Source organism: Stenotrophomonas sp. GW821-FHT01H02A (assembly GCF_059422145.1).
In genome coordinates this window covers 282360-340030 of record NZ_JBWKWI010000003.1, presented here as the reverse complement: position 1 = coordinate 340030, position 57671 = coordinate 282360, and the positions used below count along the sequence as shown (strand labels likewise).

The following is a 57671-nucleotide window of genomic DNA, read 5'->3' as shown; positions in this document are numbered from 1 at the left end:
TGCCGACGGTGTCGGGCAGCAGCATGCGGTTGAGCCAGCTGTGGATCACGCCATCGCCCGGACGCAGCGAGATGCCGCCACGGGTGGAGATGAACTCCGGCAGGGTGTGGTGGGTCTTGACGTCCACCGGCTTCGGGTAGGCCGCGGTGTGGCAGAACGACTGCATCACCAGGTCCGCCGAGAAGCCCAGGCAGGCCAGGTCCTTCAGCTCGTCACGGGTCATCGGGCCGGTAGTGTCCTGCGAGCCGACCGAGGTCATCTTCGGTTCGCAGTAGGTGCCCGGGCGCATGCCCTTGCCTTCCGGCAGGCCACAGGCGCGGCCGACCATCTTCTGCGCCAGCGAGAAGCCCTTGCCGGTATCCGGCGGGTCCATCGGCAGGCGGAACAGATCGGTCGGGGCCAGGCCCAGCGCCTCACGCGCCTTGGCGGTCAGGCCACGGCCGATGATCAGCGGAATGCGGCCACCGGCGCGCACTTCGTCGAACAGCACGTCGGACTTGACCTTGAATTCGGCGATGACCGCACCGTCCTTGAGGGCCTTGCCATCGTACGGACGCAGCTCGATCACATCGCCCATGTTCATCTGCGACACGTCGAGTTCGATCGGCAGTGCGCCGGCGTCTTCCATGGTGTTGTAGAAGATCGGCGCGATCTTCGAACCCAGGCACACGCCGCCGAAGCGCTTGTTCGGAATGAACGGAATATCTTCGCCGGTGAACCACAGCACCGAGTTGGTGGCCGACTTGCGGCTGGAACCGGTACCGACCACGTCGCCCACGTAGGCCACCAGGTGACCCTTGTCCTTCAGCGATTCGATGAACTTGACCGGGCCGCGCTTGCCGTCTTCTTCCGGCTCGATGCCATCACGCTTGTTCTTCAGCATCGCCAGGGCGTGCAGCGGAATGTCCGGGCGGGTGGTGGCGTCCGGGGCCGGCGAGAGGTCGTCGGTGTTGGTTTCGCCGGTCACCTTGAGCACGGTGATGGTCAGGCTTTCCGGCACCTGCGGACGGCTGGTGAACCATTCCGCATCGGCCCAGCTCTGCAGCACGCCCTGGGCGTTGGCGTTGCCGGCCTTGGCCTTTTCCTGCACATCGTGGAAGGCATCGAACACCAGCAAGGTGTTCTTCAGCGCATCGGCGGCGATCGCGCCGACGGTGGCGTCGTCCAGCAGCTGCACCAGCGGGGCGACGTTGTAACCGCCGAGCATGGTGCCCAGCAGTTCGGTGGCGCGCTCGCGCGTGATCAGCGGATCGACTTCGCTGCCCAGTGCGATCGCGGCCAGGTACGAAGCCTTGACCTTGGCAGCGTCATCGACGCCGGCCGGCACGCGGTGGGTCAGCAGTTCCAGCAGGAACTCGGCTTCGCCGGCGGGCGGGTTCTTCAGCAGCTCGATGACGTCGGCCGTCTGCTGGGCGCTCAGCGGCAGCGGCGGGATGCCAAGCGCGGCGCGCTCGGCTACGTGGTGGCGGTAGGCTTCCAACATGACAACTCCCGGGTGATTCTTTGAAAGAATGCGGTTTAAAAGTATGGGCTCAGGCGTGCGGCACGATCAGCTTCAGGCCCTTGAAGTAGTCGCGGTAAAACGTGTCGTTCCAGGTGATCAGGCCATCGCACTGCAGCAGTGCATGGGCCCCCACCATGAAGTCGTCCAGGCTGCGTCGGCCTTGCCCACGCTGTCGGTGGCGACGCTGCATCTCGCCGGCGCGCAGGGCCGATTTGGCCTCCAGCGCGTTGAAATGGACCCCCATTTCCTCCAGTGCTTCGAGCACTTCGGCACCGCCGCGCAGCGAGGCGCACAGCTCGGCCAGGGTCGCGCCGCAGACCACCACGCGCCCGCCGACCAGGCTCTGGCGCAGGCAGGCCTCCACGGCATCGGCCTGCGGGCCGTTGCTGAGCAGTTCGATCAGCACCGGCGAATCGACGGCGATCATGGCAGGCTCACTCTTCGTCACGGACAGCCTTCACGGCGGCCTCGGACGACTCGAAGCCGTCCAGTGCGAATTTGCCGCGGGCGCGCGAGATCGCATCATCCACGCTCTTGCGCAGGATGATCCGGCCGCCTTCCAGCTCCACGGTCAGCTGGGTGCCCTTGGTCAGCCCCAGGGCGTCGCGCACGGCCTTGGGCAGCGTGATCTGTCCGCGTTCAGCAACAGTGGCTTCCATGGGTAGGCCCTCTTCGGTATGTACGAATTATACATACCTGCGAGGGCATACCGCCAGCATCCCGGGTGCCCCGGGTCAAGCCCGCCGTGGCCGGTGTTCAGAACACCAGCTGCAGCCGCGTGTTGAAGGTCGTGCCCTGGTCAGGGCCGATGTAAGCGCCACTGCGGTTGTCGGTCCGCCAACGGACCACGTCCAGCATGACCCGGCTGTAGTCGTTCAGGTACCAGTTGCCGCCGACCGTCCAGGCCCGGCCGGTGCCGCCGGTGGGCAGGTCCGCGTAATCGACATCCTCGTAGCGCGCCTTCAGTTCGAAGGCGCCATGCCCGCCGGCGGTGACCGGCTCGGCGACCTTGACCTTGCCCCAGGTGCCGGCCTTGGCCGAGTACGACGGCCGCGCGCCGGACACAAACCACCCTGCCCCGACCGCCCACGCCGCATGGTCGAGATCGTAGCGGCCCTGCGCGTCCACCCCCCGCAGCTTCCGCGTGCCCCATTCGCCGCTGGTCCAGAACGGCCCGAAGAAGCCCGCGGCTTCCAGCCCCCATGCATTGCTGCGCTCGGCCCCGGGCAGCGTGCCCGGCGCGATCTTGATCTCATCATTGAAATGGCCGCTGATGGCGGACGAACGCAGCACGCCGGATGCGCCGGCGGATATCTCCTCATGGAACGCCCAGCCAGCCAGATGCACGGTGGCGTTCCTGCCCAGCAGCGGGTTCCAGTGCACGCGCGTGGCCCAGGTCAGGCTGTCGTTGTCGCTGCCGCTGTTGTTGAGATCGTTGCCGGCCACGGAAACGCTGGCGTGCCAGCGCTTGCCGTACACCCGCTCGGTCAGGCCGACCCCGAACAGCCCGCGCTGCGGCAGCATCAGCGTGCCAACCACGTTGCGGTCCTGGAACGGCGTATTGGAGGTGCTGCTGGAACCGTCCAGGCCGCGATCATTGAGGCGGTTGCCGATGGTCAGGTCGGCGGCCTGGCCGAACAGCGTGTGATCCACGCTGGCATACACCGATTTCCATGCCACCGCGTTGTCGGCGAAATCACCTTCGACCACGTAGCCCAGCACGCCATGACGCCCCTCGGCGCCCAGGCGCACCGAGCGGATCTCGGTACCGGACAGATTGCGCGAACCATGGTTCGAACCGGAGGTACTGGACTGGTCCACGAACAGACGGCCACGCGGGCGGAAGGTCGTCTCGCCATCGGCGCTGCTGAACTCCGGTGCCCCCTTGGACCAGGACACCCTGGGGGACGTGGACTGCGCCGTTTCCACCGCGGCGACGCGCTGCTCCAGTGCAGGCGTCGCGGCTGGTGCAGGACTGTCTTCGAGGGCGTGCAACCGCGCCTCGAGCTGCTGGATCTGCAGCGCCTGCTGCTGCACCAGTCGGCTGAGTTCGGCCTGGCTCAGCGGCGCAGGGGCGGTGGTCGACTGGGCGCCGGCATGGCCGCTGGCCAACAGCAGGCCAAGCGCCACCGGCAGCGCTGCGCGGGGCAGCACATGGGACGTATGCATGAGGTCTCTCCGGCCAACCGGCGCTGGCCGGTGCTGGCCCGTTTGCAGTGGTACGGAAAAAGGGGGAGGTCGCAGCCGCGGCGCCGGCCAGGATGGCGGCGCCGCGGGGCGATCGGTCAGCTGGTGGCCGACTGCTGGGCGTTCGGGCGCCAGGTGATGAGGCGGTTCTCGACCACGTCGAGCAGCGCATCGATGACCAGCACGAAGGCGGCCAGGATGATGATGCCGGCGAACACGCCGACTGCGTTGAAGTTGCCCTCGGCCTGCGCGATCAGATAGCCCAGCCCTGCCGAAGCGCCCAGATACTCACCGATGATGGCGCCCACCACGGCAAACCCGACCGAGGTACGCAGCGAGGACAGGATCCAGCTCGCGGCCGCCGGGAAGTACACGTGGCGCAGCAGATCACTGCGGCCGGCGCCGAGGATCCGGGCGTTGGCCAGCACCACCGGGTTCACTTCGCGTACGCCCTGCATCGCGTTGAAGAAGGTAGTGAAGAACACCAGCGTGACCGCCAGCGCCACCTTCGACCACAGCCCCAGGCCCAGCCACAGCACGAAGATCGGGGCCAGCACCACGCGCGGAATCGCGTTGAAGCCCTTGATGAAGGGATCCAGGATGCGCGCCGAACGCCGGCTCAGGCCAAGCCACACGCCGCCGGCCACGCCCAGCGCGGTGCCGATCAGATAGCCCAGCGCGGTTTCGGTCAAGGTGATGTAGACATGCTGATAGAACGAGGTATCCGCCAGCCAGGTGTACATCTGCCGGCAGATGTCCAGCGGGGCCGGGAAGAAGAACGGGTCGATGATGCCCAGCGTGGTGCCGGCCTGCCAGCCACCGAAGACGGTGACGACCAGCGCGATCTGGATGAAACGGTCAGTCCTGGCGTGCATAGCTCTTCTCCACTTCGCCGCGCAGGCAGGCCCAGATATCGCGGTACAGGTCGGTGAAACGTTGGTCCAGCTTGATTTCGGCAACGTTGCGCGGCCGCTCAAGATCGACGTCGAAACTGCGCACGACCCGTGCGGCCGGGCCGGAGGACAGCACCACCACGCGGTCGCCGAGCGCGATGGCCTCTTCCAGGTCGTGGGTGATCAGGATCACCGAGCGGCGATCCTCCTGCCACAGGCGCAGCAGTTCGTTCTGCATCAGGTGGCGGGTATGGATGTCCAGCGCCGAGAACGGCTCGTCCATCAGGATCACCTTGGGCTCCACGATCAGCGCCTGGGCCATCTGCACGCGCTTGCGCTGGCCGCCGGAGAGCTGGTGCGGATAGCGGTGCTCGAACCCGGTCAGGCCCACTTTCGCCAGCCAGGCGGTGACCTTCTGCTTGCGTTCGGCGTCGGCAACGCCGCGGAAGCGCAGGCCGAGCTCGACGTTCTGGTACGCCGTCTTCCACGGCAGCAGCGCGTCCTGCTGGAACAGGTAGCCGACCGACTCCTGCACGCCGACGACCGGCCTGCCATCGATGGCGATCTCGCCGGCCGAGGGCTTGAGCAGGCCCGCCACGGAATTGAGGATGGTGCTCTTGCCGCAGCCGGTGGGCCCGACGATGGCGAGGAACTCGCCGTCGCCGACCTGGATCTCGACATCGCGGACGGCGGTGAAGTCGCCGAAGGACATGGTCATGCGGTTGATGCTGACCATGGTCTGCGCAGGCTCCAGCTGCGGCGCGCCATTGAACTGACGCACGGTGGCATTGAGTGCCATGGGGAGTCTCCCTTGTGGGTTACGGTTGGGCCGCCGGGGTCGCCGCACTGGCGCGCTCGACGAAGGCGTTGGTATAGGTCCTGGACAGATCGATCTCGGTCCCGGCAACGTCCTTGTTGAACTCGCGCAGCACCGCCAGCGGCGTTTCCAGATCGGCGGGAACGAAGCGGCCGTCGGTGGTGAAGATGGCGCGCGCGTTCTCCACCGCACGCGCGTAGGTCTTGCGGTCACCGGAGATGTAAGCATCCGGCAGCGCGGCGACGATGTCTTCGGCGGTGTTGTCGGCGATGAAGCGCAGCGCCATCTGCTGGGCCTGGGCGATCTTGGTTGCAGCTTCCGGACGCTTGTCCAGGAAGCTCTGGTTGGCATACATCACCGACGTCGGGTACAGGCCGCCGTAGACCTGGCGTGCGCCCTCATCGCTGCGGGCGTCGAGGATGATGCGCCCGACCTTGCGCTCGGTGATCAGGGTCGCCGCCGGATCGTAGTTGACCAGCAGATCGATCTTGCCCTGCTCCAGCGCGGCTACCGCGGCCGCACCCGAACCCACCCCGATCAGCGCGATGCTGTCCACCGGGATGTCGTGCTGGGCGAGGAAATGGCGTACGAAGAAGTCCGATGAGGAGCCCGGTGCGGTGATGCCGACCTTCTGGCCCTTGATCGTCTCCGGCCGTGCCGGATCGAAGCTGCCCTGCTCGCGCCCGGCCATCACCAGCCCGGAGTTGCGCGACAGCAGCACGAAACCGACCACCTCCTTGTGCTTGGCCTGCATCTGGATGGTGTGGTCGTAGAAGCCCACCGCCACATCGGTGGAATTGGCCACCAGTGCCTGCAGGACCTTCGAGCCACCCTGGGCGAAGTTCTCGGTCTGCACCTTCAACCCGACCTGGTCGAAGTAGCCGTTCGCATCGGCGATGAAGAACGGCAGGTTGTTGAGGTTGTAGGAGCCGACGCTGATGCGGACCGGTGCGTTGTCCGCGCCGGCACCGCCTTCGGCATCACCTTTGCCGCACGCGACGAGCGCCAGCGTTGCCGCGACCAGCGCGGCCTTGAACATCTGCTTGTACATCATCCCTCCCAGGATTGTGGTGCGTTGTTGCTTTCAGGGGTCCGGAGGGCACACCAGCACGGCGCACCCTCCCGACGAGTCAGGTCATGCCGCGGACGTCCATCGGGTTGCGTCGGTGGCCAGGGGCGAGGTCGCGAACACGCGGCCCTCGAACAGACGGCGGGCGGTACGGACCACGCTGGCCACCACCGGCGCGTTCTCCGAGCTGCGGCTCAAGCCCACATCCAGGGCACCGCTCGGATGTTCGAGGGTAATCCCCACCGGCAGGTCCACACACCCGACGAAAGTGTTGGCCAGGGTGCCTTGCGTCGCGGCCGCGGTCGCGATGCCGACACCGCCGGTGATCGCCAGGGCCGTATGGCAGTGGTGGGGCATGAAGTAGCGGACCTGCAGATCGCCGCCGTGTTCCGGCGCGGACAGCAGCACGGGTTTGGGAATCACCTTGTCGCCGGCATCGGCGATGCCCATGCGTGCGCCGGCCTCGATGCGGATCGCTTCGATCCGTGCCAGCAGCGCGCCGTTCGTATTCAGTTCGGACGGACTCTCGTTGCCGCGCAGGCCCAGGTCACCTGCCCGCATCAGCACCATCGGCATCGCGCAGTCGATCAGGCTCACCGCGATGCCCTGGATCTCATCCTGTGCATTGCCGGTGGGCAGCAGTCGACCGGTGCGCGCACCCGCCGCATCCAGGAACGACAGTCGCACGGGCGCGGCACTGCCCGGTGCGCCGGCGATGCGCGTCTCCCCCCGGTACACCACCTGCCCGCCCGGCGTTTCCACCGTGGCCAGGATGATCTTGCCGGTGTTGACGTTGTGGATGCGCACCTCGGTGCGCGGGTGGCGCGCCGCCACCAGACCCTTTTCGATCGCGTACGGGCCCACGGCCGCCAGCATGTTGCCGCAGTTGGGCGAGGTGTCCACCACGCGCTGTTCGACCTTGACCTGGGCGAACAGATAGTCGACATCCGCGTCCGGCCGGCTGGCACGATCGATGATGGCCACCTTGCTGGTCAGTGCGTTGCCACCGCCGATGCCATCGATCTGCAGCGGATGCCCGGAGCCCATGACCTCCAGCAGCAGGCGGTCACGCCGGGCCGTATCGGCAGGCAGGTCCGAGGCGAGGAAGAACGGCCCTTTGGAGGTGCCGCCGCGCATCAGGACGCAGGGAATGCTGGTGAGATCGTTGGTCATACGTGTGCTAGATTGATGCGCCCGTCAGATCAATGAACTTCTGTGATCCGATACTGGCATGAGCACAATTAATCTGTGAATTGCTCTTTTTTGGATGATTGATACCCCATGAGCATCAATTGCGAAATTCTTGATCTGCGCGCGTTCCTCCTGATCGCCGAGACACGCAGTTTCCATCGGGCGGCCGAAGCGCTGCACGTGTCCCAGCCGGCGCTCAGCCGTCGGATCCAGAAGCTCGAGCAGGCGGTCGGGGCGCCGCTGCTGGAGCGCACGACGCGCAGTGTGTCCACCACCGCGGTCGGCGAAAACCTGCTGCCCCTGGTGCGGCGCATGCTGGAAGAGTTCGACGGTTCGCTGTTCTCGGTGCGGGGCCAGGACGACACCCGGGGTGCCCAGGTCACCATCGCCTGCCTGCCCACCGCCGCGTTCTACTTCCTGCCCAGTGTCATGGCCCGCTTCCACGAGGCGTTCCCGAACGTGCGCTTCCGCATCCTGGACATCCCGGCCACGGAAGGCCTGCAGGCGGTCGAACGTGGCGAAGTCGAGTTCGGGATCAACTTCATGGGTGCCAACGATCCCAATCTGGATTTCGATGTCCTGGCCGAAGACCCGTTCGTGCTCGCCTGCCGCCGCGACCATCCGCTGGCGAAGAAGAAGAAGGTCGAATGGGCCGACCTCGCCCGGCATCAGCTGATCACCGTGCACCGCACCAGCGGCAACCGCACCCTGCTCGATGGTGCCTTGGCGCGCGAGAACCTCAAGCTGAGCTGGCACTACGAAGTGACCCACCTGTCCACCTCGCTGGGCATGGTGGAGGCCGGCATCGGCGTGTCGGTGTTGCCGAAGATGGCCACGCCCGACGGCGAGCACCCGACCCTGGTGACCCGCCCGATCGGCAACCCGGTGGTCTCGCGCACCATTGGCATCGTGCGACGCCGCGGCGCCCTGCTCTCGCCCAGCGCCGAACGCTTCCTGCAGATGCTGATGAGCCAGTGGCGCGCCCAGCCGTGACATCGGCACTACACATGCCCGTGTAACCTTGCGTCCTGAGCCCAAGGGCTGGCACGCCTCCGCCGCTGTCGCATACTGCGAGGGATCGGCGGGCGCAGCGAGCCCGACGGCAGCCGCAGCAGGCGCGTTCCGGCGCAGCCGTTGCAAGCCATCAGCAAAGGAGTCATCTGCAATGAGCGATTCGTTCTCCACCCGCAGCCAGCTGGACGTCGGCGGCACCACCTACGACTACTTCAGCCTGCCCAAGCTCGGACAGACGTTCGACATTTCCCACCTGCCGTACTCGATGAAGATCCTGCTGGAGAACCTGCTCCGGCACGAGGATGGCGGGGTCACCGTCGGCAAGGACCACATCCAGGCGGTCGCCCAATGGGACCCCAAGGCCGAGCCGGACATCGAGATCGCCTTCATGCCGGCGCGCGTGGTCCTGCAGGATTTCACCGGCGTACCCTGCGTGGTCGATCTGGCCGCGATGCGCGATGCGGTGGTCAAGCTCGGCGGTCGCCCGGAGCAGATCAACCCGCAGATCCCCTCCGAGCTGGTGATCGATCACTCGGTGCAGGTCGATGTGTTCGGTACGCCCGATGCACTGGACCTCAACGGCAAGATCGAATTCCAGCGTAATCAGGAACGCTATGGCTTCCTGCGCTGGGGCCAGAAGGCCTTCGACAACTTCAAGGTGGTGCCGCCCAACACCGGCATCGTCCACCAGGTGAACCTGGAGAACCTGGCCCGCGTCGTCATGACCGCGGACAAGGACGGCACGGCCGTCGCGTATCCGGACACCGTGTTCGGCACCGACAGCCACACCACCATGATCAACGGCATCGGCGTGCTGGGCTGGGGCGTGGGCGGCATCGAAGCGGAGGCGGCCATGCTCGGCCAGCCGTCCTCGATGCTGATCCCACAGGTGGTCGGCTTGAAGCTGACCGGCCGCATGCCCGAAGGTGCCACCGCCACCGACCTGGTGCTGACCGTCACCCAGATGCTGCGCAAGCACGGCGTGGTCGGCAAGTTCGTGGAGTTCTTCGGCGAGGGCCTGCAGCACCTGCCGCTGGCCGACCGTGCGACGATCGGCAACATGGCGCCCGAGTACGGCGCTACCTGCGGCATCTTCCCGATCGACGAGGAATCACTGACCTACCTGCGCCTGTCCGGCCGCAGCGAGGAGCAGATCGCGCTGGTGGAGGCGTATGCCAAGGCCCAGGGCCTGTGGCACGACGCCAACACCGCGCATGCCAGCTACAGCGCCACGCTGGAACTGGACATGGGCGAGGTCAAGCCGTCGCTGGCCGGCCCGAAGCGCCCGCAGGACCGCGTGCTGCTGGAAGACGTCAAGCAGAACTACCGCGACAACCTGGTCGGCCTGACCACCAACCGCGACAAGCGCAACGATGACGTCGCCAAGTTCGTCAACGAGGGCGGCGGCGCGGCGGTCGGCAACGAACAGCTGGCCAAGGGCTACAGCGACGTCGAACTGGATGGCCAGAAGGTCCGACTGAAGGATGGCGCCGTGGTCATCGCCGCGATCACGTCGTGCACCAACACCTCCAATCCGGCGGTGATGATCGGTGCCGGCCTGCTCGCCCGCAACGCAGCGGCCAAGGGCCTGGACCGCAAGCCGTGGGTCAAGACCTCGCTCGGCCCGGGCTCGCGCGTGGTCACCGATTACCTGGAGAAGGCCGGCGTCCTGACCGAGCTGGAGAAGATCGGCTTCTACGTGGTCGGCTACGGCTGCACCACCTGCATCGGCAACTCCGGCCCGCTGCCGACCGAAGTGAGCGCCGGCATCGCCGCCGGTGACCTGGTGGTGGCCTCGGTGCTGTCGGGCAACCGCAACTTCGAAGGCCGCGTACACCCGGAAGTCAAGATGAACTACCTGGCCAGCCCGCCGCTGGTCGTCGCCTATGCCATCGCCGGCACCACCGACATCGACCTGACCACCGAGCCGCTGGGCATGGGCAGTGATGGCCAGCCGGTGTACCTGCGCGATATCTGGCCGAGCAACAAGGAAATCGGCGACGTGATCGCCGCGACCATCGGGCCGGAGATGTTCAAGCAGAACTACGCCGACGTGTTCAAGGGCGATACCCGCTGGAACACCATCAAGTCGCCCGACGGCGACCGCTACGAATGGGACGGCAGCTCGACCTACATCAAGAACCCGCCCTACTTCGAGGGCATGACGATGGACGTCGGCCACATCGCGGACGTGCACGGCGCGCGCGTGATGGGCCTGTTCGGCGATTCGATCACCACCGACCACATCTCCCCGGCCGGCAACATCAAGAAGGACTCCCCGGCAGGCCGGTTCCTGCAGGAGCGTGGCGTGCAGCCGGCCGACTTCAACAGCTACGGCAGCCGCCGCGGCAACGATGACGTCATGGTCCGCGGCACCTTCGCCAACATCCGGATCAAGAACCTGATGTTCGGCGGCGAGGAAGGCGGCAACACCCTGTACTTCCCGCACGACGGTGGCGAGCCGCAGAAGCTGGCGATCTACGACGCGGCCATGAAGTACAAGGCCGAAGGCGTCCCGCTGGTGGTGTTCGCCGGCAAGGAATACGGCACCGGTTCCTCCCGCGACTGGGCGGCCAAGGGCACCAACCTGCTGGGCGTCAAGGCAGTCATCGCCGAGAGCTTCGAGCGCATCCACCGCTCCAACCTGGTGGGCATGGGCGTGCTGCCGCTGCAGTTCAAGAACGGCGACAACGCGCAGAGCCTGGGCCTGGACGGGTCGGAAGTAATCGACGTCACCGGGCTGGAGGATGGCGCCAGCAAGTCGGCCACCCTGACCGCGACCAAGGCCGATGGCACGAAGAAGACCTTCGAGGCCCACGTCATGCTGCTGACCCCGAAGGAAGTGGAGTACTTCAAGCACGGCGGCCTGCTGCAGTACGTGCTGCGCCAGCTCGCGGGCAAGAAGTAAGCCGACCGCCGCGTTTCCGGCGGCGGCCGCCCGTCCCTGCGGTCGCGACCCACCGCAATGCCCACGACCGCTGGTCGTGGGCATCGACCGCGCATGTCGCAGACAACCCGTCCTGGCGCCCCTCCGCCGCCTTTCTTCACCGGCCCTTCGCGTTTTCCATTCGGGACGGTATGCTGCCGGGGCATGAAACGACGGATACTCTCCGTCATCGCTTTACATCATCCACGTTTCCTGGAGGGGGAATATGAGTCTGGAACGACCCTGGCTGCAGAGCTATCCCAAAGGCGTACCCGCCGAGATCGACGTCAACGAGTTCCATTCGGTCTCCGCCGTGTTCGATACCTCGGTGGCGAAGTTCCGCGACCGCCCCGCCTACTCCAGCTTCGGCAAGGTCCTCACCTACGGTGAAACGGACGCCCTGGTCGAGCAGTTCGCGGCCTACCTGCTCGGTGAGCTGCAGCTCAAGAAGGGCGACCGCGTCGCCCTGATGATGCCCAACTGCCTGCAGTACCCCGTCGCGACCTTCGGCGTGCTGCGTGCCGGCCTGACCGTGGTCAACGTCAACCCGCTGTACACCGCCCGTGAGCTCAAGCACCAGCTGGTGGACTCCGGCGCCGCCGTGCTGGTGGTGGTCGACAACTTCTGCGACACCGTGCAGCAGGTCATTGCCGACACCCCGATCAAGCAGGTGGTGACCACCGGCCTGGGCGACATGCTCGGCGCCAAGGGCATCGTGGTGAACTTCGTGCTGAAGTACATCAAGAAGATGGTGCCCAACTACAGCCTGCGCGGCGCGATCCGCTTCAACCAGGCGCTGAAGCTGGGCAGCCGCCACACCCTGCCCAAGGTCGAGATCGACCACGATGATGTCGCCTTCCTGCAGTACACCGGCGGCACCACCGGCGTGGCCAAGGGCGCGATGCTGACCAACCGCAACCTGGTCGCCAACATGCAGCAGGCCTCGGCCTGGATCTCCGCCTCGGGGATCGAGATGGGCAAGGAGGTGATCATCACCGCCCTGCCGCTTTACCACATCTTCGCGTTGACGGCGAACGGCCTGGTCTTCATGAAGTTCGGTGGCTGCAACTACCTGATCACCAACCCGCGCGACATGAAGGGCTTCGTCAAGGAGCTCAAGGCGACCCGATTCACCGCGATCACCGGCGTCAACACGCTGTTCAATGGCCTGCTCAACACCCCCGGCTTCGACGAGGTCGATTTCTCCTCGCTGAAGGTCACCCTCGGTGGCGGCATGGCGGTGCAGCGCGCTGTTGCCGAACGCTGGAAGAAGGTCACCGGCGTGACCCTGGTCGAGGCCTATGGCCTGACCGAGACCTCGCCGGCCGCCTGCATCAATCCGCTGGACCTGGCCGAGTACAACGGCGCGATCGGCCTGCCGATCCCGTCCACCGATGCCTGCGTGAAGGATGATGCCGGCAAGACGCTGGCCGCTGGCGAAGTGGGCGAGCTGTGCATCAAGGGCCCGCAGGTGATGAAGGGCTACTGGCAGCGTCCCGAAGACACCGCCCAGGCCGTCGATGCCGACGGCTGGCTGCATACCGGCGACATGGCGCGGATGGATGAGCAGGGTTTCTTCTACATCGTGGACCGCAAGAAGGACATGATCCTGGTGTCCGGCTTCAACGTGTACCCGAACGAGGTCGAGGATGTCATCGCGATGATGCCCGGCGTGCTCGAAGTCGCGGCGGTCGGCGTGCCTGACGAGAAGTCCGGTGAAGTGGTCAAGGTGGTCATCGTCAAGAAGGACCCCAACCTCACCGCCGAGATGGTCAAGGAGCACGCCCGTGCCAACCTGACCGGCTACAAGCACCCGCGGATCGTGGAGTTCCGCAAGGAACTGCCGAAGACCAACGTCGGCAAGATCCTGCGCCGCGAACTGCGTGACGCCCCGGCGCCGTAACGGTTCCCCAACGGCTGCATCCTCACAGGGCCCCTGCCGGCAACGGCAGGGGCCTTTTGCATTGCGTGGGATGCCGGGGGTGTAGGATCGCGGCGAGTGGACCCGTCAGGCCCGCCGCCCACCGTCCTCCCAGCGGGCCAGCCTCCGAGGAAATCGCCATGAGCACCATTGAAAAGCTGCCCGTCAACCACCGCTACGCCACCATCCGCACCGAGACCACGGGCAACGACGATGCCCATTGGCTGTTCATGCATGCCGACGCCGCCAGCGGCATCCGCCCGTGCTGCCGCAAGGACATGCTCGATGAAATGTGGAACTTCATGAGCGCCATCACCCGCAGCCCGGCCGAACGCAACAGCGGCAAGCTGCGCCATTTCGTGCTCGCCTCCGATGCGAATGCGTACAACCTGGGCGGCGATCTGGACCTGTTCACCCGCCTGATCCGCGAGGGCAACCGCGACCGCCTGCTGACCTATGCACAGCGGTGCGTGGAAGGCGTGCACCACCTGCATACCGGGTTCGGCGGCGACGTCCGCTCGATCGCGCTGATCCAGGGCGATGCGCTGGGCGGCGGCCTGGAGATGGCGCTGGCCTGCCACACCATCGTGGCCGAAGAAGGCTGTGGCATGGGCCTGCCGGAAGTGCTGTTCGGCCTGTTCCCGGGCATGGGCGCCTATTCGTTCCTGTGCAAGCGCGTGGCCCCGCAGCTGGCCGAGAAGATCATCCTCGACGGCCGCGTGTACACCGCTGAAGAAATGCATGCCATGGGCGTGGTCGACGTGCTCGTGCCCAAGGGCCAGGGCGTCAAGGCCGTGGAAGACCTGATCCGCCAGCACCAGCGCATTCCGCATTCGTACCTGGCGATGAACGCCGCGCGCAACCTGGCCCAGGCCGTGCGCTATGACGAACTGCTGGAAATCACCAAGGTCTGGGTGGACTCCGCGCTTGCGCTGGGCGACAAGTCGCTGCGCACCATGGATCGCCTGATCAAGGCCCAGACCCGCCGCGCCACCCTCGACGTCGCCTGAGTCACGCCCTCCCCTGTGTTGTTCAAGCCCGGCTGCCGCCGGGCTTTTTTATCGCCGTCGCGCTCAGCGCATGTCGCCGCCGTCGTCCGCGTGACCGTGCGTCCTGCGCTGTGCACGCGCATCCAGCGCCTGTCGGCCTTCCTTGATGCCGGCCTGCAGCAGGGTCACGCGCTGGCGCCATTCGCTCTTGAGCTGCCAGTCGGCCATCCGCATCAGATCCCCCGCCCGGTTGGCGACGCGGACCAGGCCGAGATTGCTGGCCACGCCCTTGATCGCGTGGGCCTGCTCACGAAAATGCACCCAGTCGTTGCGCTCGCCATCGGCCAGCGCCACGCCGATGCACTGCTCGGCGTCGGTCAGGCACTGGCGGATGAACTCGCGCTCGAAGCCGTCGCCCATGCCGAGCGAAGCCAGCTCATCGAGCACGCCCGGATCCAGCACGCCATCCAGCACGGTGGCCGTGCGCACGATCGGCGCGCTGGCCTTGAGCTGGCCGTTGGAGGCGATGTCGGCCAGCACGTCCAGCAGCCGCACGGCAACCACCGGCTTGGCCAGGAACGTGTGTGCACCGGCCTGGGTGCAGCGCTGGATCGCCTCGGGGGTGACATCGGCACTGAGCACCAGCACCGGGGTGCGCGGACCGCCACCGGCCTGCATCACGCGCAGCTCCTTGAGCATGTCCAGGCCGCTCATGCCGGGCATGTGCAGATCGACGATGGCGGCATCGAAATCGCTCTCGGCCATGGCGTCCAGCACGGCTTCGCCGCCATTGACGCACAGCACCTTGTGGCCGGCCTTCTGCAGCAGCCGCTGCACCACCATCCGGTTGGCCTCGTGATCGTCGGCGACCAGGATGTGCATGCTGCGCACGCGCGCACGGTGGCGCAGGAACGGATCGGCGAAGGCGATGACATTGCCGTTGCGGTCCGGCAGGCCGTCGCCGACCAGGGCCGGGGTCATCGTGCCCAGCGGCACGCGCGGCGGCGCGAACGGCAGTACGAACCAGAAATGGCTGCCCTGCGGCGGGTTTTCTTCGTAGCCGATGTCGCCCCCCATCGCCTCGACCAGGCCCTTGGCGATGGTCGTGCCCAGGCCGGTGCCTTCATGGCGGCGCGCCATGCTCACGTCGGCCTGTTCAAACGCCTCGAACAGGCGCGGGCGCATTTCCGGGGCCACGCCGATGCCGGTATCGAGCACATCGAAACGCAGGCGCACCCCGCCGTTGGATTCGGCATTGAGCACCGCGACGCGGATCTCGACCCGGCCGCGGTCGGTGAACTTGACCGCGTTGCCGGCGATGTTGAGCAGGATCTGGCGCAGGTGGCCCAGGTCGCCGCGCAGCAACGGCGGCACGCTGTCGGCGACCTTGACCCGGTAGTCCAGCCGCTTGGCCTTGGCCTGTGGCAGCAGGATCAGCCCGATCGCCTGGATCACATCGGACAGCGCGAAGTCCTCGGCGGTCACGCGCAGCTTGCCGGCCTCGATCGCGGAGATGTCCAGCACCTCTTCGACCAGCGCCAGCAGGCTGCGCGAGGACGCCTGGATGGTGTTGACGCACTCGCGCTGCTCTTCATCGAGCCGGGTCGTGGCCAACAGCTCGGTCATGCCCGACAGCCCGTTGAGCGGCGTGCGGAACTCATGGCTCATGTTGGCCAGGAAGCGGCTCTTGGCCTCGCTCGCGCGGCGTGCTTCGGCCATGGCGCGGGTCAACTGGCGCAGCAACGTGGAGAAATACAGCGGCACGGCGGCCAGGCCCAGCCACAGCCCGAACGCCAAGCGGGCGTTCTGATGCCAGTACGGTGTCAGCAGCGCGGTACTGCCGAAGCTGACCATCGCCATCGCCACGGCCACGTACAGATAATTGTTGCCGTACCGCATACCGTTGCCGACCGTGACCCACATCACCACGATGTAGACCCAAGCCAATGGTTCGCCCATCTGCACCATGCCGGCGGCGATCAGCCCGTAGTCGGCCAGCATGCCGGCCACGCGGCGCGGGTCCGAGCGCCCCGGCCGCCACAGCAACCAGCCGAACAGGCCCAGCGACAAGGCCAGGCCGGTCAGCACGATCGCCAGCACTCCGTGGTACTGCGCCGGCGGCAGGTCGTGCCTGGGCCCCGGCATCAGCACGTAACTCAGGATCAGGGTGATCAGCACGATGCGCACGATCGCCTGGCCGTGCTCGGTATCCGGGCGCTGCGCCAGACGTTGCTTCAGGCGCGGGTACAGACGACGCATATCACATCCCCGGGCGGGATGACGCGGTGGAGTGCTGTGCGCAGATCTCGTCAAGCTGGAGGCGGCCGCGCAGCAGGGCATCAACGCAGCGCGGATCGAACAAGCGACCACGCTGGGCGTACAGATAAGCCAGCGTGGCTTCCATGGTCCATGCTTCCTTGTACGGACGGGGTGAGATCAGGGCATCGAACACGTCGGCCACCGCCACGATCCGTGCTTCCAGCGGAATGGCGTCGCCAACCAGGCCATCCGGGTAGCCGCTGCCGTCATAGCGCTCGTGGTGGCGCAGCGCAATCAAGGCACCGACCTGGATGAAACGGTTCTGGCTGCCGCTCAGCAGTTCATAGCCGATCCGTGGGTGCCGGCGCATGATCGCCTGCTCCTCATCGCTCAACTTGCCCTGCTTGAGCAGCACCGCATCGGGGATGGCGATCTTGCCCATGTCATGCAGGGGCGCGGCCGCCTCGATCAGCTTGACCTCTTCCTCCGGCAGCCCGAGCTGCTCGGCGATCAGGCCAGCGACATGCGCCATGCGTTCCAGATACGCACTGGTACCGGCATCACGGAACTCGATCGCCCGCGCCAGCCGCGACAGCGTCTCGCGTTCGCGCTCTTCGACCTCGTGCATGCTGGCCAGCAGCCGCTGCTCCAGCGACAGCGCGCGCTGCTTGACGTTCTCCGACTGCTGGCGCAACTGCAACAGGTTGTAGCAGCGCGCGCGCAGTTCGCGCGGGCGGATCGGCTTGACCAGGAAATCGATCACCCCGGCTTCCAGCGCGGCCTGGCGGATCGGCTCGTCGCCGACCACGGTGATCAGGATCACGGGGATATCGCGATGCTTGGGCAGGCGACGGAAGCGGCGGGCGAACTCCAGCCCGTCCATCTCCGGCATGCGGTAGTCCAGCAACAGCAGATCGACGGCCTGTGACTCGCACCATGCCAGTGCCGTCAGCGGATCGCCGAAATCGTGCACGGACAGCTCCGGCGCGATGTCCTCGATGACATGGCGCAGCATGGTACGCGCGGACGTCTGATCGTCAACGATGACAATATTCAAGGCTGCTTCCGCCTTTTTCCTCGACCACACTGGAGCATGCTGCGGAGAGGATACTCCGCCGCTCTGCACACTGGCACCTTGCATCGGTCCGCCTCCCGTCATGAACGCCCCAGTTCATGATCGTCGTCACAGTGTGATGCCGGTGTCGGCACCCCGCCCTGACCCGTCATGGTCTGTGGCCATCACGCCATAGCGTCTGTTAAGGCCACGCAGAAACCATACTCGCGCGGCCACGGCAGCGGAACCCCCGCGCCGGACGTGCCCCAAGCACGCCCGAACCCAGGTCTCAGTTTTCCGGACGCATATACGGGAACAGCAGCACGTCACGGATCGAGCTGCTGCCGGTCAGCAGCATCACCAGACGGTCGATGCCGATGCCCAGGCCGCCGGTCGGGGCCATGCCGTACTCCAGCGCGCGGATGTAATCGGCGTCGTAGTGCATGGCTTCGTCGTCGCCGCCCTCCTTCGCCGTGACCTGGGCCTGGAACCGGGCCGCCTGGTCTTCCGGATCGTTCAACTCGGAGAAGCCGTTGGCCAGCTCCTTGCCGTTGATGAACAGTTCGAAGCGGTCGGTGTAGCCCGGCTGGTCATCGTTGGCACGGGCCAGCGGCGAGACCTCGACCGGATGGTCGGTGATGAAGGTCGGCTGGACCAAGGTGTGCTCGACGGTGGCTTCGAAGATCTCCAGCAGCAGCTTGCCCCAGCCGTAGGAGGGCTTGATGCGGATCTTCAGGCGCTGGCAATGGGCAGCCAGCGCGTCGCGGTCGGTGCAGTCGGCGGCGCTGATCTCCGGATTGTGGTGGCGCACGGCCTCGTCCATGCGCCAGCGGCGGAACGCCGGGGCAAGGTCGATCGTGGCGCCGTCCCACTCCACGGTGGTGGTGCCCAGCACCTTGCTGGCCACGTCACGGATCACGCCCTCGGTCAGGTCCATCACTTCGGTGTACGTGGCATAGGCCTCGTACAGCTCCATCATGGTGAATTCCGGATTGTGGCGGGTGCTGACGCCTTCATTGCGGAAGTTGCGGTTGATTTCGTACACCCGCTCCAGGCCGCCCACGACCAGGCGCTTGAGGTACAGCTCCGGGGCCACGCGCAGGTACAGGTCCAGATCCAGCGCGTTGTGGTGGGTGGTGAACGGCTTGGCCGTGGCGCCGCCGGGGATGTAATGCATCATCGGCGTTTCGACTTCCAGGAAGTCGCGGTTGTCCAGCCACGCGCGCATGGCGCGGATGATCCGCGAGCGCTTGATGAACACCTCGCGCGACTCCGGGGTCACGATCAGGTCGACGTAGCGCTGGCGGTAGCGCTGCTCCACGTCGGCCAGGCCGTGCCACTTGTCCGGCAATGGGCGCAGCGACTTGGTCAGCAGGCGGATGCTGGTGGCCTTGACCGACAGCTCACCGGTCTTGGTCCGGGTCAGCCCGCCCTCCACGGCGATGATGTCGCCCACGTCCCAGCCCTTGAAGGCGGTGTAGGCATCGCCCAGGGTGCTGCCCTGCAGGAACAGCTGGATGCGGCCGGACTCGTCCTGGATCTGGGCGAAGCTGGCCTTGCCCATCACGCGCTTGGCCATCAGGCGGCCGGCCATCTTGACCTGGCGGTCACTGGCCTCCAGCGCTTCGGCGGTCCACTGCTCTGCATCGGCGAACTCGGCCTGCAGGGTGCCGGCGAACTGCTCGCGGCGGAAATCGTTCGGGTAGGCGATGCCCTGCCCGCGCAGGGCGGTCAGTTTCGCGCGGCGCTCGGCGATGAGGCTGTTCTCGTCGACGGGGGGCTGCGGCGCGGCGGTCTGATCGTTCATGGCGTGGGTCTATGTATGTCGGGGGGGAGGTACGGTCCTCGCCATCATGCCGATGGTCGGGGCGGATTGCGAAACCGGGCGCGGCCCGGGCACAACGGATCGGGGCCGCGCGTGGCGGCCCCGACGGTCAGGCGTCGGTGCGTTTGGCACCCACGGCCAGGCCGGACTTCAGGCTGGCTTCGACGAATTCGTCGAGGTCGCCGTCCAGCACCTTCTGCGTGTCGGAGCGTTCGATGCCGGTGCGCAGGTCCTTGATACGGCTCTGGTCGAGCACGTAGTTGCGGATCTGGCTGCCCCAGCCGATGTCGGACTTGGTGGCTTCCACCGCGTCCCGCTCGGCGTTGCGCTTCTGGATCTCCAGCTCGTACAGCTTGGCGGCCAGCATCTTCATCGCGTTGTCGCGGTTCTGGTGCTGGCTGCGGCCGGTCTGGCAGGCCACGACCGTGTTGGTCGGGATATGCGTGATACGCACCGCCGACTCGGTCTTGTTGACGTGCTGGCCACCGGCGCCCGAGGAGCGGTACACATCGGTACGCAGGTCGGCCGGGTTGATGTCGATCTCGATGTTGTCATCGACTTCCGGCGACACGAACACCGAGGTGAAACTGGTGTGGCGGCGGTTGTCCGAATCGAACGGCGATTTGCGCACCAGGCGGTGCACGCCGGTCTCGGTCTTCAGCCAGCCGTAGGCGTAATCGCCTTCCACGCGCAGCGTAGCCGACTTGATGCCCGCGACGTCGCCGCCGGAGACTTCCATCAGCTCGGTCTTCCAGCCGCGCGATTCGCACCAGCGCAGGTACATGCGCAGCAGGATCTCGGCCCAGTCCTGGGCCTCGGTACCGCCGGCGCCGGCCTGGATGTCGACGAAGGCCGCCGCGGTATCCATCTGCCCGGAGAACATGCGCTGGAACTCCAGCTGTTCAACGTGCTTCTGGTACTTGTCCAGATCGCTGACCACGGCCAGGGCGGTTTCTTCGTCCTGTTCGCTTTCGGCCAGTTCCAGCAGTTCGCCCGACTCGGTCAGGCCGTCGAGGATCGTGGCGATGCCGCCCACGGTCTTGTCCAGGTTGGCGCGTTCGCGGCCAAGGTTCTGGGCGTACTCGGCGTTGTTCCAGATGTCAGGGTTTTCCAGTTCCCGGGTTACTTCTTCCAGACGCTCTTTCTTGGCGTCGTAGTCAAAGATACCCCCTGAGCGAGAGCACGCGATCGGTGAGATCGGTGATGCGCTGGCGGACAGGATTGAGCTCGATCATGTCGGCGATTAATGCGTGCGAAAAGACTGTCCATCATAGCCTATCCGGGGCTTTCCGGCGGGGCCCGGGGTGCCGGGGGCCCGCTCGCGGCAGCGAAACGACATCGCTGAACACGGGCACGTGGCCAGACGGTAGACTTCCTCCCCGCGCGGCCCCCTGCCCTGCGGCGTCCCCCAACGCACTACATGGAGCACCACCCCGATGAGGACGTCATCCTCCGCCCTGCTGCTGGCACTCGCCTGCCTGACCGCCTCCACCACCGCTTCGGCCCTGGACCTCAAGCAGCTGACCAGCACCGGCCTGAAGGCAGGCCAGGCACTCACCCTGTCCGACCAGGACGTCGCCAAGGCCGCCGACGAAGCCTGTGTCTACATGGACCAGCAGAACAAGGTCGCCGCGGCCAATACTCCCTACGCCCAGCGCCTGGCCAGGATTACCCAGGGCCTGGCCAACGAAGACGGCATGAACCTGAACTTCAAGGTCTACCTGACCGAAGACGTCAATGCCTGGGCGATGGCCAACGGTTGCGTGCGGGTGTATTCCGGCCTGATGGACATGGCCTCGGACGATGAAGTGCGCGGCGTGATCGGCCACGAGATCGGCCACGTCAAACTTGGCCACTCCAAGACCAAGATGCGCACCGCGCTGCTGGCCTCGGCAGGTCGCGACACACTGGCCGCCTCGGGCAATGCCAATATCGCCAGCCTCACCCAGGGCCAGCTCGGCGAACTGGCCGAAGGCTTCGTCAATGCGCAGTTCTCGCAGAAGGAAGAGAGCGCTGCCGACGAGTACGGCTACCGTTTCATGAAGCGCCACCAGTACGACCCGGCCGCCCTGGCCAGCATGTTCCGCAAGCTGGCCAGCGATGGCGGCCTGATGTCCTCGCACCCGGGCTCGGAAGCGCGCGCCGCGCGCATCGACGCGATGATCAAGAAAGACAGCAAGCGCTGAGTACCACGCCGGCATCCTGGTCTGCCAGGGTGCCGGTCAACCCGGCAGAGTCAGACCGGTGCCTGCACCGCCAGGGCCTGCCGGAACGACGGAAGCTGCCGGCGACTGCACGGCACCCGGCCCCCATCGTCCATGTGCAGCAGGGCCTCGCCCCCGTCCAGCGGCTCGATCGAGACCAGGTGACGCACGTTCACCAGCCAGCTGCGGTGGGCCCGCACGAATACCCCCGGATCCAGTCGCTCTTCCAACGCCGCCATGGTGCTGCGCAGCGGGTAATCGTGGCCACGCACCCGCAGATTGACGTAGTTGCCGGCCGCCTGGGCGTATTCGATGTCACCGGTCGCCACCAGGAAGTCGCGCCCCAGCTTGCGCACCAGGAACCTTTCCGGGCGCTCCACCGCCTCCACCGGAGGCGCATCGTCCGGCGCCGCCAGCAGATGGGCTTCGCCCTGCCGACGCCGACCGAACCAGCTGAAGAAGTGCTCGATCGCCACGAACGTGAAGAATGCGCGGACATCCTTGAGGTACTCGTACATCAGGCGTACCGGCCAGCTGGCGTCATCCTGATAGTGATAGCCCAGCGCGGCGTAGGCCAGATGGCGCAGCGCCATCATCCCCACCACGTGCACCAGCGACCACGCCACGCTGGCCAGCAGATACAGCGGCAGCCGCCGCTTCCACGTATCGGCATGCAGGGGCCAACGCTGGCAGCCCCACCACAGGACCGGCAGCGTCAGCAGAATCATCGCGACGCTGCTCAGCTCCCAGATCATCGGCTGCCACAGGTCCAGGTCCTCACCACGGCGAGCCGCATCCATCACTTCGACCAGTGCATTGGCCACCGCCGTGGTCAACAGGATCACCGACCACACCAGCATCCGCGCACCCGGGCGCCACCGCGCGGCACGTCCGTTCGCCATTGAATCATCCATCCGCAAAGGGTGCTCAGCCTGTCTCATCGCCCCATGGTAGTGCGGCCCGCCCGTCCCTTGGCGACCGCCATTGGTCACTTGGCGCCGACGTCAGACCCCTTTGGCATGGCGGAGCCCGCTACCGGTGCGCACCGTGGATGCTCCTTTGCTCCCTGTCCCGACCATGCCACGCCGCCACGACCTCGACGCCCTGCGCGTGTTCGCCTTTGCCCTGCTCATCCTGTATCACACCGCCATGGCCTACGTGGACGGCTGGGGGTTCCATCTCAAGAGCAACTACACCGCCGAGTGGCTGCAGTGGCCGATGCTGCTGGTCAACCGCTGGCGGATGCAGTTGCTGTTCCTGCTCTCCGGTATCGCCATCGCCCTGATGCGGCCGGAGACGCGCATCGCGCGCTTTGCCGTGCTGCGCACGTGGCGGTTGCTGCTGCCGCTGTTGTTCGGGATGTGGGTGGTGGTGCCGATCCAGCCGTACTGCGAGGCAGTGACCAACGGGCATATCGAGCCCGGCTTCGGCGCCTTCCTGCTGCGCTACTGGCAGATGCCGGCCTGGCCACAGGACAGCTTCGCCGGGTGGCAGCTGCGCATCACCTGGAACCACCTGTGGTACCTGGCCTACCTGTGGGTCTACACGCTGGTGCTGGCCTTGCTGATGCCGGTGCTGGATACCGCTGCCGTGCATCGCGCCGTGGAGCGCTTCACCCGTGCGCCGGCGCCGCTGCTGATCGGGCTGCCCAGCCTGCTGTCCTTCGGCTGGGTGGCCTGGCTCGATCCCCGCTTCCCGTCCACCAACCTGCTGTCCGGCGATTGGTACCAGCACGCCAAGTACGGCACCGTGTTCCTGGCCGGCTACCTGCTTGCCCGCGCCACCCCGTTCTGGGCCCGCGTGGTCGAACTGCGCCGGACCACCCTCTGGGTAGCAGTCATCGCGGCGAGCTGGTACTTCGGCATCCGCCTCCTGGGGCGGGTGCTGCCGGCCGATTCGGCGCTGCGGCAGTGGCCGGACAGCGTGTGGACGCTGCAGGTGATGGCCAGCCAGTCGCAGTACCTGTGGGCCGTACTGTTGACCCTGCTCGGCTGGGCCAAGGTGTATCTGGATCGTCCGTTCCGCTGGCTGGCGTACTGCACCGAGGCGGTGTATCCCTGGTACATCCTGCACCAGAGCCTGATCATCGCGCTGCTGTTCTGGCTCAAACCGCTGCACCTGGGGCCGTGGCGGGAGCCGCTGCTGGTCCTGGCCGGAACCGTGGCGGGTTGCCTGCTGCTGCACGAAGGGCTGATCCGGCGCACCGCCTGGCTGCGCCCTCTTTTCGGACTGCGCCGGCAGCCGCTGTCGTTGCCACCCACGCCGGCGACTTATTGATCCAACCCCGCCATCAGGGTGTACTTGATGCTGACGTACTCCTGGATACCGTGGGAGCCACCTTCGCGGCCGTAGCCGGATTGCTTGACGCCGCCAAAGGGCACCGACTCGGCCCCCACCGAACCACTGTTGAGGATGACCATGCCGGCGGAGATGTCGCGCGACAGGCGGAAGGCGCGCGCAAGATCACGGGTGAAGGCGTACGCCACCAGACCGTACTCGGTGTCGTTGGCACGCTGGACGACCTCCGCTTCGGTGGAGAAGCGGTAGAGCGGGAACACCGGCCCGAAGATCTCCGTGGTGCGTACCTGCGCGGTGTCCGGCACCTCGGTCAGCAGCGTCGGGCGATAGAACAGGGAATTGGGCCTGGCCAGCCTACCGCCCGTGACAAGGACGGCACCCTGCGCGACTGCGTCAGCCACCAGTGCTTCCACCTTGTTGATGGCGGACTGGTTGATCAGCGGCCCGACCACGAACCCATCCTGCAGGCCCTGGTCCACCCGGATCGCCTCCACTGCCGTCTTCAAGCGCGCGGCGAAGGTGTCATGGATGCCGTCCTGCACATAGATCCGATTGGGGGAAATGCAGACCTGGCCGGAATTGCGCAGCTTGGCCGATACCAATGCGGCCACGGCTGCATCGATGTCGGTGTCGTCGAAGACGACGAAAGGCGCATTGCCGCCCAGCTTCATGGTCATCTTCTTCAGCGTGTCCGCACTGTTGCGGGCGAGCAGACGGCCGACATGGGTCGAACCGGTGAAGGAGATCTTCTGGATGCGCGGGTCACTGGTGAATGCCTCGCCGATCTGCTTCGGGTCGCCTGTCACCATCTCCAGCACCCCTTCCGGAATCCCCGCGCGACGGGCGTACTCCAACAGTTTGTAGGCGCTGAGCGGTGTCTCTTCGGAGGGCTTGATGATCATGGTGCAGCCTGCCGCCAGCGCGGTGGCGACCTTGCGCGCAATCATCATGAAGGGGAAGTTCCACGGGGTGATCGCAGCGGTCGGGCCCACCGGCTCACGCGTCACGATCACCGCGGCGTTGTCCACGTGCGCCGGAATGGTCTCGCCATAGACGCGCTTGGCCTCCTCGGCGTACCACTCGATGAAGCCCAGCCCATAGCTGATTTCCCCGAGGGCTTCGCTCCGGCACTTGCCGTTTTCCTTCACCAGCAACTCGGCAAAGGCCTCCTTGTCCGCGCTGACCAGTTCGAACCAGCGGCGGAGCACGGCGCCACGCTGCTTCGCCAAGGTCCGTGACCACGCCGGGAATGCGTTGCAGGTCCGGTCGATGGCAGCCTGAACCTGGGCGGCGCTCATCTCAGGCGCGACGCCGACGACCGAGCCATCGGCGGGATTGATTACGTTCATGCGGTATCTCCAGAGGGGGACGGCGCGCCAGGTGGCGGCGCGGAGCCAGTCTCGGCACTGGACGGACCGGGAACAATCGACTAATTTTCCTGAATCATTGAGTTTATGGAAACTCTCATGGCACGCCTGCCCCCGCTCAATGCGCTGGTCGCCTTCGAGGCGGTCGCACGGACCGGCTCAGTGCGCGCCGCCTCCGAGGCGCTTTTTGTCACGCCCGGCGCGGTCAGCCGGCAGTTGAAGGTGCTGGACGACTTCCTGGACATGCGCCTGCTGGAGCGCAGCGGTCGCGGCCTGGCGCTCTCTACGGCGGGGGCGACCTACTACCAGCAGATCAGCGCCCATCTGGACGGCATCCGCAAAGCGACCGAGGCGCTGCAGGGCCTGGACCACCGCGCGGTCGTGCGGCTGCACTCGCACACCACCTTCGCCACGCGTTGGCTCATCCCCCGCCTCAGCCACTTCCAGGTGCTGCATCCGGAGGTGGACATCCGCTTGACCACCTCCTCGGACTGGACCCCCGGCGCCGACTGCGATGCGTCGGTCCGGCTGGGACATGGGCACTGGCCGGACAACGACGCCACGCCGCTGGTCCGCAATGTGCTGGTCGCGGTGTGTGCTCCGTCGCTGATCCGACCGAGCAAACCACTGGATGCGGTCTGGCTCGCCGAGCAGACCCTGTTGCGGGTCAGTGCGCGACCGGATGACTGGGAACACTGGTGCGTGGCGGCGGGTGTCGATCCGGCCTGCATGGCACGGCAGCGGGTGTTCGAGAGCTCGGCTGTGGCCTACGAGGCTGCGCAGGATGGTCTGGGCATCATCGTGGCGCAGGAGGTCCTGGTGGAGGCCGAGCTCCAGCGTGGGAGCCTGGTCGCGCCCTTCGATGTGCGCGTGGATCGCGGGGAAGAAACCTACTACCTCGTCATTCCATCCGCCAGGCAACACCGGAAGGGCCTGGCCGCGCTGCGCGAGGCGCTGATCCGCAGCGCATGAGCGGGACAGGGCGCTGTCGCAGGCGTCACTCCACTGTGGGGCACCGCGCCTGCCGTGGATCGCGCCACGACTGCTCGGCCACCGCTCGGGCCACCCGCCATGCACGGTCGCGGACCACACCGATCTCCTTCACCGATGGCGGTACTTCGCACTGCGCCGGCACGCCTCGCCCGTGCGGCAGGCCTGGCCAGTTGAAGGTGAATTTCAACAGCGGCACCTTCAGGCGCACGCCACTGTTGGGCAGCTCCACGCGCCAGTTGTAGCCGCTGGTGTTGCCCTCATGGGCGCCGCCGACTTCCTCCCCGACGAACACCCCGCGCCGCACGTGGTGCAGCATCGAGGCCAGTTCCGCACCGCCGGAGAACGTGGCCCCGCCCGCGAGCACCACCAGCCGCCCGCGATAGACCGGTGCGGAAGGCGCCCAATGGCTCATCAGCCCTTCGGGCGGCACGTTCAGTCGGGACAGGCGCCCGTCCGGCAGCACCTTCTGGAAGTGGATTTCATCCTCATCGAACACGTCCTGCTCGAACACCCGGTCCGAGCGGCTGGTCACCCTCAGGTGCTGCCCCCGGGTCTGCACGGAGGCGTACTTGTGCAATGGCCGCGCGACCAGGAAGGAAAACAGGATGCTCTCATTGGGCTCGCTCCCGCCACCGTTGCGGCGTAGATCCAGGATCAACCGCGTCGCGCGGCCACGCTCGATCTCTTCGAACAGCCGGCGGATATGACTGCGGAAATCCGTGTGCGCCTCGCGGTAAACGCGGTTGCTGAAGGTGGACACGTCCAGATAGGCAACGCCAGGTGCCAGCCATTCCAGACTGGCAACGGCCTTCTCGGCGACCGGTTCCCTGGGGCGATCGGCCAGCGGTGTGGCCGTCACGGTACGCGCGACCGTGTCCCCCTGCGGTGTCGTGTAGCGCAACGCGAAACTGGCCTCGTCTCCATGCAGGCGGTGGCGATAGATGGCGTAGCGCGCGCCGATGTCGCGCATCGGCAGCGTGGTGATCTGCCCATCGTGCGAGGACAGGCGCATGAGCTCAGCAAGCATCGTGTCACCGCCGTCGCCATTGATGGAGAGCACGCGGCTTCCGACCGGTATATCCGCGGCCCCGCCATAGCCGGCACGCACGAAGACCCCGTCGGTGTTCCAGTGCAGGTCCAGCGGCAGCACCGAAGCGGTCTGCCGCTCCCATGCCACCGACGCCTGGCTGGGCAACACGTCGAAGTGGCCCTCGCCAATCGGGCCCATCAGCGTGGCCACCTCGGTATAGAGCTGCATCGGGTCGGTGATCTGGCTCGCCCGGGCCATTGCCTTCGCCCGGGCAGCGGCCCACGTCTCAGGCGACTGATGCCAGTACAAGTCCGGCAACGCGGCTTCGACGATGTCGATGCTGAGCTGGATGTCCTCCAGCGCCTGCCCGGGCGTCAGCGCTGGCGGCGCCGTCGCAGTCGGTTCGGCCGCGCTTACCGGTGCGGTCATGACCATCAGAGCAAAGGCGAAACGGCGCAAGGAACTTGGCGACATGGACAGGATCTGCTACAAGCAAAATATTGCATACATCATAGGAGGCAATATTTTGCCTAGTCAAGTCACCCCCGCCTTCATGACCCACGTCGCCGACAACGTGCGCCAGCGGCGTACGGCTGCCGGCTGGAGCCAGAAGGAGCTGGCCACGCGCTCGGGCGTCAGCCTGCGCATGATCGGCGCGATCGAAGCCGGTGGCAGCAGCGCCAGTACCGCGACACTGGACCGGATCGGGCTGGCACTGAACGCCACACTGGCCGAACTGGTGGTGGATCCGAACGCGCCACGCAGCCGCGTGGTGGACCGCGTCGGCTGGGCGGGGCCGGCCGGCGGCGATGGCACGCTGCGCTGGAGCCTGGATGTGCATCGCGAGGTGGAAGCCTGGGAATGGCGCCTGCAGCCCGGCGAGCGCTACGCGGCCGCCGCCGACCCGGCCGGCTGGTGCGTGATGTTGTTCGTGCTGGAGGGACGACTGACCCTGGAGCTGGGCACCGACGTGATCGAGATCGAACAGAATGCCCACCTGCTCGACAGCACGCAGGCACACGCCTTCGCCAACCGCAGCGACCGCGAGGTGCGTTTCTTCCGCTGCACGGCCTGGTAGGAACGCACCCGTCACCTCACCTCGAACTCCCCGACCAGCACCGTCTCCGCAGGGTCCTTCAACCGCAGCGTGACCTGCTGGTCGCGCTGGTCGCGGCTGCCCCACTTGGTGCTCAGGCGCAGCATCAAGGTGGTGGCGCCGGTGACGAGTTGCTCACGGCTGCCGAAGTAGTTCGCTTCGATCCTGTAGATGCCCGGCTTGGCATCGCGCAACGAGAACTGCTCCGGACCGTAGCCGCCGGTGAAGTCCTGCGACATCTGTCCGCCCTGGTAGGTCAGCCGGTTGCCGTAGTAGGCGCGCTCGCCGTTGGGATCGGTGACCCACAGGTCCATGTCGCTGTTGTCGCTGTCCCAGCTCAGCACGACGCGCAGGTCCAACGGCATCGCACGGCGCAGGCGCGGGTCGACCGCGGAAGCATCCACGCGCTCGCGCGCGATCAGCCGGGTCAGTTCGTCCAGCGCGATCAGCGAGATACCGTCGAACCGGCCATCCCACGGGCGCACCACGACTTCGTAGAGTGCATCCACCGCAGCCTGGTACTGCCCGGCCGCTTCCAGCGCCAGGCCCAGATCACGGAAACTCTGCGGCTCTTCCTCGCCCATCGCCAGCACCTGGCGGAACACCGGCACGGCCAGCGTCGGCGCCTTGGCCTGCATCAGGCGATAGCCGAGCACGCGCAGCACGTGGCGATTCTCAAGCTGCATCTCGGCCAGGTTGGAGAGCACGCGCAGCGCGAGATCACGCTGTCCGCTGGCCAGCAGCAGATCGGCCACGTCCAGATAGAACGCACTGCTGCCGGCGTGCTGTTGGCGCTCCTGCAGGTACAGCGGATACAGCTGCGCCGGCGTGGCAGCGCGCAGGCGGCGTGCGTAGGCCGAATCCGGTGCCCACGGTGCCAGCGTCAATGTGATCTGGCCACTGTTGGCCCTGGGTGCCGACTTGGCGCGACGCTCGGTGGCGGCGGCGTCTGCCTCATCGGCAGCCGCCGAAGCGGTCAGCTCGACTCGGTCCAGTGCCATCGGCGCTGCCGGCGACGGTGGCGGCGCGGCCATCGCCATGGCAACCGGCGCGGCGACGGCGTGCGTGTCCGGCTTGGGCCGCGGCGGCGTATCTTTCGGCCAGCGGGTATTCCACCACTGCTCGCGCTCGGTGAACTGGCGGGCGATGCCATCCAGGCGGCGCTTCCGCTCGGTGGCGACGTCGGCCACCGTCAACGCATGGCGCTGGTCGTAGGCCGCTCGCAGCGGAGCCGGCGGCCGGATGCCGTAGCGCAGATAGTCCTCCAGCGTCTCCAACACGATCAGCGAGGTATCGGCCGTCACGATCCCGAACTGCTGGGCCAGCGCCTTGGCGGCCTGCGCCGCGGCGGGGTCCGCCGCCAGCGCCGCCAACCGGGCATCTGCCCAGGCGTGCGCGACCAGGCCTCCATCGACCGCACGTGCGGTCGCGACGCTGAGCGTGATCGGCTGCGGATCGCTGCCGCCACCGCGCAGGGACAGCCGCACTGCCGCGTCGGGACGCAGCACGCGCCCGGTGACGCGGATCCATCCCTGGGCGGCCCGTGAGGCATCGACGCTCACGTCCTCCACGCCATGGGTGACGACATCGGCCACCTCGGCGGGCTGCTGCAGCAGCAGCGGGAGCACGCTTTCCACCTCCGCTTCGCTGCTCAACTGCAACAGCTGACCGTGATGCGCGCTGGTCCACGCCCGCAGGCGAGGCACGTCGGTCTTCGCACCGGCGCTGCTGAGCGCGTACAGATGCTGGTCCCGTGACAGCGTGGGCAACGTCCGGCTGCCGTAATTCGCCAGGCCGTCGCTGACCAGCAGGTACTCGCCGATGTCCGGGTCCGGTATCCAGTCGCCCAGCGCACTGGCGCCATCGTCGGGCAGCGCCATCAGGTACGCGCGCAGCGCGCTCCAGTCTCCCTGGTCGACCTGGAACGCGCGCGGCGCTTCGCTGCGGTCACGCAACACCGTCAGCTGGACCTGACCGGTGCCGAAAGCCTGGAAGTAGCGGTCCAGCACGGCCAGTTCGGCCACGCGGTTGCGTCCCCCGGCCGAGCCTGATGCATCCCAGAGCAGACCGATTCGCCCCGGCAGCACACGCGGCGCATTGGAGGTACGCACGGGCACGCTGGCGAGCAGATAGCGCTGGCCATCCTGCAGGCCCGTCACTACGTCGGTGCTGCGGGCCAGTGGCAGGTTCCATTGCAGCTGTGCCGGCAACGTCGCGCCGCGCCCCTCCCAGTACACGGAATAGGCGCCCGCCTTCAGGGTGAAATCGAACGGATTGACGCTCACGGCCACCGGCTTGCCGGTGCCGCTGGCCTCCAATCGCACCGTCACCTGCTCGGCCTGGCGCGCGAAGGCTATCGGCAGGAACCAGTGCAACCCCTGCGGTAGCGCGTGCAGGCTGTCACGCAGCACCAGACGGACGCGGCGCTCGCCGCCCGCCGGGATGGGATAGAGCCGCAGGCGGAACTGATGGCCGGCGGTCTGTTCCAGCAAGCCCGGATCGACCTGGCGACGCTCGATCGCCTCGAAGACCTGGCGACCCTGCGTCTTTGGCACCGGCACCGCGTCACGCAGTTCGCCGCCGACATCCAGCGCGAAACCGGCGATCTGCACTCCGTCGGCCAGCGGGAATTCCAGCTGGCCCTCCAGCACGCGTGCATTGGGGTTGTGGAAGGTCAATTCGATCGTGGTTTCACCGAGCCCGGCCACCACACGACTGTCGATGTGGGCCTCGGTCAGCCGCACCGGCAGTTCGGCACCGGCGACCTGCAGGATCGGTGGCTGCCTTGACGGAAACCGCTTCTCCTGGGCGTGGCCGCTGGGCAGCTGCCAGCACAGCAGCGCGAGCAGACCGATACTGCGCAGTGCGAGTCCCATGTGACGCTCCTGATCCGATGACACGCCATTGAACGCCCGGCGGACCGCAACGGGGTTGAACAGCAGGAACCGCCCGTTCCGGTCATGGACGCCTGCACCGCGTTGCGCCAAGATCGCCCTCCACGGATTGATGTACCAAGGACGCCGCATGCGCTTGATGTTGACTGCCCCGCTGTTGATGGGGCTCGCCCTGCCCGGTTACGCCGCCGCCCCCATCGAGGGCGTGACGTTCACCCACCACGACTGGACACTGGCCTGCGATAACACCCGCACCTGCCGCGCCGCCGGCTACCAGGCCGACCAGAACGGCGGCGACCCGGTCTCGATCCTGCTCACCCGCGCGGGCGGGCCGGATCAACCGGTGCGCGCCGAACTGATGCTCGGCCAGTACGACGACATCACCGCCACCAAGCGGCTCAACCTGCAGATCAACGGCACCGCACTGGGCCCGATGCAGTTCGATGCCGCCGAGGGCACCGCCACCTTTTCCGCCAAGCAGCTCGCCGCCCTGCTGGCTTCGCTGGCACGCGACAGCCGTATCGAGCTGACCGGCGACGACGGCGCGCACTGGACGGTGTCCGATCGCGGGGCCTCGGCCGTGCTGTTGAAGATGGATGCCTTCCAGGGGCGCTTGGGCACGCCGGGCGCACTGATGCGCAAGGGCACCCTCGCCGAAGCGTCGGTGCCACCTGCACTGCCGGTGCCGGTCGTGCAACTGGGCAAGCCGGTGCCCACCCGCCCGGCCGACACGGCGCTGGCGGCATCGCCGGCGCTGCGTGCGGCGCTGGCGGCCGTGACCCCGGTCGATGACTGCGAATCGCTCGGTCCCGGCGGCCGCCTGTCACCCGAAGGCGAGCCGGAAGCCCTGACCGTGCAGCGGCTCAGCGCCGACAAGCTGCTGGTGTCCTTGAGTTGCTGGCGCGCGGCCTACAACACCGGCGACGGCTACTGGGTGATCAACGACCGCGCGCCCTACCAGCCCAAGCTCGTCACCACCGCAGCGGTCGACGATGAGGTACGCACCATCGAGGCAGGCCACAAGGGCCGCGGCCTGGGCGACTGCTGGCACAACACCTCGTGGGGCTGGACCGGCACGCAGTTCGTGAAGACCGCCGAGTCCAGCACCGGGCTGTGCCGTCTGGTCATTCCCGGCGGTGCCTGGGAAATGCCGACGCTGGTCACGAAGGTACGCGGGTAAGCGCCCGCGCCGGCGTCACGCGTCACGCGTCGGCGCAGTGCTCCACGATGAGCTGGATCGCGCCGCCGCCCCGGTAATCATCGCTGACCAGACGGTACGCGATATGGACGTGGTTGGCCGGCGCATTGCCGGTCCAGCCGCTGAAGTGGATGGCACTGACCGGCTCGGCACGACCCGGTACACGCAGGCTCAGCTTGAGATGTTTTTCTTTGAGCACCTGCCAGCGTGCCACCTGGAAGTGGCCATCGAACAGTGGCTCCGGGAAGCCCTGCCCCCATGGCCCGGCCAGGCGCAGCGCTTCGGCATGCGCGAAATCCAGTTCCTGCGGCAGCAGCTCGCCATCGGTCAGCAGCAGCTGTTGCAGCGACAGCGGATCCAGCGTGCGCTCCACCACCTCGACGAACGCCTGCTCGAACGCAGCCAGCTGCGCATGCGGCAGGCTCAATCCGGCGGCCATCGCGTGCCCGCCGAACTTGTCGATCAGGCCCGGGTGCGCTGCATTGACCAGCGCCAGCGCGTCACGGATATGGAACCCGGGAATCGAGCGCGCCGAGCCGCGCAGCGAGTCGCCGCCCGGCTCGGAGGGCGCAAACGCGATCACCGGCCGGTGCAGGCGGTCCTTCATCTTCGAGGCGACCAGGCCGACCACGCCCGGATGCCACTCGGCATCGAACAGGCAGGCAGCGACCGGGCGCACACCCTCGGCGCTCAACACCGCGCGCGACACCGCGAGCTCGGCGTCATCGGTCATCAACTGCTGGACCGCGCGCCGCTCGGCGTTGATCGATTCCAGCATGGTGGCGATCTCGCGCGCCTGGGCGCGATCTTCGGTGAGCAGCAGTTCGATCCCCAGCGCCATGTCTTCCAGCCGGCCGGCCGCGTTCAACCGCGGCCCCAGCGCAAAGCCGATGTCACTGCCGGTCAGCCGCGACGCATCGCGACCGCTGGCCTCGATCAAGGCCTGCAGGCCGACGCAGCCCTTGCCGCTGCGCAGCCGACGCAGGCCGGCCGAGACCAGGGCACGGTTGTTGTCGTCCAGCGCGACCAGATCGGCCACGGTGCCGACCGCGACCAGATCGAGCAGGGTCAGCAGATCCGGCTCCGATGCCGTGGCATACGCGCCCTGCTCGCGCAGGTGACGGCGCAGCGCCATCAATACATAGAAGATCACCCCGACTCCGGCCAGCGCCTTGCTCGGGAACGCATCGCCGCTGATGTTCGGGTCCACGATCGCATCGGCCGGGGGCAGCTGCTCGCCGGGCAGATGGTGATCGGTGACCAGTACCTTCCAGCCCAGTGCCTTGGCCGCGTTGACGCCGGCATGGCAGGCGATCCCGTGGTCGACCGTGACCAGCAGACCGGGATTGAGCGGCGCCAGTTCGGCCACCAGCGAGGGCGACAGCCCATAGCCGTGCAGCATGCGGTTGGGCACGGCGTGCACCACATCGCGCGCGCCCAGCATGCGCAGGCCGCGCACGCCGACCGCACAGGCAGTGGCGCCATCGCAGTCGAAATCGCCGACGATCAGGATGCGTTCGTTATTGGCGATCGCATCGGCGAGCAGCGTTACCGCGGCCTGCATGCTGCCCAGCAGATCCGGCGCATGCAACTGGGCCAGCTTCGGCTGGGCCTGTGCGGCATCGGTGACCCCGCGCGCGGCGTACAGGCGCTGCAGCAAGGGCAACATGGAGGACGGCCACTCGCTGACGGCGGCGGCGGGACGGCGCTGGATACGGGGTACTTCAGACTGGGTCAAAACGGGCTCGATCAATGACGTGCGCGCCCATGATACCGCCCTGCCATCGCTGCCGGCCGCCGGCCGGTCGTCCTTCGGCATGCACTCAGAGGTCGTGCAACTGCACCGGCTTCTTCCAGAAGCGCCAGCGCTGGGTCTTGTCGATCTCCACGCGGGCGCCATCCTCGAAATCCAGCACCAGCCGTTTCAACTCCCCCCGTGCGATCGCCGCCAGCAACGGGCGGATCGCATCATTGCCCAGCTGCTCCAGCGAGCGCAGCTGGCGCAGGTCCACCAGCGCATCCACGGTCTGCTCGCCATCGGCCTGCAGGCCTGCTGCCTTGGCCAGCGCCTGCAGCAGCGCATCGCGGCTGCGGACCTGGGCATGCGCGGTGGTCACGCGTACGGGCAGCTCGCCGCCACCCCAGAACCACAGCGAATTGATCGCGCGCTTGCCCTCGCTCACGCGCTGCTGGTTCCACTCATGTTGGTGCAGTACCACCTGCGCTTCGGTCAGCAGGGCGCGCCAGCGGCGACCGGCATCGCCTTCGGGCAGATGGGCGAACAGATCGTCGCCGAGCACGTCATCCGGCTCGGCAAAGGCTGGCAGGGTCGTGCCCGGCGGCAGGCGCAGGTACCAGCGCGACGGCACCGGGGCATCCAGCACGAAACCGAATCCGGCGAACAACGGTTGCAACGCCGGCAACAGGTGCATGACATCGGCCAGATCGGGACGCAGGGTATCCCCGTGCCCCATCAGGCGAGCGCCATGCATGTCCGGCACCACGTTGGCCGGGTCGGCGCGCAGCCAGACCGCCGCGTCGGCATCGCCGACATCGAGCTGGCGGGTCAGGGCCGCCGCCGACCACGCGTCCGGCTGCGCCTGGAAATGCCGACGCAGCTGGGCGCGTTCGCCCGGCTCGGCGCTGTGGCGCTGCGCACGCCCCAGCGCCCTGGCGACGTCATCGGGCAGCGGCGCCGCCGGGAACCGGCTGCGCGCCGGCAGCAACAACGTCGCCGTGGCCATCGCCGTCAGTCCAGGTACTGGACGCTGACGATTTCGTACTCGCGCTGGCCGGCCGGTGCGTCGATGGTGACCGCATCGCCTTCCAGCTTGCCGATCAAGGCACGGGCCAGCGGCGAGGAAATCGCGATCAGGCCCAGCTTGATGTCTGCTTCCAGGTCGCCAACGATCTGGTAGCGCTTCTCTTCATCGCTCTCCACGTCCGACAGCTCGACGGTGGCGCCGAACACCACCTTGCTGCCGGCGTTGAGCTTGGTGATGTCGATGATCTCGGCATGCGAGAGCTCGCCTTCCAGCTGCTTGATGCGGCCTTCGATGAAGCCCTGCTCTTCGCGTGCGGCGTGATACTCGGCGTTCTCCTTGAGATCGCCGTGCTCACGGGCCTCGGCGATCGCCGCGATGACCTTCGGACGCTTGACCGACTTCAGGTGGTCGAGCTCTTCGCGCAGACGCTGCGCGCCCTTCAGGGTGATCGGTGCTCTCATGCGTTCAACTCCTTGTGCAGTTCCTGCAGCGACCAGACCGGGCCGGTCCCGCGGAATTCCAGTGATTGCACCAGCGCCTTGGCGCCGGCAATGGTGGTCGAGTAGGTGACGCGATGCTGCAGCGCCTCGCGACGGATCGAGAACGAGTCGTTGATCGCCGCGCGACCTTCGGTCGTGTTGACGATGTAGACGATCTCACCGTTCTTGATCGAATCGACGATGTGCGGACGACCTTCGACGACCTTGTTGACGATCTCGCAGTCCATGCCGTGCTGCTGCAGCCACGCGGCGGTGCCGCGGGTGGCCACCAGGGTGTAACCACGCTCCAGCAGGGCCTGGGCAACCGGCAGCACGCGCTTCTTGTCCGGATCACGGACCGACACGAAGGCCTTGCCCAGCGGCGGCGCCTTGATGCCACCGGCTTCCTGCGCACGTGCGAAGGCGGCACTGAAGCTGCGGCCCACGCCCATCACCTCACCGGTGGAGCGCATCTCCGGCCCGAGGATCGGGTCGACGCCCTGGAACTTGGCGAACGGGAAGATCGCTTCCTTGACCGAGTAGTAGCCCGGCACGATTTCCTTGGTCGCGCCCTGCTCGGCCAGCGTCTTGCCGGCCATGCAGCGCGCGGCGATCTTGGCCAGCGGCATGCCGGTGGCCTTGGAGACGAACGGCACGGTGCGCGAGGCACGCGGATTCACTTCCAGCAGGTAGACGATGTCTTCGCCGTTCTCGCCGGCCTGGATCGCGAACTGGGTGTTCATCAGGCCGACCACGTTCAGGGCCTTGGCCAGTTCCACCACCTGGCGGCGCAGTTCGGCCTGGGTTTCGGCGGACAGCGAGTACGGCGGCAGCGAGCACGACGAATCGCCCGAATGCACGCCGGCTTCCTCGATGTGCTCCATCACGCCGCCGATCAGCACGTTGCCGTCCTTGTCGGCAATGATGTCCACGTCCACTTCCACGGCGTTGTCCAGGAAGCGGTCCAGCAGCACCGGCGAATCGTTGGAGACCTTCACCGCGTCGCGGACGTAGCGGGCCAGGTCGGACTCGCCGTAGACGATTTCCATCGCGCGGCCGCCCAGCACGTAGCTCGGGCGTACCACCAGCGGGTAGCCGATCTCGCGGGCCAGCAGCAGCGCTTCCTGGTCGTTGCGGGCGATGCGGTTCGGCGGCTGCTTCAGGCCCAGCTTCTCGACCAGCTGCTGGAAGCGCTCGCGGTCTTCGGCCAGGTCGATGGAGTCCGGCGAGGTGCCGATCACCGGCACGCCGTTGGCTTCCAGCGCGCGCGCCAGCTTCAGCGGGGTCTGGCCGCCGTACTGCACGATCACGCCCTTCGGCTGTTCCAGCTCGACGATCTCCAGCACGTCTTCCAGCGTCAGCGGCTCGAAGTACAGGCGGTCGGAGGTGTCGTAATCGGTGGAGACGGTTTCCGGGTTGCAGTTGACCATGATGGTTTCGAAGCCATCATCGCGCAGGGCCAGCGCGGCGTGCACGCAGCAGTAATCGAACTCGATGCCCTGGCCGATGCGGTTCGGACCGCCGCCCAGGATCATGATCTTGTCGCGGTTGCTCGGCGCCGCTTCGCACTCATCCTCGTAGGTCGAGTACAGGTAGGCGGTGCTGGTGGCGAACTCGGCGGCGCACGAATCCACGCGCTTGTACACCGGGCGCACCTTGTGGGCGCGACGCAGCGCGCGCACGGCCGCTTCGTTGGTGCCGGTCAGTTCGGCCAGGCGGGCGTCGGAGAAACCGGCGCGCTTGAGCTTGCGCAGGCGCGCGGCGTCCAGTGCATCGATGCCGTCGGCGGCCACCTCGGCCTCGGCCTGGATGATCTCTTCGATCTGGTCCAGGAACCACGGGTCGATGTGCGACAGCGCGAACACGTCTTCCACGCTGAAGCCGGCGCGGAACGCATCACCGACGAAGAACAGGCGCTCCGGGCCCGGGGCCTTGAGCTCGCGCTTGATCGTGGTGATGTCGTCTTCGTTGGACAGGTCCAGGCCGGTCGGGTCCAGGCCGATCTTGCCGGTTTCCAGGCCACGCAGTGCCTTCTGCAGCGACTCCTGGAAGGTGCGGCCCATCGCCATCACCTCGCCCACCGACTTCATCTGGGTGGTCAGGCGTGCGTCGGCGGCCGGGAACTTCTCGAAGGCGAAGCGCGGGATCTTGGTGACGACGTAATCGATCGACGGCTCGAACGAGGCCGGGGTCAGGCCGCCGGTGATTTCGTTCTTCAATTCATCCAGGGTGTAGCCCACGGCCAGCTTGGCCGCGACCTTGGCGATCGGGAAGCCGGTGGCCTTGGAGGCCAGCGCCGAGGAACGCGACACGCGCGGGTTCATTTCGATCACCACCACGCGGCCGGTGGTCGGGCTGATGCCGAACTGCACGTTGGAGCCGCCGGTGTCCACGCCGATCTTGCGCAGCACGGCGATGGAGGCATCGCGCAGGCGCTGGTATTCCTTGTCGGTCAGGGTCTGGGCCGGGGCCACGGTGATCGAGTCACCGGTGTGCACGCCCATCGGGTCCAGGTTTTCGATCGAGCAGACGATGATGCAGTTGTCGGCGGTATCGCGCACCACCTCCATCTCGAATTCCTTCCAGCCCAGCACCGACTCTTCCACCAGCACTTCGGTGGTCGGCGACAGTTCCAGGCCGCGGGTCACGATATCGACCAGCTCTTCGCGGTTGTAGGCGATGCCGCCGCCGCTGCCGCCCAGGGTGAAGCTGGGGCGGATGATGGTCGGGTAACCGACGCGGGTCTGGATCTCGATCGCTTCTTCCAGCGTGTGCGCGACCGCGGCGGAGGGGCACTCCAGGCCGATCTCACCCATGGCGACGCGGAACAGCTCGCGGTCTTCGGCCATGCGGATGGCCTCGCGCTTGGCGCCGATCAGCTCGACGTTGTACTTCTCCAGCACGCCGTTGTCGGCCAGGTCCAGCGCGCAGTTCAGCGCGGTCTGGCCACCCATGGTCGGCAGCAGCGCATCGGGCTTCTCCTTGGCGATGATCTTCTCGACCGTCTGCCAGTTGATCGGCTCGATGTACACCGCATCGGCCATCTCCGGGTCGGTCATGATCGTGGCCGGATTGCTGTTGACCAGCACCACGCGGTACCCCTCGTCGCGCAGCGCCTTGCAGGCCTGCGCGCCAGAGTAGTCGAACTCACAGGCCTGGCCGATGACGATCGGGCCGGCACCGATGATGAGGATGGTTTTAAGGTCAGTGCGCTTGGGCATTGTCTTCTCTAAGTCTGGACAGCGAGGCAGATGGGGGTGATCGCACGCTGTCGATCAGGAAATATCGTCGGGGTTCAGCGCGATCCGGCACTGGTCCTGCAGTCCTTTCGCCAGCTGCACGCCGATGTCGTCGGGCAGCTCCGATTCGATGTCGAGCGTGGCGATGAAGCGGGTGTAGGCCGGGCTGCTCAGGAACGCAGCCACCTCGGCGCGCTCCTTCTCACTCAGGTCCACGCTGGCTTCGGCCGCGATGGTTGATGGATTCGCAGCAGCGAAGGCCGAGGAGAGGCTCTTGCCCCCGGGGGTCCCCAGGAAGCGCGACCACTCCGCGATCACCTCGTCGCCGTCGTTGCCGAGGCCGGCGATCACCGAACGACGGAACTGTGCGTCGAGCAGGCTCTTGATCGGCGCATGCGCGCACTGGCGATCGGTCTCCGGCAGCGCATTGAGCGCGGGCACGTTGTCGACCATCAGCTTGGCCATGTCCGTGCCCAGCGTGCCCAGGCCCAGCGACTGGACCACCGCCCGAACCTCCGCATCCGTGGCCGGCGCGGCCTGGACCACGCCGGTGAAGCACAACAGCGACAGCAGCAGCACGGGGCTGCGCATCACGCCTTGGCCTCGGCCATCAGGGTCACGAAGCGGTCGAACAGCGGACCGACGTCATGCGGGCCCGGCGAGGCTTCCGGATGGCCCTGGAACGAGAACGCCGGCACGTCGGTGCGGGCGATGCCCTGGTTGGTGCCGTCGAACAGCGAACGGTGGGTCACCCGCAGGGTCGCCGGCAGCGAGGCTTCATCCACCGCGAAGCCATGGTTCTGCGAGGTGATCATGACGCGGCCACCGTCCAGGTCCTGGACCGGGTGGTTGGCGCCGTGATGGCCGTGGCCCATCTTGACCGTCTTCGCACCGGAGGCCAGCGCCAGCAGCTGGTGGCCCAGGCAGATGCCGAAGGTCGGCACCTTCTTCTCGAGGAAGGTCTTGATCGCGGCGATCGCGTAATCGCACGGTTCCGGGTCGCCCGGGCCATTGGAGAGGAACACGCCGTCCGGGTTCATCGCCAGCACTTCGGCGGCCGGGGTCTGCGCCGGCACCACGGTCAGCTCGCAGCCGCGTTCGGCCAGCATGCGCAGGATGTTGAGCTTGGCACCGAAATCATAGGCCACCACCTTGAAGCGCGGCGCGGCGTTGACGAAGGCGTTGCTGTCCAGATCCAGCTGGCCCTCGGTCCAGGTATAGCGCTTGTCGGTGCTGACCACCTTGGCCAGATCCATGCCCTTCAGGCCCGGGAACTTGCGCGCCGCTTCCAGCGCGGTGTCCACGTTCAGGCCCTCGCCGGCCATCAGCGCACCATTCTGGGCGCCGCGCTCGCGCAGGATGCGGGTCAGCTTGCGGGTATCGATGCCGGAGATGGCGACCACGCCGCGCTGGATCAGCCAATCCTGCAGCGACACCTGGCTGCGCCAGTTGCTCGGGCGGCGCGGCACATCGCGCACGATCAGGCCGGCCGACCAGACCTTGGCCGCTTCATCGTCCTGGTCGGTCATGCCGGTGTTGCCGATATGCGGGTAGGTCAGCGTGACCATCTGCCGGGCGTAGGAAGGATCGGTCAACACTTCCTGATAGCCGGTCATGGCGGTGTTGAACACCACCTCACCAACGGACAGGCCGGGCGCGCCTACGGATTCGCCCTCGAATACGGTGCCGTCTTCGAGGACGAGGATTGCGGCTTGGGTCACGGAAATCTCACTTTGGCTACCGAGGGGTCGCCGAAGTCACGCCTGCGCTTCACGAAAAAGCGGCTGCAAAAAAGCGCGGACTGCGGTTCTGGACCGGTCCGGCTGTCGTGATTCGGCGAGCGGGAATTGTAAAGGGAAGCCGGGTGCGACGCCAGCATCCGCGTGCAATTGCCCTGTTCAGGCCGACAGAGGGCATGGCGCCGGTTCAGGCGCCCGCCCTGTCGGCCGGCCTGGCCCCATTCAGACGGCAGGCGGCGGCGTGGCGCCATCCAGCAGGTCGCGGACCCGGTAGCTGCCCGGGGCGCGGCCGGGCAACTGGCTGGCGGCAAACAGCGCGCCACGGGCGAAGATGTCGCGGTTGGTCGCACGGTGGACCAGTTCGATGCGTTCGCCCAGCCCGGTGAACTGGACCAGGTGCTCGCCGACGATGTCGCCGGCACGCAGGCTGGCGTAGTGCGGTTGTGCCCCACCCTTCTCCGCCGCCGCGCCCAGGGTCAGAGCCGTGCCGGACGGCGCGTCCTTCTTCTGGGTATGGTGGGATTCGACGATGTCGCAGTCCCAGCCCGCCAGCGCCGCCGCGGCCCGCTCGACCAGTTCGTCCAGTACCGCAACGCCGAGGCTGAAGTTCGACGCCCAGACCAGCGGAATCCGGCCGGCGGCCTGGATCAGTGCCTGGCGCTGCGCTTCACTGATGCCGGTGGTCCCGGAAACGAAGCCCGCGCCACGCTCCACGCACAGCGCCAGCACCGGATCAAAGCCCTCGGGCAGACTGAAATCGATGGCGACATCGAACTGGGGCGCGCCGGCCAGCTCGCTGCTGGCGAAATGCGGCACGCCCTCCACCACGCGCTGGGCCGGCGAGCGGCGGGTGACCGCAGCCACGACCTGCAGGGCGGGCGTGTCGGCGGCAAGGCGGAGCAGTGCCTGGCCCATGCGGCCGGACGCACCGTGGATGAGCAGACGTAGGGGAGTAGTAGTCATGCGCGCAGGCTAGCCGGTGGTGGCGAGGCTGCACAAGAGGAAATCCACGCACGGCTTGCTAGGCTAGCGGATGGATTTCCCAGGCCATCTCTCCATGCAGCTTTCGCAGCAGCTCGTTCTCGTCACCGGCGGTGCCCGCGGGCTCGGCCAGCACCTGGTCCGCGCCTTCGTCGGCGAAGGCGCACAGGTCGTCATCAACTACCACGCCAGCGCTGATGCCGCGCACGCGCTGGCCGCCGAGCTGGGCAGCGCGACCGTGGCGATCCGGGCCGACGTGACTGACCGCGGGCAGGTGGAGGCATTGTTCGCACAGGCGCGGCAGCACTTCGGCCGAGCCATCACCACGGTGGTCAACAACGCACTGGCGGCGTTCTCGTTCAATGGCGATGCCCGCGACAAGGCTGACGTGATCGGCTGGGAGGCGTTCCAGCAGCAGTTCGAAGGCAGCGTACGCGGTGCCCTGCATACCGTGCAGGCGGCCCTGCCCGGCATGCGCGCGCAGCACTTCGGGCGGGTGATCAACATCGGCACCAACCTGTTCCAGAACCCGGTGGTGCCCTATCACGATTACACGGCGGCCAAGGCCGCACTGCTCTCGCTGACCCGCACCCTGGCCGGCGATCTCGGCCCGGACGGCATCACCGTCAACATGCTTTCCGGCGGCCTGCTGCGCACCACCGATGCCAGCGCCGCCACCCCGGAGGCGGTGTTCGATTACATCGCCGCCAACACGCCGCTGCGCAGTGTCACCACCCCGGCCGAGTTCGCCGATGCGGTGCTGTTCTTCGCCTCGCCGTGGTCACGCGCGGTGACCGGGCAGAACCTGGTGGTGGATGGTGGGCTGGTGCGGGACTGAGCAGCCGCCACGCGTGGCGTGGCTCGATCGGTTCAGTGTTGCTTCGGCGGGGTCGGCCCGCAACTGTCGCAGCCGCCGCACGCGCCGCCACTACCGCTGGCCGGTGGCGCGATCCTGCGGCCCAGCGCCTGCAGCCAGGCGGCGCGCTGCGGCTTGACCAGCCCCAGCGCGATCGCCCCGCGCGCCTTGCGCACGGTGCCCGGGAACTGCTTCTTCATCACCACCCACGCACTGACCAGCACGGCCAGCGCGATCACGGCATATTGGAGCAGCAGGCCGGTATCCATCAGCCGCCGCCCAGTGCCACGGTCACCTGGTAGGTGATCAGCGAGGCGATGTACGCGGCCGCGAACAGGTAGAACGTGGCAAAGCCCATCTGCTTCCACGAGTTGGTCTCGCGCTTGATCGTGGCCAGCGTGGAGATGCACATCGGGGCGTAGATGTACCAGACCAGCAGCGACAGCGCGGTGGCCAGCGACCAGCCGTCACTGATCAGCGGGGTCAGCGCCTGGCTGGCGGCATCGTCATCGGCGGCCGACAAGGCGTACACGGTGGCCAGCGAGGCAACCGCCACTTCACGCGCGGCCAGGCCCGGGATCAGTGCGATGCAGATCTGCCAGTTGAACCCCAGCGGCGCGAAGAACACCGCCATGGCATGCCCGATCTGACCGGCGAAGCTGTAGTCGATCGCCGGCATGGTCGCGTTCTCCGGCGCACCCGGGAACGACAGCAGGAACCACAGCAGGATGGTCAGCGCCAGGATGATGCCGCCCACCCGCTTGAGGAAGATCATGCCGCGCTCGTACAGGCCGACCGCCAGATCGCGCGGATGCGGGATGCGGTAGGACGGCAGTTCCAGCATCAGCGGATGCTCGCTCTTGTCACGGCGCCACTTCTTCATGGTCCAGGACATCAGCAGCGCGCTGACGATGCCGGCCGCATACAACCCGAACAGGACCAGGCCCTGCTGGTTGAACACGCCCCAGATCTGCTTCTGCGGGATGAAGGCGCCGATCAGCAGCGCGTACACCGGCAGCCGTGCCGAACAGGTCATCAACGGCGCGACCAGGATCGTGGCGAGGCGGTCGCGCGGGTCCTGGATGCTGCGGGTGGACATGATGCCCGGCACCGCACAGGCGAAGCTGGACAGCAGCGGGATGAACGAACGCCCGGACAGGCCGGCCGCGGCCATCATGCGGTCCAGCAGGAAGGCGGCCCGCGGCAGGTAGCCGGACTCTTCCAGCGCCAGGATGAACGCGAACAGGATCAGGATCTGCGGCAGGAACACGATCACCCCGCCGACGCCGGCGATGATGCCGTCGGTGAGCAGGCTGTTGAGCGGGCCCTCGGGCAGTGCACCGCCGATCCAGCCCCCCAGCGCGGCCGTACCGGCCTCGATCAGGTCCATGACCGGCGTCGCCCAGGCATACACCGCCTGGAAGATCAGGAACATCACCACGGCCAGGGTCAGCAGCCCGAACACCGGGTGCAGCAGCCAGCGGTCCAGCGCGTCGTCGATCTTCGCCGTGCGCGACGGCATGCTCACCGAGGCGGCGAGGAGGTCGCGCACCTGGGCGTGGTAATCGGTCTCCGCCGCCGGCACCGCCACCGGGGCCTGCAGGTGCGGCACCATCGCATCCAGGCGCTCGACCAGCTTGGCCGCGCCGTTGCGGCGCACCGCCACGGTCTCGACGACCGGTACGCCCAGCGCCTGTTCCAGCGCCGGGACGTCGATCTTGATGCCACGGCGCTCGGCCGCATCGACCATGTTCAGCGCCACGATCATCGGCTTGCCCAGCTCGCGCAGTTCCAGTGCGAAGCGCAGGTGCAGACGCAGGTTGGTCGCGTCGATCACGCACAACAGCACGTCGGGGGCGGCTTCGCCCGGGTAGAAGCCCCGGCACAGGTCACGGGTGATCGCCTCGTCCAGGCTGGCCGGCTGCAGGCTGTAGGCGCCCGGCAGATCGAGCACGGCGAACTCGCGGCCGGAGGGCGCGCGCAGGCGGCCTTCCTTGCGCTCCACGGTCACGCCGGTGTAGTTGGCCACTTTCTGGCGGCTGCCGGTCAGCTGGTTGAACAGCGCGGTCTTGCCGCTGTTCGGGTTGCCGACCAGGGCAATGCGCAGGGCGTTGGTGGCGGCGCTCATGCGCGGGCCTCCTGGGCCTGCAGCGCGGTGACCACGATGCGGGCGGCCTCACTGCGGCGCAGCGCGAAGCGCGTGAACCCGACCTGCACCAGCAGCGGCTCGGCACCCACCGGACCACGGGCTACCAGACGGACCTCTTCCCCTTTGACGAAGCCAAGCTCCTTCAGGCGGCGGGCGATCGCATCGTTTGCGTGTAGTTCCTGCACGGACTCCACCAGGGCGGAGCTGTACAGCGCCAGATCGGACAACGTCACGGAGCGCCTTCTCGATGATAGGAATGGTTATCAATTCTACCATCGCCGCGCCGCGTCATTGCCCGTGACCAACGGCCCGCTATGATCTGTACATGTATGGAGTAAACCCACCCATGAGTGACGCATTACGGATCGAACGCAGCGCCTCGGCGCTGACCCTGTGGCTGAACCGCCCGACCCTGCACAATGCCTTCGACGCCTCGTTGATCGCCCAGCTGACCGCCGCACTGGAGGCGGCCGGACGCGACGACCACGTCCGCGCGGTGGTGCTGGCCGGGGAAGGCGCCTCGTTCTCGGCAGGCGCGGACATGCAGTGGATGCGTGGCATGGCCGCCGCCAGCGAAGAGGACAACCGCCAGGATTCGCTCGCCCTGGCCCGGCTGATGCGGACCCTGGACGAGCTGCCCAAGCCGACCATCGCCCGCGTCCAGGGCGCGGCCTTCGGTGGCGGGGTCGGCCTGGTGGCTTGCTGCGATATCGCCATCGCCAGCACCAGCGCCCGCTTCGGCCTGACCGAGAGCCGGCTGGGCCTGCTGCCGGCGGTGATCTCGCCCTATGTCATTGACGCGATCGGCCCACGCCAGGCCCGCCGCTGGTTCGCCACCGGCGAGCATTTCGACGCCGAGACCGCCCTGCGCATCGGCTTGGTGCACCAGCTGATCGAGCCGGAACGGATCGACGAGGCCGTGGAGCGCCAGCTGGGCCTGCTCGACAAGGCCGGCCCGGTCGCCTCGGCCTCGGCCAAGGACCTGGTCCGCCGGGTCGCGCTGGGCCGCGACCGCGACGCCACCGACCGCGACAACGCGGCCCTGATCGCCCGCCTGCGGGTCTCGGCCGAAGGCCAGGAGGGCCTCGGGGCCTTCCTCGACAAGCGCGCCCCGCATTGGGTCACCCAGGATTGAGGGCGCGCCATCCTCGACAACATCGAAGCGGTCCGCCACCACCCGGGCTGACCGCCCATCGCCGGCGGGATGGCCGCTTTGTCGCCCATCCCGCGTATCCCCCTTTCGTGGCCCGCCGGGGAACGTGGGCCGCCTTCGCCTGACAGGAATCTCCGTGATCTCTATCCCGCCCCGCCCCCTGCTGGTCGTCCGTCGCTCCGTTCGCGGAGGGCAGGCACATGGATGACATCGTCCGCATCGTCGAGGTCGGCCCGCGCGACGGGCTGCAGAACGAAGCCCAGCCGGTCGCCACCGCCGACAAGATCGAACTGATCCGCCAGCTCTCGCTGACCGGGCTGCGCACCATCGAGGCGACCAGCTTCGTCAGCCCGCGCTGGGTGCCGCAGCTGGCCGATGCGGCCGAGGTCTATACCGGCATCGAGCGCCGCCCCGGCATCGCATACCCGGTGCTGGTCCCCAACGAACAGGGTTACGACCGCGCGCGCGCAGTGGGCGTGCAGGAAGTGGCGGTGTTCACGGCCGCTTCGGAAACCTTCAACCGCACCAACACCAATGCCGGCATCGACGAATCGCTGGCCCGCTTCGCGCCGATCCTGGAACGGGCCAAGGCCGACGGGGTCAAGGTGCGCGGCTATGTCTCCACCGTGCTCGGCTGCCCTTACCAGGGCGACGTAGCGGTGAGCGAGGTGGTGCGCGTCGCCCGCGCGCTGCACGAGATGGGCTGTTACGAAATCTCGCTCGGCGACACCATCGGCGTCGGCACCCCGCGCAAGGCCCGCGCCATGCTCAAGGCCGTTGCCAGCGAACTGCCGATGGCCGCGCTGGCCGTGCACTTCCATGACACCTATGGCCAGGCCCTGGCCAATATCGATGCCTGCCTGGAAGAAGGCGTGCGCGTGGTCGATTCGGCAGTCTCCGGCGCGGGTGGCTGCCCGTATGCCAAGGGCGCCAGCGGCAACGTCGCCAGCGAAGACGTGGTCTACATGCTGCATGGCATCGGCATGCACACCGGCATCGACCTGCCGGCGCTGGCCGCCACCGGGCGCTGGCTGGCCGCGCGGCTGGGGCGCGAAACCGGCAGCAAGACCGGAAAGGCCCTGGCGGCGACATGAACCGTGGCGGCCCGCGCAAGGACGCTGCGGTTGGTGATCACCTCACCGCCCACGTCCACGCGCTGGCCGCCCTGGAACGCGCCCTGGCGCAATCGCCAGGCGACCTTCGTGGCCTGCTGGAAGTGGTCCAGCAGGCCCTGCAGGAAGCCATGGACGAGCGCCAGCTGGCGCTGCGCCGGTACGCCGCGTTGTTCGACGCCGTCCCGGACCCGGTCAGCATCCTCAGCGACCGCGGCGTCGTACTCGACCTCAACAAGGCCGGCGTGCGTGCGTACGGCCGCTCCCGCGAGGAGATCATCGGGCAGCCGATCGAACTGTTGAACCCGGACCTGCCGGGCGACCATCTCGATCCGGTCTGGGAAGCGCTGCACCGGGGCGAGACCTATGTCATCGAGGTCACCAACATGCGCGGCGATGGCAGCCGCTTTCCGGTGGAGGTGCATTCGGCGGGCTTCGAGCACCAGGGCGAGCACTGCATCGTGGCGGTGGCGCGCGACCTCAGCAGCCGCTGGCAGGCCGAGTCGCGCTACCGGCTGCTGATGGAATCGATCGACAAGGGCGTGATCCTGTTCGACCGCCAGCTGCGGGTGGTCTCGGCCAACCCGGCCGCGCACCGCATCCTCGGTACCGCCGGCAATGGCGGCAGCCTGCAGGCGATGCTGGCCCCGGAGGACTGGATCAGCGTGGACGAGCATGGCCACCCGCTCACCCGGGACCAGTGGCCGGCCAGTGTCTCGCTGCAGAGCGGGCGGATCGTGCGCAGCACCATCGTCGGCCTGTACCACCGTCCACGCGGCCGCATGATCTGGATCTCCACCACCAACGTGCCGGTATACGGCAATGGACGCGATGCCCCGGACCATGTCTTCGGGCTGTTCAGCGACATCACCGAACTCAAGCGCAACAACACCCTGTTCGACCGCGCGCAGTCGCTGGCGCACATCGGCGGCTGGGAGTGGGATCGTGGCCTGCAGCGGCTGTACCTCACCGACGAAGCGACCCGCATCCTCGGCCAGGCGCTGCCGATGCGCGACATGGCCGAGCTGCTGGAGTGCCTGCGCGTGGACGATCGCGTCCAGCTGCAGCAGGCGCTGCTGGACGTGATCGACAAGCAGGTCCCGTTCGAGCTGGAGCTGCAGGGCCAGCGCAGCGATGGGCATTCGTTCTGGGTCCGCATGATCGGCGAGGCCGAGGCCGGCGATGTCGATGCCGCGCGCATCGCCGGCACCGTGCAGGACATCACCGCGCGCAAGCAGGCCGAAGAGACGCTGCGGATCCAGGCGCGCACCGATCCGCTCACCGGGATCATGAACCGCGATGCGGTGCTCAACGACCTGGCCATGCGCATGGCCAACCCGACCCATTGCCGGGTCGCGGTGCTGTACATCGACCTGGACCGCTTCAAGACCGTCAACGACCTGCTGGGCCACAGCGCCGGTGACGAACTGCTGATCGATGCGACCCGGCGCATCGCCACCGCAATCGGTACCGAGGGCCTGCTGGCCCGCTTCGGCGGCGATGAGTTCCTGGTGGTCTGCGATACCCGTGACCAGGCCGATCAGCCGGAGCGGCTGGCCGATGCGATCACGCGGGCGTTCAGCACCCCGTTCCGCTTCGGTACCGACGAATTCCCGGTGACCACCAGCATCGGCATCGCCCGCGCGCCGCAGGATGGCGTGCGCCCGCAGCAGCTCATCCAGAATGCCGACATCGCCATGTACGACTGCAAGCGGCGCACCCGCAATGGCTGGCAGGTGTTCTCGCCGGAGCTGGCCCAGCGCCAGCACGACCGCCTGCAGATCGAGAGCCGCCTGCACCGCGCGCTGGATGACGATGAGTTCCACCTGGTCTACCAGCCGCAGGTCAGCCTGCACAGTGGCCAGCTGATCGCCGCCGAGGCCCTGATCCGCTGGCGCAACACCCAGCTGGGCGAGCTGCGCCCGGACATCTTCATCAGCCACGCCGAGAGCACCGGCGACATCGTCCGGATCGGCCTGTGGGTGCTGCGCGAGGCCTGCCGCCAGGTGCGCCAGTGGCAGGATGACGGGCTGGGCATCGTGCGGGTGGCGGTCAACGTGTCCTACCGGCAGTTTGTCGGCGAGGACCTGGCCCGGCACGTGCGCGCGGTGCTGGACGAGTTCCATCTGCCCGGCAGCGCGCTGGAACTGGAATTCACCGAACGGGTGCTGATCGAGGACGCCCCGGACACCCTGCGCACCTTCGCGCAGCTGCGGGAGATGGGCGTGCTGCTGACCATCGACGACTTCGGCGAAGGCTACAGCGCGCTGAACTACCTGCGCCGGCTGCCGATCCACGGGCTCAAGCTGAGCCAGCTGTTCGTCGAGGGCGTACCCACCAACCGCTCGGACGTGGCGGTGTGCGAGGCGATCTGCGGGATCGCGCGCAGCCTGGGCCTGGGCCTGGTGGCCGAAGGCATCGAATCGGAAGCACAGCGCCAGTTCCTGACCTCCCTGGGGGTCTCGGTCGGCCAGGGCTTCCTGTTCGCGCCGGGGCTGGCGCCGGACGAGTTCGCCCGGCGGCTGGCGCTGCGCGCGCGGGTCGCGGTGGGCAGTGCACAACGGTGATCGCGGCTGCTTCCGCTAGAATCAGCGGTTCTTGAACCAGCGGGATCGTGCAATGCAGCTGTCTTCTGTCCGCGCCGTCATCACCGGCGGTGTCTCCGGCCTTGGCCTGTCCGTGGCCCAGCACCTGGTCGCCAACGGCGCCAAGGTGGCCCTGTTCGATCTCAATGACGACAAGGGCGCGGCCGCCGTGGCCACGCTTGGCGAAGCCAACGCGCGCTACTACAGCACCAACGTCAGCGACGAAGCCGCCGTGGCCGCGCAGATCGATGCCGCCTGCGACTTCCTGGGCGGGCTGAATGCCGCGATCAACTGCGCCGGCATCCTCGGTGCCGGCCGCGTGCTGGGCAAGGAGGCGCCGATGCCGCTGGCCAATTTCCAGGGCACGGTGATGGTCAACCTGGTCGGCAGCTTCAACGTCGCCAAGGCCGCCGCCAACCGCATGCAGCACAACACCCCGGGCGAGGACGGCGAGCGCGGCGTGATCATCAACACCGCCAGCGTGGCCGCCTACGAAGGCCAGATCGGCCAGGCCGCGTATGCCGCCTCCAAGGGCGGCGTGGTCAGCATGACCCTGCCGATGGCGCGCGAGCTGTCGCGCTTCGGCATCCGCGTCATGACCATCGCCCCGGGCATCTTCTGGACCCCGATGGTCGATGGCATGCCGCCGGCCGTGCAGGAGTCGCTGGCCGCCTCCATTCCGTTCCCGCCCCGCCTGGGCAAGCCGGAGGATTTCGCCAGCCTGGTGGCCTACATCCTGGGCAACACCTATCTCAACGGCGAGACCATCCGCCTTGACGGCGCCGTGCGTCTGGCGCCGAAGTAAGCAAGCACGCAACCCGCTGGGTGCCCGGTTCCGGCACCCGCCACCTCCACGAACCGACCTTCATTCCCATGAAAGCCAGCGACATCAAGAAAGGCAACGTCGTCGAATTCAACAACGGCGTCTACCAGATCCGCGACATCGAACGCAGCTCCCCGCAGGGCCGCGGCGGCAACGTCCGCTTCCGTTTCATCATGTACAGCGTGCCGGGCGGCAACAAGCTCGATTCCAGCTTCGACGCCGACGACAACCTGCCGGAAGTCGAGCTGCTGCGCCGCCAGGCGACCTACTCGTACATGGATGGCGATGCGTTCGTCTTCCTGGACGACGAGGACTACACCCCGTACATGGTCGACGCGGATGTGCTGGGCGATGACGCCGGCTACATCACCGACGGCCTGACCGGCATCTACGTGCAGGTGATCGACGAGACCCCGGTGGGCGTGCAGCTGCCGACCAGCGTCGTGCTGGAAGTGGTCGAGACCCCGCCGGAACTCAAGGGCGGCACCGCCACCAAGCGCCCGAAGCCGGCCAAGCTCAACACCGGTATCGAGATCATGGTGCCGGAGTACATCGCCAACGGCGAGCGCGTGCTGGTCAACACCACCACCGGTGAATTCGCCGGCCGTGCCGACTAAGCGGTCTGCACTGACCGTCCTGCTCCTGCTGCTCGCGGCGTGCTCGCCGCGGGCAGTGGAGCGCGAGACGCAGGGCACCGGCGACGCGGACACCCGCCTCGGCGCGAGGGGCGGCGAGCCGCGCTGCGATGTGCCTGCACAGATCTTCGTGGCCGATGACATCCGCATGTACTGCGCGATGCCGGGCGACGTGCGGGCGTTCCTGACCCGCGAAAGCGCCTGCCAGCACTTCGCTGGCGAAGAAGCCTATGACGAAGACCGCGCCCGCGAACTGGCCTATGCGATCCACGAATACTGCGACGACCGTGTCGGGCTGTTCAACCAGCTGCTGCAGCGCCATGCGGACAACTGCCTGGTCCACACCGAACTGATGCTGCTGGGTACCCGCAACGAGCTTGCGCTGGATGCCCGCAGCCGGGCGCAACCCAACCCCTGCCCGCGCGGCACGTGACGACGCACCGGGCGCGCAGGCGCGCGCCCGGTGCTTTCCATTGCATCAGGGTTTGGCGGCCAGCGACGGCGCCCCGGCGAAATCGCCGCAGCCGTGGTACTGGCGCGCGCCGACGGTGAGCATGGCCGTGGCACCGAAGGCCTGGCCACTCATGTCGTCCTGGCACACCGTGCGCTGGAAAGTCAGCTTGACCGGGGTGCCATCCGCCGCGGTGCCGGACCAGCCGTCACGGCCCTGGGTCGGGTTGGTGATGTCGAGCGTGCGTTCACCGTAATCCATCTCGACGTGCAGTGCCGGGGTGGCACCCGCACCCACCTTGGCCAGCCAGCCGGGCTCGTTGCCGGTCGCGCGGAATCCGCCTGCCGCATCTGCATCGGCATCGGCATTGGCAGCCGCATTGGCATTGGCAGTCGCATTGGCCGGCGGTGCTTCGCCGCCCTGCTCGCCCGTACCGCTGCAGGTACGGTCCGGCTCGCCGTTGAGGATCAAGATCCCGTCGGTGGTGCCCTTGGTCCAGAATTCGTTGCCCTGCCCATCGCCATACTTGGCGCCGGACGCCGCCGGCTGCGAGGACATCGCGAAGGTGCGGTCACCGACCACCACGCTCGCCGAATCCTGGCCACGATACGTGGCATGCACTTCCAGTTCGCCACAGCGGAACGCATAGCTGCGCTCGTCGGTGGTGGAGGCATCGGCCGGGGGCGGCGCTTCGCTGCCGTCGGCAGCGGGGCTGCTCTGGCTGGCCGGTTGGCAGGCGGCAAGTGCGCCGGTAATGGCCAGGCTCAACAACCAGGGAGATGCGCGCATGAGGGACTCCTTGCGATAACGTCGACAACACTTGATCGTACCTGTGGCGCCGTGAGAGCAGGTGAAGCAGGCCTGACCCTGCGGACCGCCCTGAACACGCGATTCAGTGCGGGCGCGGCGGCGCGGGCAGCATGCACAGCGAGAGAAGATGCACGCCCGTTGCACCCGTGCAGCGCGCCCAGACCCGCAGCAGGCGCATCGAATGCAGTTGCCTGCCGTGCTCGCCATCGAGATGGAGGCGCAGCTCGCCGGTGACCAGCACCATCGCGCCGCAGGCCAGCTGCTCGGTCTGCCGTCGCTCGATCGCAACGATGCGGATGCGCCGCGCATTCCAGCCCGCCAGCCATGGAGAGGCATCCTGGCGCTGGCCGTCATGGCCGGTCAGGAACAGCGCCGGCGACAGCAGGGCATGCAACTGCTGCGGCTGCCATTGGATCAGCGTATCCCACAGCCGCGCCTCGGCGGCCTCCACGTGCGCCGGTTGCAGTACCGTGCTCATGGACGCACCCGCCCTCGTCGTCGTGGCACGCCGTCGTACCCGCACCATCCCTGGATCACCGCCGCCGGGGCGGCATCCCGCTTGTTGCTCTTCATCTGCACAACTGCCGGAGTGCCGGCCGAAATCACGATGGCGGCAGTCTGCGCGGCCTTGGTGGGGTTTCGATGGAGGAAGTGTGGAGATACGATGGAGCACAAGCACCTTCCTGCCCTGCCCTGCATGCCCGCCTCCAATCCACCCGGCGCCCCGACCGCGCGCTGGGATCACTCGCTCAATGCCCTGGTCCTGATCGTCGAGGACGAACCCGAGATCGCCGATATCGTCGCGGCCTACCTGGCCCGCGAGGGCCTGCGCACGCTGCGTGCGCAGGACGGCCCCAACGCCCTCGCCCTGCATCGCAGCGCCCGCCCGGACCTGGTCCTGCTCGACGTACAGATGCCGGGCATGGACGGTTGGACCGTGCTCAATACGCTGCGCCAGCGTGGCGATACCCCGGTGATCATGCTGACCGCGCTGGACCAGGACCTGGACAAGCTGACCGCGCTGCGGATGGGCGCGGACGATTACGTGGTCAAGCCGTTCAACCCGGCCGAGGTTGCCGCGCGGGTGCGCGCGGTACTGCGGCGCACCTTGAATGCGCCGCGCCGCAGCGCGCCGGAGATCCTGCGCGTGGGCAGCCTGGTGATCGATCCGGAGCACCACGCGGTGCATGTCGAAGGCGACGGCTACAGCCACGAACTGCTGCTGACCCTGACCGAGTACAAGCTGCTGCACTGCATGGCACTGGCACCGATGCGCATCTTCAGCCGCAGCGAACTCATGCACGAGTGCCTGCCGGAAAGCGAGGCGCTGGAGCGCACGGTGGACAGCCACGTCAGCAAGCTGCGCCGCAAACTCGACGATGTCGGCCTGGCCAACGTCCCGGCCAGCGTGCGCGGCGTCGGGTACCGGCTGGCGGCGGACCACTGATGCGCCGCTCGGGGCTGAGCCGGCACATCGTGCTGTCGATGTCGATGATGGTGCTGGCGGTCATCGTGATGGTGATCCTCAGCTCCTACCTGCTGTATGCGGTGCTGGTGGCTTTCTATCCCGGCGGCGTGGACCAACCGGTCAGCTGGGTGCCCAGTGGCCCGGAACTGGTCTGGATGGTGGGCGTGACCCTGATCGGGCTGACCCTGGCGGTGGCCGCCTCCGTGCGCCTGTCCCAGCGCATCCTGACCCCGCTCAACGCGGTGGTGGACAGCATCGGACGGCTTGCCGATGGCGACCTGGGCGCGCGTGCGGCAGTGAGTGACCGCTCGCTCGGCGAAGTCGCGCTGTTGGTGGACGACTTCAACGCAATGGCGCGCCGGCTGCAGAACATCGAGGCCGACCGGGTGATGTGGCATGCGGCGATCGCGCATGAGCTGCGCACGCCGGTCACCATCCTGCGCGGCCGCCTGCAAGGCCTGGCTGAAGGGGTGTTCGCCCCGGACCAAGGCCAGTTCCGCAGCCTGTTGGCGCAGGTCGAGGGTCTGTCACGGCTGATCGAGGACCTGCGCGTGCTCAGCCTGGCCGACAGTGCGCGCCTGGACGTCCGCCGCGCACGCAACGATGTGGTGCAGGAAGTGCACACGGTGATGACCCTGGTCGATCCGGGCTTCCGCAACAGCGGCTTCGTGCTGGAGCTGGAAACATCGCGCGAGGAGCATCCAGCGCATTGCGACCCCACCCGCGTGCGTCAGGCATTGATGGCGCTGCTGGAGAATGCACGCCGCTATGCGACGCCGGGCCTGGTGCGCATCGCCGTGCACGACACCGCTACCCACGTGCAGATCGCCGTCGACGACGAAGGCCCCGGCATCGATGCGGCGCTGCGCGAACAGATCTTCGATCCGTTCCTGCGCGGCGATGGTTCGCGCTCGCGTCAGCGCGGAGGCAGCGGGCTGGGGTTGGCAGTGGTCAAAGCGATCGCCGATGCGCATGGCGGCCAGGTAGCCTGCGGCGCCAGCCCCCTGGGCGGCGCACGCTTCGTCATCGAACTGCCGCGCCAGTAGGTGCGTCCTGCCGGGCCAGGTCGCGCATCCGCGTGCCGAGCCGGGCCAGGTTGTGATCGATCGTGGCCAGTTCGCGTTGCTGCGCGGCCGGCAGGCGTTGCTTCAACTGCTGTTGCAGCGCCTTCCAGGCAGGCACGCCCCGGGCGCTCAACTGTGCCGCTGCCCCGGCGGCCTGCCGTCGCTCGTCGGCCGACGGCAGCCCATAGCCGCCACCGGTCAGCAGTGCGGCCGGGCTGACCAGCTGCCCGGTGTCCTCAAGCAGCGCCCGCAGCGTAGCGCGCGCTGCGTCATCGCCCGTGTCCGGATGGCCGAGCAGCCGCTTCAGCACGTCGCGTGCACGCAGTTCCTCGCGGCGCAGGGCCGCCTGCTCCAGCAACAGCAACGCCGAGGTGGCCCGCAGATCGCCCTGCTCCACCCAGGGCGACCGAGCGCTCGCAGGCTGCCGCAACCAATCGCCCACCTTCGTCATGCCCAGTGGCAACTGCTGGCGGGCGACATCGAACAACTGCTGGTAGTGATCTTCGGCCGAAGCGAAGTAGTAGCCCTGGCGTGTCGCCTGCTCGCGATCGGCCAGCACGCGGGTATCGGCCACGCCTTGGCGCTCGAGCCGGGTCAGCAGTCCGCGCGGGGTGATCCGGTTCAGCCCAGGCGACGCCAACCGTGGCACGCCTTCCTGCAGCAGCTTGCCGGTTTCCACCGCGCAGTTGTTGCTGACGAACAGATAGCGGCCGTCGTAACTCCAGTGCACCTGCGCGACGCGCTCGAGCAGGCCGGCGATGTCCTGGCCGTCCAGTGCCAGCGGCACCGACGACAGCCCACGCAGCTCGAGCTGGGTGTATTCGTTGATGACCTGGTTGAGCGGCAGCACGAACAGGCGCGAGGGATAGGAGCCGGTCAGCCCACGCCAGCTGGAGATCTGCACATCGCCGACGAACGCGCGGTATGACAGCACGCGGTGGTCGGACAGATCCATCCGGCAGGCCGGCCCGCGCGGTCGGCCCGGTGCGCAGATCACCAGCCGCAGCATGCTGTGGCCCCAGCGGCTCATCACCTGGTCATTGCCTTCGGCGAGCAGGTAATCGACGGCGTAGACCCGGGCCGGATCCAGCTCCAGCAGGGTCGCGGCGCCGGCCTCTTCTTCGGCCTGCATCAACGGCAGGCGGCTGTCGCACGCGACAGTGCGGTCGGTGGGGCCAAGGTGCCTGGCGAACCACGCGGCCACTGCCGGCCGGCGACAGGCGTAATCGGGATCGAGCAGCAGGTGCTCGGCGTTGACCGCGAGGAATTCCGCCGGGCGTGTGCGCTCATATTCGTCCGGGCTGCGCTCGCTGAACGCATTGGCGGTGCGCCCGAGTTTCCACGGGCGCCGCTGCCAGCCGGCCAGATCGCGCAGCCGTGCATCGCGTGACCAACCGCCCTGCGGCGAGCGGTCCAGCACGTGGGTCAATTCATGGATGAGCGCGGCTTCGAGCGGGCGCGGCAGGGGTTGGTCCTCCTGCACGCTGTCGAGCAAGGCGCGCTGCAGGGTGATCGCCCCGTTGCGGGTCCGGCCGTGTACGTGCGCGGGCAAGGTGTCCGACCAACGCACCTGCACCGGTTGCTGGAACCGTGCCTGCCACTGCGGCGGCAGACTGCCGCGCACCTGCTGCAGGGTGCGCTCGGCGGCCACGATCTGCGCCGGGTCCAGCCCCTGCGGTTGCAGCTCCAACTGCAGGGCCGCATGTGCGAACGGCGCGGCCAGCCATGCGACCAGGACCGCCCAGCGCCAGCGGCGGACCTGACCGGAAGCGCACATCAACGGGCCAGCAGGGTCCTGGCCAGGGCCATGTCGCTGGCCTGCTGCTGCGCGACACCCTGCTCGCGCAGGTGCAGCAGCGCCGCCTCCAGGCGAGCGCCACGGATGGCACCGTCGCTGGCCACGAAGGCCGCGGCATCGTCACGCGCATCAAGCACGATCTTGTCGTCGCCCGAGCTGGACGAACCGGCCGACGACGCGCCGGATGCGGAACCGGCGGAACTGCCGGCAAAACTGGAGGCCATCGCCGACAACGGCAGGGCGAGCACGGCAAGGAGCAGGATCGGACGCATCATCGGGGTGTGGTTCACGGTGGAAAACACAGAGCGTATAGGCTGCGTGAAATCCTGTCTTGCCTCAGAGGTCGAAAACCTTGCCCGGATTCAGCAGCGCTTGGGGATCAAACGCGCGTTTGACCGCCTTCATCAGCGCGATTTCCGGTGCGCTGCGGGTGCTGTCCAGGTAGCCCTTCTTGACCAGGCCGATCCCGTGCTCGGCCGAGATGCTGCCGTCGAAACGGCTCAGCACACCGGCGAGCAGTCTGGTGACGTGCTCGCATTGGGTCAGGAACTCCGCGTCGGCCGTCTCGTCGGGCTTGAGCACGTTGATATGCAGGTTGCCGTCGCCGATGTGCCCGAACCAGACCACGTCGAACTGCGGGTACGCCTCCCCGATCAACGCCTGGGTTTCGGCGAGGAAAGCGGGCATCGCCGAGATCCGTACCGAGACATCGTTCTTGTAAGGCTTGTAGCGCGCCACCGCCTCGGTGATGCCCTCGCGCAGGCGCCACAGCTGCGCGGCCTGCGCGTCGCTCTGGCTGACCACGCCGTCACTCACCCAGCCGTGTTCCATGCAA

The 57671-nt window shown here is 67.4% G+C and carries 49 protein-coding genes (2 of these 49 cut by a window edge); 18 read left to right on the top strand and 31 right to left on the bottom strand.

The features are described from left to right. The 8 genes from acnB to AC07WC_RS07055 all read right to left on the bottom strand — a co-directional run. On the bottom strand, positions 1-1483 hold the 5' portion of the coding sequence (acnB, locus tag AC07WC_RS07090) for a bifunctional aconitate hydratase 2/2-methylisocitrate dehydratase (RefSeq protein WP_495209374.1). It extends 1103 nt beyond the left edge of the window; only the first 1483 of its 2586 coding nucleotides appear in the window; it begins with the start codon at positions 1481-1483; the stop codon falls past the left edge of the window. A 49-nt stretch (positions 1484-1532) separates the two neighbouring features. Next, positions 1533-1931, bottom strand: a complete 399-nt coding sequence (locus AC07WC_RS07085; RefSeq protein WP_121036709.1) for a type II toxin-antitoxin system VapC family toxin — start codon at positions 1929-1931, stop codon at positions 1533-1535. Between the two features lie 7 nt (positions 1932-1938). After that, positions 1939-2163, bottom strand: a complete 225-nt coding sequence (locus AC07WC_RS07080) for an AbrB/MazE/SpoVT family DNA-binding domain-containing protein (RefSeq protein WP_121036708.1) — start codon at positions 2161-2163, stop codon at positions 1939-1941. Between the two features lie 97 nt (positions 2164-2260). Continuing rightward, entirely contained in the window at positions 2261-3673 is a 1413-nt protein-coding gene (locus AC07WC_RS07075) for an OprO/OprP family phosphate-selective porin (protein WP_495209373.1), read from the bottom strand. Between the two features lie 116 nt (positions 3674-3789). Beyond that, a complete protein-coding gene (locus tag AC07WC_RS07070) occupies positions 3790-4566 on the bottom strand; it encodes an ABC transporter permease (protein ID WP_495209372.1) in 777 nt (258 codons plus the stop codon). Then, positions 4550-5383 (bottom strand): ABC transporter ATP-binding protein, encoded by an 834-nt coding sequence (locus AC07WC_RS07065; protein WP_495209371.1) that lies wholly within the window; start codon positions 5381-5383, stop codon positions 4550-4552. The genes AC07WC_RS07070 and AC07WC_RS07065 overlap by 17 nt, the downstream gene beginning before the upstream one ends. 19 nt (positions 5384-5402) lie before the next feature. Further along, complete coding sequence (locus tag AC07WC_RS07060; RefSeq protein WP_495209370.1) at positions 5403-6452, bottom strand: ABC transporter substrate-binding protein; 1050 nt, start codon at positions 6450-6452, stop codon at positions 5403-5405. A gap of 84 nt (positions 6453-6536) precedes the next feature. Then, positions 6537-7643, bottom strand: a complete 1107-nt coding sequence (locus AC07WC_RS07055; RefSeq protein ID WP_495209369.1) for a 4-oxalomesaconate tautomerase — start codon at positions 7641-7643, stop codon at positions 6537-6539. Positions 7644-7751: 108 nt separating this feature from the next. Between AC07WC_RS07055 and AC07WC_RS07050 the strand changes: the two genes are divergently transcribed. From AC07WC_RS07050 to AC07WC_RS07035, 4 genes are all read left to right on the top strand, one after another. Continuing rightward, positions 7752-8654 carry a LysR family transcriptional regulator gene (locus AC07WC_RS07050; RefSeq protein ID WP_495209368.1) on the top strand — a complete coding sequence of 301 codons (903 nt, stop codon included), beginning with the start codon at positions 7752-7754 and terminating at the stop codon, positions 8652-8654. A 172-nt stretch (positions 8655-8826) separates the two neighbouring features. After that, positions 8827-11583: an aconitate hydratase AcnA gene (gene acnA, locus AC07WC_RS07045; protein ID WP_495209367.1), complete on the top strand. Its 2757-nt coding sequence runs from the start codon at positions 8827-8829 to the stop codon at positions 11581-11583. Positions 11584-11827: 244 nt separating this feature from the next. Further along, positions 11828-13504 carry a long-chain fatty acid--CoA ligase gene (locus AC07WC_RS07040; protein WP_495209366.1) on the top strand — a complete coding sequence of 559 codons (1677 nt, stop codon included), beginning with the start codon at positions 11828-11830 and terminating at the stop codon, positions 13502-13504. Positions 13505-13662: 158 nt separating this feature from the next. Further along, positions 13663-14532, top strand: coding sequence for a crotonase/enoyl-CoA hydratase family protein (locus AC07WC_RS07035; RefSeq protein WP_495209365.1), 870 nt, complete (start codon positions 13663-13665; stop codon positions 14530-14532). A gap of 63 nt (positions 14533-14595) precedes the next feature. Here the strand turns inward: AC07WC_RS07035 and AC07WC_RS07030 are convergent, their stop codons facing one another. From AC07WC_RS07030 to prfB, 4 genes are all read right to left on the bottom strand, one after another. Continuing rightward, positions 14596-16770, bottom strand: a complete 2175-nt coding sequence (locus AC07WC_RS07030; RefSeq protein ID WP_495209364.1) for an ATP-binding protein — start codon at positions 16768-16770, stop codon at positions 14596-14598. A gap of 1 nt (position 16771) precedes the next feature. Then, complete coding sequence (gene rpfG / locus AC07WC_RS07025) at positions 16772-17911, bottom strand: cyclic di-GMP phosphodiesterase response regulator RpfG (protein WP_495209363.1); 1140 nt, start codon at positions 17909-17911, stop codon at positions 16772-16774. Positions 17912-18113: 202 nt separating this feature from the next. After that, a complete protein-coding gene (gene lysS / locus AC07WC_RS07020) occupies positions 18114-19631 on the bottom strand; it encodes a lysine--tRNA ligase (RefSeq protein WP_495209362.1) in 1518 nt (505 codons plus the stop codon). Between the two features lie 127 nt (positions 19632-19758). After that, a protein-coding gene (gene prfB / locus AC07WC_RS07015) for a peptide chain release factor 2 (protein ID WP_179459037.1) occupies positions 19759-20884 on the bottom strand; the annotation gives its coding sequence in 2 pieces (ribosomal slippage) (positions 19759-20808 and positions 20810-20884; 1125 coding nt in all). A gap of 201 nt (positions 20885-21085) precedes the next feature. Between prfB and AC07WC_RS07010 the strand changes: the two genes are divergently transcribed. Next, a complete protein-coding gene (locus tag AC07WC_RS07010) occupies positions 21086-21835 on the top strand; it encodes a M48 family metallopeptidase (protein WP_495209361.1) in 750 nt (249 codons plus the stop codon). Positions 21836-21885: 50 nt separating this feature from the next. On the opposite strand, the gene AC07WC_RS07005 is transcribed toward AC07WC_RS07010, so the two are convergent. Further along, positions 21886-22755, bottom strand: a complete 870-nt coding sequence (locus AC07WC_RS07005) for a LytTR family DNA-binding domain-containing protein (RefSeq protein ID WP_495209360.1) — start codon at positions 22753-22755, stop codon at positions 21886-21888. Positions 22756-22930: 175 nt separating this feature from the next. Here AC07WC_RS07005 and AC07WC_RS07000 point away from each other — a divergent pair, with 175 nt between their 5' ends. After that, positions 22931-24130, top strand: a complete 1200-nt coding sequence (locus AC07WC_RS07000) for an acyltransferase family protein (RefSeq protein ID WP_495209359.1) — start codon at positions 22931-22933, stop codon at positions 24128-24130. Here the strand turns inward: AC07WC_RS07000 and AC07WC_RS06995 are convergent. After that, positions 24124-25500, bottom strand: a complete 1377-nt coding sequence (locus AC07WC_RS06995) for an NAD-dependent succinate-semialdehyde dehydrogenase (RefSeq protein ID WP_495209358.1) — start codon at positions 25498-25500, stop codon at positions 24124-24126. The genes AC07WC_RS07000 and AC07WC_RS06995 overlap by 7 nt on opposite strands. 117 nt (positions 25501-25617) lie before the next feature. On the opposite strand from AC07WC_RS06995, the gene AC07WC_RS06990 reads away from it, so the two are divergent. Further along, entirely contained in the window at positions 25618-26490 is an 873-nt protein-coding gene (locus AC07WC_RS06990; protein WP_495209357.1) for a LysR substrate-binding domain-containing protein, read from the top strand. Positions 26491-26515: 25 nt separating this feature from the next. On the opposite strand, the gene AC07WC_RS06985 is transcribed toward AC07WC_RS06990, so the two are convergent. Beyond that, a complete protein-coding gene (locus AC07WC_RS06985; protein ID WP_495209356.1) occupies positions 26516-28015 on the bottom strand; it encodes a S41 family peptidase in 1500 nt (499 codons plus the stop codon). Between the two features lie 52 nt (positions 28016-28067). Here AC07WC_RS06985 and AC07WC_RS06980 point away from each other — a divergent pair, with 52 nt between their 5' ends. Beyond that, complete coding sequence (locus AC07WC_RS06980) at positions 28068-28619, top strand: helix-turn-helix domain-containing protein (protein WP_495209355.1); 552 nt, start codon at positions 28068-28070, stop codon at positions 28617-28619. An 11-nt stretch (positions 28620-28630) separates the two neighbouring features. Here AC07WC_RS06980 and AC07WC_RS06975 read toward each other — a convergent pair whose 3' ends face one another. Continuing rightward, positions 28631-31513, bottom strand: a complete 2883-nt coding sequence (locus AC07WC_RS06975) for a DUF2135 domain-containing protein (protein ID WP_495209354.1) — start codon at positions 31511-31513, stop codon at positions 28631-28633. Positions 31514-31661: 148 nt separating this feature from the next. Here AC07WC_RS06975 and AC07WC_RS06970 point away from each other — a divergent pair, with 148 nt between their 5' ends. Next, the gene (locus tag AC07WC_RS06970) at positions 31662-32711 is read left to right on the top strand and encodes a DUF1176 domain-containing protein (RefSeq protein ID WP_495209353.1); all 1050 of its coding nucleotides are present in this window, start codon (positions 31662-31664) and stop codon (positions 32709-32711) included. Positions 32712-32733: 22 nt separating this feature from the next. Here the strand turns inward: AC07WC_RS06970 and recJ are convergent, their stop codons facing one another. The 7 genes from recJ to dapB form a co-directional block, all read right to left on the bottom strand. After that, complete coding sequence (gene recJ, locus AC07WC_RS06965; RefSeq protein WP_495209421.1) at positions 32734-34398, bottom strand: single-stranded-DNA-specific exonuclease RecJ; 1665 nt, start codon at positions 34396-34398, stop codon at positions 32734-32736. A gap of 154 nt (positions 34399-34552) precedes the next feature. Beyond that, positions 34553-35473, bottom strand: coding sequence for a phosphoglycerate mutase (locus tag AC07WC_RS06960; RefSeq protein ID WP_495209352.1), 921 nt, complete (start codon positions 35471-35473; stop codon positions 34553-34555). Between the two features lie 5 nt (positions 35474-35478). Further along, positions 35479-35943, bottom strand: a complete 465-nt coding sequence (gene greA / locus AC07WC_RS06955) for a transcription elongation factor GreA (RefSeq protein ID WP_026069738.1) — start codon at positions 35941-35943, stop codon at positions 35479-35481. A gap of 8 nt (positions 35944-35951) precedes the next feature. Beyond that, positions 35952-39194 (bottom strand): carbamoyl-phosphate synthase large subunit, encoded by a 3243-nt coding sequence (gene carB / locus AC07WC_RS06950; protein WP_495209351.1) that lies wholly within the window; start codon positions 39192-39194, stop codon positions 35952-35954. 54 nt (positions 39195-39248) lie between these two features. Next, on the bottom strand, positions 39249-39803 hold the full coding sequence (locus AC07WC_RS06945) for a hypothetical protein (RefSeq protein WP_495209420.1): 555 nt from the start codon (positions 39801-39803) through the stop codon (positions 39249-39251). Further along, on the bottom strand, positions 39803-40933 hold the full coding sequence (gene carA, locus AC07WC_RS06940; protein WP_495209350.1) for a glutamine-hydrolyzing carbamoyl-phosphate synthase small subunit: 1131 nt from the start codon (positions 40931-40933) through the stop codon (positions 39803-39805). The genes AC07WC_RS06945 and carA overlap by 1 nt, the downstream gene beginning before the upstream one ends. A gap of 240 nt (positions 40934-41173) precedes the next feature. Further along, positions 41174-41914 carry a 4-hydroxy-tetrahydrodipicolinate reductase gene (gene dapB / locus AC07WC_RS06935; protein ID WP_495209349.1) on the bottom strand — a complete coding sequence of 247 codons (741 nt, stop codon included), beginning with the start codon at positions 41912-41914 and terminating at the stop codon, positions 41174-41176. Positions 41915-42008: 94 nt separating this feature from the next. On the opposite strand from dapB, the gene AC07WC_RS06930 reads away from it, so the two are divergent. After that, entirely contained in the window at positions 42009-42770 is a 762-nt protein-coding gene (locus AC07WC_RS06930; RefSeq protein ID WP_495209348.1) for a 3-oxoacyl-ACP reductase, read from the top strand. Between the two features lie 32 nt (positions 42771-42802). On the opposite strand, the gene AC07WC_RS06925 is transcribed toward AC07WC_RS06930, so the two are convergent. From AC07WC_RS06925 to AC07WC_RS06915, 3 genes are read right to left on the bottom strand one after another with little or no spacing between them, the layout of a single operon-like run. Continuing rightward, the gene (locus AC07WC_RS06925) at positions 42803-43057 is read right to left on the bottom strand and encodes a DUF6587 family protein (RefSeq protein WP_495209347.1); all 255 of its coding nucleotides are present in this window, start codon (positions 43055-43057) and stop codon (positions 42803-42805) included. Further along, positions 43057-44916 carry a ferrous iron transporter B gene (gene feoB / locus AC07WC_RS06920; RefSeq protein ID WP_495209346.1) on the bottom strand — a complete coding sequence of 620 codons (1860 nt, stop codon included), beginning with the start codon at positions 44914-44916 and terminating at the stop codon, positions 43057-43059. Before feoB ends, AC07WC_RS06925 begins: the two co-directional genes overlap by 1 nt. Further along, the gene (locus tag AC07WC_RS06915) at positions 44913-45170 is read right to left on the bottom strand and encodes a FeoA family protein (protein WP_088434994.1); all 258 of its coding nucleotides are present in this window, start codon (positions 45168-45170) and stop codon (positions 44913-44915) included. Before AC07WC_RS06915 ends, feoB begins: the two co-directional genes overlap by 4 nt. Positions 45171-45283: 113 nt before the next feature. Here AC07WC_RS06915 and AC07WC_RS06910 point away from each other — a divergent pair, with 113 nt between their 5' ends. The 6 genes from AC07WC_RS06910 (at position 45284) to AC07WC_RS06885 (ending at position 51678) form a co-directional block, all read left to right on the top strand. Further along, a complete protein-coding gene (locus AC07WC_RS06910) occupies positions 45284-46072 on the top strand; it encodes an enoyl-CoA hydratase-related protein (RefSeq protein ID WP_495209345.1) in 789 nt (262 codons plus the stop codon). Between the two features lie 218 nt (positions 46073-46290). Next, positions 46291-47184, top strand: coding sequence for a hydroxymethylglutaryl-CoA lyase (locus AC07WC_RS06905; protein WP_495209344.1), 894 nt, complete (start codon positions 46291-46293; stop codon positions 47182-47184). After that, complete coding sequence (locus AC07WC_RS06900; protein ID WP_495209343.1) at positions 47181-49769, top strand: sensor domain-containing protein; 2589 nt, start codon at positions 47181-47183, stop codon at positions 49767-49769. The genes AC07WC_RS06905 and AC07WC_RS06900 overlap by 4 nt, the downstream gene beginning before the upstream one ends. A gap of 52 nt (positions 49770-49821) precedes the next feature. Beyond that, on the top strand, positions 49822-50592 hold the full coding sequence (locus tag AC07WC_RS06895; protein ID WP_495209342.1) for an SDR family NAD(P)-dependent oxidoreductase: 771 nt from the start codon (positions 49822-49824) through the stop codon (positions 50590-50592). Positions 50593-50660: 68 nt separating this feature from the next. After that, the gene (yeiP, locus tag AC07WC_RS06890) at positions 50661-51227 is read left to right on the top strand and encodes an elongation factor P-like protein YeiP (protein ID WP_019182972.1); all 567 of its coding nucleotides are present in this window, start codon (positions 50661-50663) and stop codon (positions 51225-51227) included. Beyond that, complete coding sequence (locus tag AC07WC_RS06885) at positions 51217-51678, top strand: hypothetical protein (RefSeq protein WP_495209341.1); 462 nt, start codon at positions 51217-51219, stop codon at positions 51676-51678. The genes yeiP and AC07WC_RS06885 overlap by 11 nt, the downstream gene beginning before the upstream one ends. 45 nt (positions 51679-51723) lie before the next feature. Here AC07WC_RS06885 and AC07WC_RS06880 read toward each other — a convergent pair whose 3' ends face one another. Next, positions 51724-52485 (bottom strand): MliC family protein, encoded by a 762-nt coding sequence (locus tag AC07WC_RS06880; RefSeq protein ID WP_495209340.1) that lies wholly within the window; start codon positions 52483-52485, stop codon positions 51724-51726. Between the two features lie 103 nt (positions 52486-52588). Beyond that, entirely contained in the window at positions 52589-52984 is a 396-nt protein-coding gene (locus AC07WC_RS06875; RefSeq protein ID WP_495209339.1) for a nuclear transport factor 2 family protein, read from the bottom strand. Positions 52985-53203: 219 nt separating this feature from the next. Here AC07WC_RS06875 and AC07WC_RS06870 point away from each other — a divergent pair, with 219 nt between their 5' ends. After that, positions 53204-53953 carry a response regulator gene (locus tag AC07WC_RS06870; protein WP_495209419.1) on the top strand — a complete coding sequence of 250 codons (750 nt, stop codon included), beginning with the start codon at positions 53204-53206 and terminating at the stop codon, positions 53951-53953. Further along, entirely contained in the window at positions 53953-55020 is a 1068-nt protein-coding gene (locus AC07WC_RS06865; RefSeq protein ID WP_495209338.1) for an ATP-binding protein, read from the top strand. Before AC07WC_RS06870 ends, AC07WC_RS06865 begins: the two co-directional genes overlap by 1 nt. Here the strand turns inward: AC07WC_RS06865 and AC07WC_RS06860 are convergent. The 3 genes from AC07WC_RS06860 to AC07WC_RS06850 form a co-directional block, all read right to left on the bottom strand. Next, on the bottom strand, positions 54998-56815 hold the full coding sequence (locus AC07WC_RS06860) for a DUF7844 domain-containing protein (protein WP_495209337.1): 1818 nt from the start codon (positions 56813-56815) through the stop codon (positions 54998-55000). The genes AC07WC_RS06865 and AC07WC_RS06860 overlap by 23 nt on opposite strands. Beyond that, positions 56815-57111, bottom strand: coding sequence for a DUF2388 domain-containing protein (locus tag AC07WC_RS06855; RefSeq protein WP_495209418.1), 297 nt, complete (start codon positions 57109-57111; stop codon positions 56815-56817). Before AC07WC_RS06855 ends, AC07WC_RS06860 begins: the two co-directional genes overlap by 1 nt. A gap of 61 nt (positions 57112-57172) precedes the next feature. Then, a protein-coding gene (locus AC07WC_RS06850) for an FAD-binding oxidoreductase (RefSeq protein ID WP_495209336.1) crosses the window boundary here: on the bottom strand, positions 57173-57671 show its final stretch. It continues 890 nt past the right edge of the window; the window shows 499 of its 1389 coding nt (coding positions 891-1389); its start codon lies beyond the right edge, outside the window; the stop codon is at positions 57173-57175.

Excerpts from the sequence above, each read along its gene's own strand:
- AC07WC_RS06855 (WP_495209418.1), bottom strand. The coding sequence starts at position 57,111 with ATGATGCGTCCGATCCTGCTCCTTGCCGTGCTCGCCCTGCCGTTGTCG.
- AC07WC_RS06925 (WP_495209347.1), bottom strand. The coding sequence starts at position 43,057 with ATGGATACCGGCCTGCTGCTCCAATATGCCGTGATCGCGCTGGCCGTG.
- yeiP (WP_019182972.1), top strand. The coding sequence starts at position 50,661 with ATGAAAGCCAGCGACATCAAGAAAGGCAACGTCGTCGAATTCAACAAC.
- AC07WC_RS07080 (WP_121036708.1), bottom strand. The coding sequence starts at position 2,163 with ATGGAAGCCACTGTTGCTGAACGCGGACAGATCACGCTGCCCAAGGCC.
- AC07WC_RS06970 (WP_495209353.1), top strand. The coding sequence starts at position 31,662 with ATGCGCTTGATGTTGACTGCCCCGCTGTTGATGGGGCTCGCCCTGCCC.
- carB (WP_495209351.1), bottom strand. The coding sequence starts at position 39,194 with ATGCCCAAGCGCACTGACCTTAAAACCATCCTCATCATCGGTGCCGGC.
- AC07WC_RS06960 (WP_495209352.1), bottom strand. The coding sequence starts at position 35,473 with ATGGCCACGGCGACGTTGTTGCTGCCGGCGCGCAGCCGGTTCCCGGCG.
- AC07WC_RS06900 (WP_495209343.1), top strand. The coding sequence starts at position 47,181 with ATGAACCGTGGCGGCCCGCGCAAGGACGCTGCGGTTGGTGATCACCTC.
- AC07WC_RS06895 (WP_495209342.1), top strand. The coding sequence starts at position 49,822 with ATGCAGCTGTCTTCTGTCCGCGCCGTCATCACCGGCGGTGTCTCCGGC.
- AC07WC_RS07000 (WP_495209359.1), top strand. The coding sequence starts at position 22,931 with ATGCCACGCCGCCACGACCTCGACGCCCTGCGCGTGTTCGCCTTTGCC.
- AC07WC_RS06860 (WP_495209337.1), bottom strand. The coding sequence starts at position 56,815 with ATGTGCGCTTCCGGTCAGGTCCGCCGCTGGCGCTGGGCGGTCCTGGTC.
- AC07WC_RS07075 (WP_495209373.1), bottom strand. The coding sequence starts at position 3,673 with ATGCATACGTCCCATGTGCTGCCCCGCGCAGCGCTGCCGGTGGCGCTT.
- dapB (WP_495209349.1), bottom strand. The coding sequence starts at position 41,914 with ATGACTACTACTCCCCTACGTCTGCTCATCCACGGTGCGTCCGGCCGC.
- AC07WC_RS07040 (WP_495209366.1), top strand. The coding sequence starts at position 11,828 with ATGAGTCTGGAACGACCCTGGCTGCAGAGCTATCCCAAAGGCGTACCC.
- AC07WC_RS07010 (WP_495209361.1), top strand. The coding sequence starts at position 21,086 with ATGAGGACGTCATCCTCCGCCCTGCTGCTGGCACTCGCCTGCCTGACC.
- lysS (WP_495209362.1), bottom strand. The coding sequence starts at position 19,631 with ATGAACGATCAGACCGCCGCGCCGCAGCCCCCCGTCGACGAGAACAGC.
- AC07WC_RS07035 (WP_495209365.1), top strand. The coding sequence starts at position 13,663 with ATGAGCACCATTGAAAAGCTGCCCGTCAACCACCGCTACGCCACCATC.
- acnA (WP_495209367.1), top strand. The coding sequence starts at position 8,827 with ATGAGCGATTCGTTCTCCACCCGCAGCCAGCTGGACGTCGGCGGCACC.
- AC07WC_RS06880 (WP_495209340.1), bottom strand. The coding sequence starts at position 52,485 with ATGCGCGCATCTCCCTGGTTGTTGAGCCTGGCCATTACCGGCGCACTT.
- AC07WC_RS06985 (WP_495209356.1), bottom strand. The coding sequence starts at position 28,015 with ATGTCGCCAAGTTCCTTGCGCCGTTTCGCCTTTGCTCTGATGGTCATG.
- AC07WC_RS06995 (WP_495209358.1), bottom strand. The coding sequence starts at position 25,500 with ATGAACGTAATCAATCCCGCCGATGGCTCGGTCGTCGGCGTCGCGCCT.
- AC07WC_RS06990 (WP_495209357.1), top strand. The coding sequence starts at position 25,618 with ATGGCACGCCTGCCCCCGCTCAATGCGCTGGTCGCCTTCGAGGCGGTC.
- AC07WC_RS06945 (WP_495209420.1), bottom strand. The coding sequence starts at position 39,803 with ATGCGCAGCCCCGTGCTGCTGCTGTCGCTGTTGTGCTTCACCGGCGTG.
- AC07WC_RS06930 (WP_495209348.1), top strand. The coding sequence starts at position 42,009 with ATGCAGCTTTCGCAGCAGCTCGTTCTCGTCACCGGCGGTGCCCGCGGG.
- AC07WC_RS06875 (WP_495209339.1), bottom strand. The coding sequence starts at position 52,984 with ATGAGCACGGTACTGCAACCGGCGCACGTGGAGGCCGCCGAGGCGCGG.
- AC07WC_RS07060 (WP_495209370.1), bottom strand. The coding sequence starts at position 6,452 with ATGTACAAGCAGATGTTCAAGGCCGCGCTGGTCGCGGCAACGCTGGCG.
- rpfG (WP_495209363.1), bottom strand. The coding sequence starts at position 17,911 with ATGCAAGGTGCCAGTGTGCAGAGCGGCGGAGTATCCTCTCCGCAGCAT.
- AC07WC_RS07055 (WP_495209369.1), bottom strand. The coding sequence starts at position 7,643 with ATGACCAACGATCTCACCAGCATTCCCTGCGTCCTGATGCGCGGCGGC.
- AC07WC_RS07050 (WP_495209368.1), top strand. The coding sequence starts at position 7,752 with ATGAGCATCAATTGCGAAATTCTTGATCTGCGCGCGTTCCTCCTGATC.
- AC07WC_RS06975 (WP_495209354.1), bottom strand. The coding sequence starts at position 31,513 with ATGGGACTCGCACTGCGCAGTATCGGTCTGCTCGCGCTGCTGTGCTGG.
- recJ (WP_495209421.1), bottom strand. The coding sequence starts at position 34,398 with ATGTTGCCCTTGCTGCAGCGCCTGTACGCCGCGCGCGGGGTCACCGAT.
- AC07WC_RS07030 (WP_495209364.1), bottom strand. The coding sequence starts at position 16,770 with ATGCGTCGTCTGTACCCGCGCCTGAAGCAACGTCTGGCGCAGCGCCCG.
- AC07WC_RS06870 (WP_495209419.1), top strand. The coding sequence starts at position 53,204 with ATGCCCGCCTCCAATCCACCCGGCGCCCCGACCGCGCGCTGGGATCAC.
- AC07WC_RS06865 (WP_495209338.1), top strand. The coding sequence starts at position 53,953 with ATGCGCCGCTCGGGGCTGAGCCGGCACATCGTGCTGTCGATGTCGATG.
- AC07WC_RS07065 (WP_495209371.1), bottom strand. The coding sequence starts at position 5,383 with ATGGCACTCAATGCCACCGTGCGTCAGTTCAATGGCGCGCCGCAGCTG.
- AC07WC_RS06910 (WP_495209345.1), top strand. The coding sequence starts at position 45,284 with ATGAGTGACGCATTACGGATCGAACGCAGCGCCTCGGCGCTGACCCTG.
- AC07WC_RS07070 (WP_495209372.1), bottom strand. The coding sequence starts at position 4,566 with ATGCACGCCAGGACTGACCGTTTCATCCAGATCGCGCTGGTCGTCACC.
- AC07WC_RS06905 (WP_495209344.1), top strand. The coding sequence starts at position 46,291 with ATGGATGACATCGTCCGCATCGTCGAGGTCGGCCCGCGCGACGGGCTG.
- AC07WC_RS07005 (WP_495209360.1), bottom strand. The coding sequence starts at position 22,755 with ATGGCGAACGGACGTGCCGCGCGGTGGCGCCCGGGTGCGCGGATGCTG.
- feoB (WP_495209346.1), bottom strand. The coding sequence starts at position 44,916 with ATGAGCGCCGCCACCAACGCCCTGCGCATTGCCCTGGTCGGCAACCCG.
- AC07WC_RS07085 (WP_121036709.1), bottom strand. The coding sequence starts at position 1,931 with ATGATCGCCGTCGATTCGCCGGTGCTGATCGAACTGCTCAGCAACGGC.